Annotated in this window: 54 protein-coding genes (2 of these 54 running past the window's edge); 37 read left to right on the top strand and 17 right to left on the bottom strand. The window is 67.3% G+C overall.

The features are described from left to right. A protein-coding gene (locus ACJH6I_RS05620) for an acyl-CoA dehydrogenase (protein WP_064861130.1) crosses the window boundary here: on the top strand, window positions 1-987 show its 3' portion. Its footprint begins 174 nt before the window's first position; the window shows 987 of its 1161 coding nt (coding positions 175-1161); its start codon lies off the left edge, out of view; its stop codon occupies window positions 985-987. 9 nt (window positions 988-996) lie between these two features. On the opposite strand, the gene ACJH6I_RS05615 is transcribed toward ACJH6I_RS05620, so the two are convergent. Together ACJH6I_RS05615 and ACJH6I_RS05610 are read right to left on the bottom strand one after the other, a co-directional pair. Further along, window positions 997-1725, bottom strand: coding sequence for a TIGR03089 family protein (locus tag ACJH6I_RS05615; RefSeq protein WP_293016908.1), 729 nt, complete (start codon window positions 1723-1725; stop codon window positions 997-999). 2 nt (window positions 1726-1727) lie between these two features. Then, complete coding sequence (locus ACJH6I_RS05610; protein WP_406783849.1) at window positions 1728-3164, bottom strand: LCP family protein; 1437 nt, start codon at window positions 3162-3164, stop codon at window positions 1728-1730. 135 nt (window positions 3165-3299) lie between these two features. On the opposite strand from ACJH6I_RS05610, the gene ACJH6I_RS05605 reads away from it, so the two are divergent. Together ACJH6I_RS05605 and ACJH6I_RS05600 are read left to right on the top strand one after the other, a co-directional pair. Then, the gene (locus ACJH6I_RS05605; protein ID WP_293016910.1) at window positions 3300-4217 is read left to right on the top strand and encodes a glycosyltransferase family 2 protein; all 918 of its coding nucleotides are present in this window, start codon (window positions 3300-3302) and stop codon (window positions 4215-4217) included. A 50-nt stretch (window positions 4218-4267) separates the two neighbouring features. Next, window positions 4268-5344, top strand: coding sequence for a sugar phosphate nucleotidyltransferase (locus ACJH6I_RS05600; protein WP_020102906.1), 1077 nt, complete (start codon window positions 4268-4270; stop codon window positions 5342-5344). Here the strand turns inward: ACJH6I_RS05600 and ACJH6I_RS05595 are convergent. Genes ACJH6I_RS05595 through cofD form a run of 3 tightly spaced genes read right to left on the bottom strand, consistent with a single transcriptional unit; the run spans window position 5326 to window position 8206 of the window. Next, window positions 5326-5871 carry an NUDIX hydrolase gene (locus tag ACJH6I_RS05595; protein ID WP_293016911.1) on the bottom strand — a complete coding sequence of 182 codons (546 nt, stop codon included), beginning with the start codon at window positions 5869-5871 and terminating at the stop codon, window positions 5326-5328. The two genes, ACJH6I_RS05600 and ACJH6I_RS05595, sit on opposite strands and share 19 nt — an antisense overlap. Then, a complete protein-coding gene (locus ACJH6I_RS05590; protein ID WP_293016912.1) occupies window positions 5868-7217 on the bottom strand; it encodes a coenzyme F420-0:L-glutamate ligase in 1350 nt (449 codons plus the stop codon). Before ACJH6I_RS05590 ends, ACJH6I_RS05595 begins: the two co-directional genes overlap by 4 nt. Continuing rightward, window positions 7214-8206 carry a 2-phospho-L-lactate transferase gene (cofD, locus tag ACJH6I_RS05585; protein ID WP_318986439.1) on the bottom strand — a complete coding sequence of 331 codons (993 nt, stop codon included), beginning with the start codon at window positions 8204-8206 and terminating at the stop codon, window positions 7214-7216. Before cofD ends, ACJH6I_RS05590 begins: the two co-directional genes overlap by 4 nt. Before the next feature lie 536 nt (window positions 8207-8742). Between cofD and ACJH6I_RS05580 the strand changes: the two genes are divergently transcribed. Continuing rightward, window positions 8743-9006, top strand: coding sequence for a WhiB family transcriptional regulator (locus ACJH6I_RS05580; protein ID WP_174557686.1), 264 nt, complete (start codon window positions 8743-8745; stop codon window positions 9004-9006). A gap of 23 nt (window positions 9007-9029) precedes the next feature. Here the strand turns inward: ACJH6I_RS05580 and ACJH6I_RS05575 are convergent, their stop codons facing one another. After that, window positions 9030-9452, bottom strand: a complete 423-nt coding sequence (locus tag ACJH6I_RS05575) for a metallopeptidase family protein (protein ID WP_073696558.1) — start codon at window positions 9450-9452, stop codon at window positions 9030-9032. Window positions 9453-9571: 119 nt separating this feature from the next. On the opposite strand from ACJH6I_RS05575, the gene ACJH6I_RS05570 reads away from it, so the two are divergent. The 12 genes from ACJH6I_RS05570 to ACJH6I_RS05515 all read left to right on the top strand — a co-directional run bounded on the left by ACJH6I_RS05570 (window position 9572) and on the right by ACJH6I_RS05515 (window position 21339). Continuing rightward, the gene (locus ACJH6I_RS05570; RefSeq protein ID WP_061000741.1) at window positions 9572-10003 is read left to right on the top strand and encodes a DUF3499 domain-containing protein; all 432 of its coding nucleotides are present in this window, start codon (window positions 9572-9574) and stop codon (window positions 10001-10003) included. A 118-nt stretch (window positions 10004-10121) separates the two neighbouring features. After that, window positions 10122-11501 carry a phosphomannomutase/phosphoglucomutase gene (locus ACJH6I_RS05565; RefSeq protein WP_318986440.1) on the top strand — a complete coding sequence of 460 codons (1380 nt, stop codon included), beginning with the start codon at window positions 10122-10124 and terminating at the stop codon, window positions 11499-11501. Next, window positions 11498-12589, top strand: a complete 1092-nt coding sequence (locus tag ACJH6I_RS05560; RefSeq protein ID WP_318986441.1) for a TobH protein — start codon at window positions 11498-11500, stop codon at window positions 12587-12589. The genes ACJH6I_RS05565 and ACJH6I_RS05560 overlap by 4 nt, the downstream gene beginning before the upstream one ends. Before the next feature lie 5 nt (window positions 12590-12594). After that, window positions 12595-13821 (top strand): mannose-6-phosphate isomerase, class I, encoded by a 1227-nt coding sequence (gene manA, locus ACJH6I_RS05555; protein WP_061000734.1) that lies wholly within the window; start codon window positions 12595-12597, stop codon window positions 13819-13821. A 23-nt stretch (window positions 13822-13844) separates the two neighbouring features. Next, the gene (locus ACJH6I_RS05550; RefSeq protein ID WP_318986442.1) at window positions 13845-14756 is read left to right on the top strand and encodes a cation diffusion facilitator family transporter; all 912 of its coding nucleotides are present in this window, start codon (window positions 13845-13847) and stop codon (window positions 14754-14756) included. A 146-nt stretch (window positions 14757-14902) separates the two neighbouring features. Next, window positions 14903-16129, top strand: coding sequence for an alkane 1-monooxygenase (locus ACJH6I_RS05545; protein WP_318986443.1), 1227 nt, complete (start codon window positions 14903-14905; stop codon window positions 16127-16129). Between the two features lie 2 nt (window positions 16130-16131). After that, window positions 16132-16305, top strand: a complete 174-nt coding sequence (locus tag ACJH6I_RS05540) for a rubredoxin (RefSeq protein WP_082761797.1) — start codon at window positions 16132-16134, stop codon at window positions 16303-16305. After that, on the top strand, window positions 16302-16487 hold the full coding sequence (locus ACJH6I_RS05535) for a rubredoxin (protein WP_020102918.1): 186 nt from the start codon (window positions 16302-16304) through the stop codon (window positions 16485-16487). Before ACJH6I_RS05540 ends, ACJH6I_RS05535 begins: the two co-directional genes overlap by 4 nt. Continuing rightward, window positions 16484-17140: a TetR family transcriptional regulator gene (locus ACJH6I_RS05530; RefSeq protein WP_061004462.1), complete on the top strand. Its 657-nt coding sequence runs from the start codon at window positions 16484-16486 to the stop codon at window positions 17138-17140. Before ACJH6I_RS05535 ends, ACJH6I_RS05530 begins: the two co-directional genes overlap by 4 nt. Window positions 17141-17238: 98 nt before the next feature. After that, window positions 17239-18699, top strand: coding sequence for an adenosylhomocysteinase (gene ahcY, locus ACJH6I_RS05525; RefSeq protein ID WP_406783835.1), 1461 nt, complete (start codon window positions 17239-17241; stop codon window positions 18697-18699). A gap of 256 nt (window positions 18700-18955) precedes the next feature. After that, window positions 18956-19477, top strand: coding sequence for a hypothetical protein (locus tag ACJH6I_RS05520; RefSeq protein WP_061004465.1), 522 nt, complete (start codon window positions 18956-18958; stop codon window positions 19475-19477). Window positions 19478-19644: 167 nt separating this feature from the next. Further along, the gene (locus tag ACJH6I_RS05515) at window positions 19645-21339 is read left to right on the top strand and encodes a CocE/NonD family hydrolase (protein WP_406783848.1); all 1695 of its coding nucleotides are present in this window, start codon (window positions 19645-19647) and stop codon (window positions 21337-21339) included. A 9-nt stretch (window positions 21340-21348) separates the two neighbouring features. On the opposite strand, the gene ACJH6I_RS05510 is transcribed toward ACJH6I_RS05515, so the two are convergent. Further along, complete coding sequence (locus ACJH6I_RS05510; protein WP_318986445.1) at window positions 21349-21648, bottom strand: hypothetical protein; 300 nt, start codon at window positions 21646-21648, stop codon at window positions 21349-21351. 372 nt (window positions 21649-22020) lie between these two features. Between ACJH6I_RS05510 and ACJH6I_RS05505 the strand changes: the two genes are divergently transcribed. Beyond that, window positions 22021-23913 (top strand): DUF222 domain-containing protein, encoded by a 1893-nt coding sequence (locus ACJH6I_RS05505; protein ID WP_406783834.1) that lies wholly within the window; start codon window positions 22021-22023, stop codon window positions 23911-23913. A gap of 361 nt (window positions 23914-24274) precedes the next feature. Here the strand turns inward: ACJH6I_RS05505 and dctA are convergent, their stop codons facing one another. After that, a complete protein-coding gene (gene dctA / locus ACJH6I_RS05500) occupies window positions 24275-25669 on the bottom strand; it encodes a C4-dicarboxylate transporter DctA (protein WP_406783833.1) in 1395 nt (464 codons plus the stop codon). Between the two features lie 98 nt (window positions 25670-25767). On the opposite strand from dctA, the gene ACJH6I_RS05495 reads away from it, so the two are divergent. The 7 genes from ACJH6I_RS05495 (at window position 25768) to ACJH6I_RS05465 (ending at window position 32406) form a co-directional block, all read left to right on the top strand. Then, window positions 25768-26397, top strand: coding sequence for a dTMP kinase (locus tag ACJH6I_RS05495; RefSeq protein WP_406783832.1), 630 nt, complete (start codon window positions 25768-25770; stop codon window positions 26395-26397). A gap of 87 nt (window positions 26398-26484) precedes the next feature. Then, entirely contained in the window at window positions 26485-27171 is a 687-nt protein-coding gene (mtrA, locus tag ACJH6I_RS05490) for a two-component system response regulator MtrA (RefSeq protein ID WP_020102929.1), read from the top strand. Window positions 27172-27214: 43 nt separating this feature from the next. Then, window positions 27215-28867 carry an MtrAB system histidine kinase MtrB gene (gene mtrB / locus ACJH6I_RS05485; protein ID WP_138250064.1) on the top strand — a complete coding sequence of 551 codons (1653 nt, stop codon included), beginning with the start codon at window positions 27215-27217 and terminating at the stop codon, window positions 28865-28867. Next, window positions 28864-30624, top strand: coding sequence for an MtrAB system accessory lipoprotein LpqB (gene lpqB, locus ACJH6I_RS05480; RefSeq protein WP_138250063.1), 1761 nt, complete (start codon window positions 28864-28866; stop codon window positions 30622-30624). Before mtrB ends, lpqB begins: the two co-directional genes overlap by 4 nt. A 159-nt stretch (window positions 30625-30783) precedes the next feature. After that, window positions 30784-31407 carry a hypothetical protein gene (locus tag ACJH6I_RS05475; RefSeq protein ID WP_267323714.1) on the top strand — a complete coding sequence of 208 codons (624 nt, stop codon included), beginning with the start codon at window positions 30784-30786 and terminating at the stop codon, window positions 31405-31407. Continuing rightward, the gene (locus ACJH6I_RS05470; RefSeq protein ID WP_406783831.1) at window positions 31397-31975 is read left to right on the top strand and encodes a DUF6529 family protein; all 579 of its coding nucleotides are present in this window, start codon (window positions 31397-31399) and stop codon (window positions 31973-31975) included. The genes ACJH6I_RS05475 and ACJH6I_RS05470 overlap by 11 nt, the downstream gene beginning before the upstream one ends. Then, on the top strand, window positions 31975-32406 hold the full coding sequence (locus tag ACJH6I_RS05465) for a ubiquinol-cytochrome c reductase iron-sulfur subunit (RefSeq protein WP_406783830.1): 432 nt from the start codon (window positions 31975-31977) through the stop codon (window positions 32404-32406). Before ACJH6I_RS05470 ends, ACJH6I_RS05465 begins: the two co-directional genes overlap by 1 nt. Before the next feature lie 22 nt (window positions 32407-32428). Here the strand turns inward: ACJH6I_RS05465 and ACJH6I_RS05460 are convergent, their stop codons facing one another. The 5 genes from ACJH6I_RS05460 to ACJH6I_RS05440 form a co-directional block, all read right to left on the bottom strand. Next, on the bottom strand, window positions 32429-33553 hold the full coding sequence (locus ACJH6I_RS05460; RefSeq protein WP_406783829.1) for a hypothetical protein: 1125 nt from the start codon (window positions 33551-33553) through the stop codon (window positions 32429-32431). Between the two features lie 132 nt (window positions 33554-33685). Next, complete coding sequence (locus ACJH6I_RS05455) at window positions 33686-34606, bottom strand: immunity 49 family protein (RefSeq protein WP_406783828.1); 921 nt, start codon at window positions 34604-34606, stop codon at window positions 33686-33688. A 22-nt stretch (window positions 34607-34628) separates the two neighbouring features. Then, window positions 34629-39644: a hypothetical protein gene (locus tag ACJH6I_RS05450; protein ID WP_406783827.1), complete on the bottom strand. Its 5016-nt coding sequence runs from the start codon at window positions 39642-39644 to the stop codon at window positions 34629-34631. Window positions 39645-39665: 21 nt separating this feature from the next. Continuing rightward, a complete protein-coding gene (locus ACJH6I_RS05445) occupies window positions 39666-39947 on the bottom strand; it encodes a WXG100 family type VII secretion target (RefSeq protein WP_406783826.1) in 282 nt (93 codons plus the stop codon). 2 nt (window positions 39948-39949) lie between these two features. After that, complete coding sequence (locus ACJH6I_RS05440) at window positions 39950-40786, bottom strand: WXG100 family type VII secretion target (RefSeq protein WP_406783825.1); 837 nt, start codon at window positions 40784-40786, stop codon at window positions 39950-39952. A 92-nt stretch (window positions 40787-40878) separates the two neighbouring features. Between ACJH6I_RS05440 and ACJH6I_RS05435 the strand changes: the two genes are divergently transcribed. From ACJH6I_RS05435 to secA, 3 genes are all read left to right on the top strand, one after another. Beyond that, on the top strand, window positions 40879-41508 hold the full coding sequence (locus ACJH6I_RS05435) for a ComF family protein (protein WP_406783824.1): 630 nt from the start codon (window positions 40879-40881) through the stop codon (window positions 41506-41508). Window positions 41509-41851: 343 nt separating this feature from the next. Beyond that, on the top strand, window positions 41852-42484 hold the full coding sequence (hpf, locus tag ACJH6I_RS05430) for a ribosome hibernation-promoting factor, HPF/YfiA family (RefSeq protein ID WP_406774253.1): 633 nt from the start codon (window positions 41852-41854) through the stop codon (window positions 42482-42484). 128 nt (window positions 42485-42612) lie between these two features. After that, window positions 42613-45381, top strand: a complete 2769-nt coding sequence (gene secA, locus ACJH6I_RS05425) for a preprotein translocase subunit SecA (RefSeq protein WP_064858408.1) — start codon at window positions 42613-42615, stop codon at window positions 45379-45381. A 5-nt stretch (window positions 45382-45386) separates the two neighbouring features. On the opposite strand, the gene ACJH6I_RS05420 is transcribed toward secA, so the two are convergent. Beyond that, window positions 45387-45887 carry an Rv3235 family protein gene (locus ACJH6I_RS05420; RefSeq protein WP_060999059.1) on the bottom strand — a complete coding sequence of 167 codons (501 nt, stop codon included), beginning with the start codon at window positions 45885-45887 and terminating at the stop codon, window positions 45387-45389. A 183-nt stretch (window positions 45888-46070) separates the two neighbouring features. Between ACJH6I_RS05420 and ACJH6I_RS05415 the strand changes: the two genes are divergently transcribed. The 6 genes from ACJH6I_RS05415 (at window position 46071) to ACJH6I_RS05390 (ending at window position 51876) form a co-directional block, all read left to right on the top strand. Then, the gene (locus ACJH6I_RS05415; RefSeq protein WP_064858407.1) at window positions 46071-47483 is read left to right on the top strand and encodes a wax ester/triacylglycerol synthase family O-acyltransferase; all 1413 of its coding nucleotides are present in this window, start codon (window positions 46071-46073) and stop codon (window positions 47481-47483) included. Then, window positions 47483-48313, top strand: coding sequence for a polyphosphate kinase 2 (ppk2, locus tag ACJH6I_RS05410; RefSeq protein WP_406783823.1), 831 nt, complete (start codon window positions 47483-47485; stop codon window positions 48311-48313). Before ACJH6I_RS05415 ends, ppk2 begins: the two co-directional genes overlap by 1 nt. Before the next feature lie 6 nt (window positions 48314-48319). After that, a complete protein-coding gene (locus ACJH6I_RS05405; protein ID WP_406783847.1) occupies window positions 48320-48829 on the top strand; it encodes a DUF6912 family protein in 510 nt (169 codons plus the stop codon). Between the two features lie 85 nt (window positions 48830-48914). Next, the gene (locus ACJH6I_RS05400; protein ID WP_406783822.1) at window positions 48915-50057 is read left to right on the top strand and encodes a ferredoxin reductase; all 1143 of its coding nucleotides are present in this window, start codon (window positions 48915-48917) and stop codon (window positions 50055-50057) included. A 93-nt stretch (window positions 50058-50150) separates the two neighbouring features. Then, window positions 50151-51410, top strand: a complete 1260-nt coding sequence (locus ACJH6I_RS05395) for a fatty acid desaturase family protein (RefSeq protein ID WP_406783821.1) — start codon at window positions 50151-50153, stop codon at window positions 51408-51410. A gap of 70 nt (window positions 51411-51480) precedes the next feature. After that, window positions 51481-51876, top strand: coding sequence for a hypothetical protein (locus ACJH6I_RS05390; protein WP_406783820.1), 396 nt, complete (start codon window positions 51481-51483; stop codon window positions 51874-51876). On the opposite strand, the gene rsgA is transcribed toward ACJH6I_RS05390, so the two are convergent. Next, the gene (rsgA, locus tag ACJH6I_RS05385; RefSeq protein WP_060999069.1) at window positions 51873-52850 is read right to left on the bottom strand and encodes a ribosome small subunit-dependent GTPase A; all 978 of its coding nucleotides are present in this window, start codon (window positions 52848-52850) and stop codon (window positions 51873-51875) included. The genes ACJH6I_RS05390 and rsgA overlap by 4 nt on opposite strands. Window position 52851: 1 nt before the next feature. Beyond that, a complete protein-coding gene (gene aroA / locus ACJH6I_RS05380; RefSeq protein ID WP_406783819.1) occupies window positions 52852-54126 on the bottom strand; it encodes a 3-phosphoshikimate 1-carboxyvinyltransferase in 1275 nt (424 codons plus the stop codon). An 18-nt stretch (window positions 54127-54144) separates the two neighbouring features. Between aroA and ACJH6I_RS05375 the strand changes: the two genes are divergently transcribed. Further along, the gene (locus tag ACJH6I_RS05375; protein ID WP_163693052.1) at window positions 54145-54945 is read left to right on the top strand and encodes an SOS response-associated peptidase; all 801 of its coding nucleotides are present in this window, start codon (window positions 54145-54147) and stop codon (window positions 54943-54945) included. Next, window positions 54942-56414 (top strand): methyltransferase, encoded by a 1473-nt coding sequence (locus ACJH6I_RS05370; protein ID WP_138250052.1) that lies wholly within the window; start codon window positions 54942-54944, stop codon window positions 56412-56414. The genes ACJH6I_RS05375 and ACJH6I_RS05370 overlap by 4 nt, the downstream gene beginning before the upstream one ends. Before the next feature lie 2 nt (window positions 56415-56416). Here the strand turns inward: ACJH6I_RS05370 and ACJH6I_RS05365 are convergent, their stop codons facing one another. Further along, window positions 56417-57175 (bottom strand): class I SAM-dependent methyltransferase, encoded by a 759-nt coding sequence (locus tag ACJH6I_RS05365; RefSeq protein WP_406783818.1) that lies wholly within the window; start codon window positions 57173-57175, stop codon window positions 56417-56419. A gap of 31 nt (window positions 57176-57206) precedes the next feature. Here ACJH6I_RS05365 and ACJH6I_RS05360 point away from each other — a divergent pair, with 31 nt between their 5' ends. Continuing rightward, complete coding sequence (locus ACJH6I_RS05360) at window positions 57207-57440, top strand: hypothetical protein (RefSeq protein ID WP_138250050.1); 234 nt, start codon at window positions 57207-57209, stop codon at window positions 57438-57440. Beyond that, a protein-coding gene (locus ACJH6I_RS05355) for an oxygenase MpaB family protein (RefSeq protein WP_138250049.1) crosses the window boundary here: on the top strand, window positions 57437-57671 show its 5' end (the start). The gene runs 650 nt beyond the window's last position; only the first 235 of its 885 coding nucleotides appear in the window; its start codon is at window positions 57437-57439; the stop codon falls past the right edge of the window. Before ACJH6I_RS05360 ends, ACJH6I_RS05355 begins: the two co-directional genes overlap by 4 nt.

Genomic DNA, 57671 nt, shown 5'->3' with positions numbered 1-57671 from the left:
AACGCCGTGCATGTGCCCGAGGAGTTCGGCGGTCAGGGCGCGGATTCGGTGGCCGCGTGCATCGTCATCGAAGAGGTGGCCCGGGTCGACGTGTCGGCGTCGCTGATCCCCGCGGTCAACAAGCTGGGCACCATGGGCCTGATCCTGAACGGCTCCGACGAGCTCAAGCGCAAGGTGCTGCCGGACCTGGTCGACGGCAAGCTGGCGTCGTACGCGCTGTCCGAGCGCGAGGCCGGCAGTGACGCCGCAGCGATGCGCACACGCGCCAAGGCCGACGGTGACGACTGGATCCTCAACGGCGCCAAGGCCTGGATCACCAACGGCGGCAAGTCGAGCTGGTACACCGTGATGGCAGTGACCGATCCCGACAAGGGCGCCAACGGCATCTCGGCGTTCATGGTGCACATCGACGACGAGGGCTTCTCCATCGGCCCGAAGGAGCGCAAGCTCGGCATCAAGGGTTCGCCGACCACCGAGCTGTACTTCGAGAACTGCCGCATCCCCGGTGACCGCATCATCGGCGAGCCGGGCACCGGCTTCAAGACCGCGCTGGCGACGCTCGACCACACCCGTCCGACCATCGGCGCGCAGGCCGTCGGTGTGGCGCAGGGTGCGCTGGACGCCGCGATCGCCTACACCAAGGACCGCAAGCAGTTCGGCAAGGCGATCAGCCAGTTCCAGGGTGTCGAGTTCATGATCGCGGACATGGCGATGAAGACCGAGGCGGCCCGTTTGATGGTCTACAACGCCGCGGCCCGCGCCGAGCGCGGTGAGGGCAACCTGGGCTTCATCTCGGCGGCGTCGAAGTGTTTCGCCTCGGATGTGGCGATGGAGGTGACCACCAACGCCGTGCAGCTGTTCGGCGGCGCCGGTTACACCGTCGACTTCCCGGTGGAGCGCATGATGCGCGATGCCAAGATCACCCAGATCTACGAGGGCACCAACCAGATTCAGCGGGTCGTGATGTCCCGCGCCCTGCTGCGCTGACGTCAGGCGCTACAGGTCGGCAGTGACCTTCTCCGTCGCGCGGCGCCGCTCCAGCGCGCCCGCGTCGGGGTTGGCCACCTGCACCAGGGAGGCGCCGCCGGCGAACACCGCCAGCAGATTGGCGACGAGTTCGTCGGGGCTGCCCCACGCGGCCGTCGACAGCAGCCGGGTGCCGGTGGTGAATCCCTTTGCCGCCGCACCGTTGCGGGCCGCGGCGAGGACATCGTCGACCGAGCGGCCGGCCAGGGCCGGCCCCGGGTTCCGTTCGGGCACGATCTGATCGCCGTGCACCCGCACGGATGTCGCGTAGTCGGTGACGCCGATCGGCAGGTCGGGGACCGGCTTGCCGAACGGATCGAGCGACAGCACGACGACTTCGCCGGCACCGGTCTCGTCGGCCGCGTCGATCCGGTCGGCCGTGCACAGCGCGATATCGCAGCCGGATGGGATCGATTCTCCGGCTGTGTCTTTCAACAAAACTTCCGCGCCGATGTACCAGATGCCGAACAGCACGCCGGCCGTCTGCCAGTGCGCGGGCAGCAGCACCGCGATCCGGCTGCCCGGACCCGCGCCGAGTTCGTCACGCAGCAGGTTGGCGGTCTTGGCGGCCCAGTTGCCCAGCGTCACCGCAGACAGCTCGATGCGCTCGCCGGTGGCGTCGTCGTAGTAGGTGATGCGCGGTCCGGCCGGGTCGTCACGCAGCAACGGGTCGAGGATCACACTGGACAGGTTGGTCATGGTCAGTCCACGCACTTGGGGTCGGCCGCGCCCGCGGTGATGATGGGCGACGGCGGGACCTGCGTGGTGGTGCCGGAATCGGTGGTGTCGGAAGCGGATTGCGTCACGGTGTGGCTGCCGCCCTCCAGCCCGGAACCGGGGCCCGCGTAGTCGTGCGAGAGCACCACCCGCACCGCGCCGCTCGGCACGGAGGCGTTCTCCACCACCGGCAGGTTGCCCAGCTGTTCGGCGATGGCGCGCGCCCCGAGGTCGTCCGACTTCGCGGCCTGGATCTGGCTCGACGGCACATGGTCGGCCTCGTTGTTGCCGATCTTGCCTGCGACGAAGCCCTTTTCGGTCAGCACCTCCGACACCGCCGCGGCCAGTCCGTTGATGTCACTGTCGTTGATGACGTCGACGGTCGTGTTGCCCGGGGTGTACGCGAGCTTCTCGGTCTTGCCCTCGGCCTGATCCTGCAGCAGACCGGCCACCCACTGCTGCACCTGCGCCGGGTCGACCCGCACGACGCTCTGGGTGCCGTCGTCGCTCCAGCCGTCCTCGGCGAGCACCGGGATGGTGGCGAACGCGACGTTGCCGCCCGCCAGCTTCTGCATCTGCTGGACGAAATCCATGATGTCCCAACCGTCCGACAGCACGACCGAGCGCTGCACGGCGCTGCGGAGCCGGCTCAGGGTGCTGGGGCTGGAGAGGGTCTGCCCGGAGATGATGTCGTGCGCCAGCGACGCCATGAACACCTGCTGGCGGGTCACGCGGTCCAGGTCGCCGCGGGGCAGATCGTGGCGCTGCCGCACGAAGCTCAGAGCCTGCGGGCCGTTGAGTTTCTGCCAGCCGGCCGGGAAGTTGGCGCCCGACAACGGTTCGTCGACGGCGTTCTTCAGACACACGTTGACGCCGCCGAGGGCATCGGTGATCAACGCGAAGCCCAGCAACCCGACTTCGGCGTAGTGATCGACGGTCACGCCTGTGAGCTTTGCCACGGTTTTGATGAGCGCTTCACGGCCGGCCTCGACGGCTTTCGGCTCGGCCGTCGCGGCGTCCTCGCCCTGCTCCTCGACGAGTTCCTTCATCTTCTCGAGCTTCACCTGACCGAAGACACCGTTGATCTTGGTCTTGCCCAGACCCGGCGCCTGCACATAGGAGTCGCGCGGGATCGAGATGGCGGTGGCCGAGCGCCCGTTGTTGGGGATGCGCACCAGGATGATGGTGTCGGTGTTGGTGGACACGTCGTCTCCGGCCCGAAGCGTCGCGAGTTCTTCCTCTGACAAGGGGTTTCCGTGCGCGTCGGTACGGCTGTCCATACCCACCAGGAGGATGTCGACGGCACCGTCGTCGCCCCCGCCACCGAGGGCCGCGGTGCTGATGCGGTTGATGCCCGATTCCAGCGAACGCAGGCTGCTCCAGGCCACGCCGGTGCCCACCATCACGAGCACCGTCGTCATGACGGCGAGGATGCGGAACAGTCGACCTGGCACCAGGACAGGCTACTGGTGAGCGCTTGCCGTGGCCGGTAGCCCGGGGTTCGGCGGGTCACACCCCGGTGCGGGTGCGGCCGTCGGCCCGCTAACCTCTAGGCCGTGATCGAGCAGCCATCCGGACCGGACTCGGACCGCCCGCTGCTCGTGGTGACGGTGACCTATTCGCCCGGCGCGCATCTGGACCGTTTCCTGAAGACGCTGGCCCACGCGACGGAACGCCGCCTGCTGGTGGTGATGGCCGACAACGGATCCACCGACGGCGCGCCCGAGGCGGCGCTGGAGCGATACGCCGACGTCGAGTTGTTCCGCACCGGTGGCAACCTCGGCTACGGCACCGCGGTGAACCGCGCTGTGTCGGCCTACCTCGACACGCCCGACAGCGTCGTCGACCAGGAGTTCTTCGTCGTGGTCAACCCGGATGTGCAGTGGGGGCCGCACAGCATCGACGAATTGTTCGCCGGGGCGGCGCGGTGGCCCGCGGCCGGTGCGGTGGGTCCGCTGATCCGCGACCCCGACGGCTCGGTCTATCCATCGGCGCGGCATCAGCCGAGCCTGATCCGCGGCGGCATGCACGCCGTGGTGGGTCCGTTCTGGAAATCCAACCCGTGGACGGCGGCCTACCGCCAGGACCGGCTGGAGCCCAGTGAACGCGCCGTCGGCTGGTTGTCGGGCTCGTGTCTGTTGTTGCGCACCAAGGCGTTCCGGCAGATCGGCGGATTCGACGAGAACTACTTCATGTACATGGAGGACGTCGACCTCGGGGACCGGCTGGCGCAGGGCGGCTGGCAGAACGTGTACGTGCCGTCCGCCGAAATCCTGCACGACAAGGGACATTCCACAGGACGGGACCCGGCCCGCAATCTGGCCGCGCACCACCGCAGTACCTATACATTCCTCGCCGACCGGCATCCGCACTGGTGGCAGGCCCCGCTGCGGTGGACCATCAAGTCGGCGCTGGGCGCGCGCGAACGCGCGGTGGTGGGCAATTCCAGGCGTAAGCGCCGTCGGGCGAACTAGGCTACCGGCGATGACCTCGAGGCTTGAAAGGACGCGAGTTGAGTGACGCGGTGAATCCGGTTGACGTCGACGCGGTCATCCTGGTGGGTGGGCAGGGCACCCGGCTGCGCCCGCTGACCCTCTCGGCGCCCAAGCCGATGCTGCCGACGGCGGGGGTGCCGTTCCTGTCCCATCTGCTCGCCCGGATCGCGGCCGCGGGTATCCGCCATGTGGTGCTGGGCACCTCGTACAAGGCCGAGGTCTTCGAGGCGGAATTCGGTGACGGCTCCAAGCTGGGCCTGGAGATCGAGTACGTGGTGGAGGAGGAGGCCCGGGGCACCGGTGGTGGTATCGCCAACGTGGCGCCCAAGCTGCGCCACCCGACCGCCATGGTGTTCAACGGTGACGTGCTCTCCGGGCTGGATCTCGGCGCGATGGTCGCCAGCCACCGCGAGCGGCAGGCCGATGTCACGCTGCATCTCGTGCGGGTGAGCGACCCGCGCGCTTTCGGTTGTGTGCCAACCGATTCCGAGGGCGTGGTGACGGCGTTCCTGGAGAAGACGCAGGATCCGCCGACCGATCAGATCAACGCCGGCTGCTACCTGTTCCAGCGTGCGGTGATCGACGAGATTCCCACCGGCCGTGAGGTATCGGTCGAACGCGAGGTGTTCCCGAAGCTGCTGTCCGACGGGTTCAAGGTGTGCGGCTACGTCGACGCCAGCTACTGGCGTGACATGGGCACGCCCGACGATTTCGTCCGCGGCTCAGCGGATCTGGTGCGCGGTATCGCACCGTCGCCGGTGCTCGACGGTCACCGCGGCGAGAGCCTGGTGCACGAGGGTGCCGCGGTGGCGCCGGGTGCGCTGCTGATCGGCGGGACCGTGGTGGGCCGCGGCGCGGAGATCGGCGCCGGCGCCCGGCTGGACGGCGCGGTGATCTTCGACGGCGTCAAGATCGAGGCCGGGTCGGTGATCGAGCGGTCCATCGTCGGGTTCGGTGCCCGGATCGGCCCGCGGGCGCTTATCCGTGACGGCGTGATCGGCGACGGCGCCAACATCGGCGCCCGCTGCGAGCTGCTGCGCGGTGCGCGGGTGTGGCCGGGTGTCACCATCCCCGACGGTGGTATTCGCTACTCCACGGACGTCTGAGCGGCCCGCGCGAGCCGCTCCAGACCCGGGTCCGGGTCCGGCAGCGCGTCCAGGGGCCACCACTGCAGATCCAGTGATTCGTCGCTGCACTGAATTTCGGCGTTTTCCGGCGCGACGGCCAGATATTGCACGTCGAGATGCCGCGTCGGGACGCCCAGCGAGCACGTCAGCGCGTGGACGTGCAGCGCTGCGGGCAACTCGGCGATCTGCAGTCCGGTGATGCCGGATTCCTCGGTCGCCTCGCGTAGTGCCGCGGCGCGGATGTCGGTGTCGACGTCCTCGCAGTGCCCACCCAGCTGGACCCAGCGGCCCAACCGCGGGTGCAGGGTGAGCAGCGCCTTGGTCCGGGTGTGGTCGAGCACGAGCGCCGACGCGGTGATGTGGCCGGGGACGCAGGCGCGCCGGCAGGCGTCGGGGCGGGCCGCGACGAACGCGGCGACGGCGTGCCGCAGGGTGTCCTGATCGGCGTCGGGGGCCGGCCAGTCGCGCAGTGCGGTCAGCACCGAGTCGTGCAGCGAGTCGCTCATCGACGGATCAGCAGTTCGTCGGTCGGCACCGGCGGCCGTGGCCGCCGGGGCTCGTCGCTCTCCGGGAAGTGGCCGATGGCGATGGCGCCCAACGGTTCCCAGTCGGCGGGCAGCTCGAGCTCGGCGCGCACGATGTCGCCGGCGAAGATCGTCGACCCGATCCAGCAGCTGCCGACGTCGCGCGCCGCCAGGGCCACCAGGAGTCCCTGCACGGCCGCGCCCACCGCGACGGTGAACATGGTGTGCTCGGCTTCGGTACGGGCCGCGTCCGGATAGCTGTGTGCGCCATCGGGGACCAGGAACGGGATGACGAGTTCCGGTGCGTCGTACAGAATCTGGCCGCGGCCCACGCGCCGGTCGACGGAGTCGGCGGGCCGCCCATCGGCGGTCAGGTCGGTGCGCCATTTGTCTTTCATGCGGTCCAGCAGGCGGATTCGGGTGTCGTGGTCCTGCACCCAGACGAACCGGACCGGGCGGGTGTGGTGCGGTGCGGGCGCGGTGAGCGCCTCGGCCACGGAGTCCTCGATGAGTTCCGGTGCCACGGGCTCTGCGCTGAACGTGCGCACCGAACGGCGCATCAACTGCGCCTGCCTGCGGCCCAGTGCCAGTGCTTCCTCGGTGCCCAGCCAGAACAGATCGTCCTGACCGGCGCGCACCAGGGTCCGGCCGTTCGAGCCGTCGTCGCGCGGTGACAGGCCCCGCACCACGGCGACCGGGATGCCGGTCAGTTTGCCCTTGACCAGGTCGGCGGCGGCCGCGATCTCGTCGGCGACGGCGACCTCGGTCACCAGCAGCTCGTTGCCGTGGGTGTCCTGGACGCCGGAATATCCGTGCAGCACGGCCAGTCCGGCGGCGCCGATGGCGGCATCGATCTGCCCGTTGCGCCAGGCCCGGCCCATGGTGTCGGTGATGACGACGGCGACGGTGACGCCGAGTCGCTCGCCCAGGCCGGCCCGCAGCCGGGCCGCGCTGCCGTCGGGATCGACGGGCAGTAGCGCCAATTCGGTTGTACTGATGTTGGATCCGTCGACGCCGGCGGCGGCCTGGACCAGCCCGATGGCGTTCTCGGTGATCAGGGTGCGGCCCTTGCGGGCGAGTACGCGTACGGCCTCGTCGTCGATCAGCCTGCGCCGCAGGGCGTCCCGCTCGTCAGGGTCGGTCGGTGCCGCGACGATCCGGCCCTCGGACTTGGACAGCACCTTGCTGGTGACCACCAGCACGTCGTCGTCGCGCAGCCAGGGGGCGGCGGCGGCGATGACGGCGGCCACGTCGTCACCGGGCCGGAACTCGGGAAGCCCCGGCACCGGAAGGATTTCGACGGCGGCCGCGGCCCCATGTTCAGTCACAGCTGGATTCCGGCGAGTTGCAGTCCGGCCCGGACCATCTCGGCCGTCGCCGCCGGATCGGTCATCAGCAGCGGTACGGCTTTGACGTTCACCCCGTCGATCTCGGCGTGGTCACCCTCGTCGATGAGCCAGCCGTCGAGGATGCCGGTCGCGCTGCGGGCGCCGTAGTGCGCGCCGACGGCCTCCGACGTGCTGTCGATGCCGATCACCTTGAGGCAGTCATCGGCCATCCCGCGCAACGGCTTTCCGGCGACGATGGGGGAGTAGCCGATCACCTGTGCCGGGGTGGACCGCAGCGCGCTGCGCAGGCCGGGCACGGCCAGGATCGCGCCGATGCTGACGACCGGGTTCGAGGGGGCCACCAGCACGACGTCGGCGCCGGCGATGGCATCGGCGACTCCCGGTGCGGCCTTTGCCTTCTCGGTGCCGATGAACGCGAAGCTGTGGGTGGGGATTTGGGCGCGGTAGCGCACCCACCATTCCTGGAAGTGGATGGCGCGCTGATTGCCCGATTCGGGATCGGTTACGACCACGTGGGTTTCGCTGCGTTCGTCACTGGCGGGCAGCAGCCGGGCACCGGGTTGCCAGCGGTCGCACAACGCCTCGGTCACCTGGGACAGCGGATAGCCGGCCCGCAGCATCTGGCTGCGCACCAGGTGCGTCGCCAGGTCGCGGTCGCCGAGCCCGAACCAGTCCGGCTGCACGCCGTACGCCGCCAACTCTTCCTTGGCATGCCAGGTCTCGTTGCGGTGTCCCCAGCCGCGTTCGGGGTCGATACCCCCGCCGAGGGTGTACATGCAGGTGTCGAGGTCGGGGCAGATGCGGACGCCGAACATCCAGGCGTCGTCACCGACGTTGACGATCGCGGTGAGCTCGTGCGGCGAGGGGTCCGCACCGGGTTCGGCGAATTGACCCAACCCCAGCAGTTTCTGGATGCCGAGCAGAAACCGAGCGCCGCCGACGCCACCGACCAGAACCGTCACCTTCACGTCGACTCACCCTAGGCGATGACGCGCGGGCGGAATGACGCGCCCGGACAGCAATTTGGCGCGCAGCAAACTTTAAACCTCAGTATTCACTTGAGTAACAGCCGCATCAGTTATCGCCATTTCCAACTACGTTGTGCGGCAGCGTGTTATTGGTCACTATCGCGACACGCCGCGGTAACGACGCGCCGTAATCAGGTCACAAGATGGTAGGAAATGCGCTTCATCCGCTTGACCGTGGCAGCTAACCCGTGTGTAATCACAACAGTGTCATTCCCGGTCTGTTAACCGGTTCCGGTGCAGCAGACCGAGATTCGACCGTTTGTTCGAATTTTGTTCGCCACTCACGGCACGCAGGGCAAGTAGTTGGACTCCGTTTTGGGAACTACGTAAAGCAGGGGAGGAGGCGGCAAATGTCTTACGAACACGCAGATTTCGATCACGTGGTGCAATTCGACGGGCGGATGCTCGGCTCTGTTGGGACCGCACCGCACACGAACACCGGACCCGTTCAGCACGTCGTCGCCGGACGGCCGCAGCTGAGTCTGGTGCCCGATCACATCGACAACGAACCCGAGCTCACGGAAGACCAGTGGCAGGAGCGTGCCCTGTGCGCGCAAACCGACCCCGAGGCCTTCTTCCCTGAGAAGGGTGGCTCTACCCGCGAAGCCAAGCGCATCTGCCAGGGCTGCGAGGTGCGCGACGCGTGCCTCGAGTACGCCTTGGCGCACGACGAGCGCTTCGGCATCTGGGGCGGTCTGTCGGAGCGCGAGCGCCGGCGGATCAAGCGCGGCGTCATCTGACACACCGCGGGTAGATCGACCGACTAGTCGTCAATGATGGTCGGGTCGATCACCGACGGTTCAACGCCGAGATAAGTGGCTACCTGCGCCACGAGAATTTCGTGCAGAAGGTCGGCGAGGTCAACGGAGTCCTTCGCCCGCCGTTCAATGGGCTTGCGGAACAAGACGATTCGCGCCCGTGTCGAATTACCCCGAACGTCCACGCCGGCCGGGATGAGCCGCGCCAGCGCCACCGGCCCGTCGGCGATCACCTCGGGCGGCCACTGGATGGCATCGGGATCCTTGGGGGAGATCCGCGGAATCTCGTCGACGGCGACGTCGAGTCCGGACACCCGATTGCGCCACCGGCGCTCGATGGGTTCGTAGGCCTCGAGGACCGCCATGTCGAATCGCTCGGCGCGACTGCGCCATCCGGGAACGGTCGGGGGGAGTAGCGGGCCGCGCATGCCGCGACGGCGGCGCACACGCGAGTGGGCCATCGGCCGATAGTAACGGTTGGAGATCGACGTGCCCGCGACGCGCGTGTCCGGCAGTGGGCGCGTCGGCGGCGCGATAATCTCGCCGAGTGAATGTTCCCCGTCGCTGCTGCCGGCCAGGTTGCCCGCACTACGCCGTGGCGACGCTGACGTTTGTCTACTCGGATTCCACGGCAGTCGTAGGTCCGTTGGCCACCGCGTCGGAGCCGCATTCGTGGGACCTGTGTGTGTCGCACGCCAGTCGCATCACCGCGCCCCGCGGGTGGGAGTTGGTGCGCCACGCCGGTCCGCTGCCCACGCCCTCTGAGGACGACGACCTCGTCGCGCTCGCCGATGCGGTGCGCGAGGGGCGCGACGCGCCGTCCCGCGGTGGCATCCCAACAGGTTTCACCGATCCGCTGCCCGGCAGCCACGCCGGCACACCCGGCGGCACGGTCATGGCCCCGCCCGCACCGCGCACGCAGCACAACGGGCGGCGGCGCGGCCATCTCCGGGTGTTGCCGGATCCGCCTGAGAGTTAGCGACACAAGTCCTACCGAACCCCACCGACCGTCCGCGGGCAGATGGGTCAGCCGATAGGCTGACTGTCACAGACCCTCGGTAATGCAGTGGTCTGCGAACGATGAGATCGGGAGGGCTATGTCTCGGCCTGCTGCCTCTGTACAGCGCGTCATCAAGGCATATGACGTGCGTGGGCTGGTCGGCGAGGAGATCGACGAGTCGTTCGTCGCCGATGTCGGCGGCGCATTTGCCCGGTTGATGCGCGCCGAGGGCGCCACCCGGGTGGCTGTCGGCTACGACATGCGGCCCAGCTCACCGTCATTGGCCACCGCGTTCGCCGCTGGGGTCACCGCGCAGGGTCTGGACGTGGTCCGGATCGGGCTGGCGTCGACCGATCAGCTCTACTTCGCCTCGGGTCTCCTCGACTGCCCGGGCGCCATGTTCACGGCCAGCCACAACCCGGCCGCCTACAACGGCATCAAGTTGTGCCGGGCGGGCGCGAAGCCCGTCGGCAAGGAGACCGGTCTGACCGACATCAGCAATGAGGTCATCGACGGTGTGCCGGGTCACGACGGAGCGGCCGGCACGGTCGAGGAGCGTGACGTGCTCGCCGAGTACGGCACATTCCTGCGTTCGCTGGTCGATGTGTCGGCGCTGCGTCCGCTGCGGGTCTCGGTCGACGCCGGCAACGGCATGGGCGGGCACACCACGCCGGCCGTGCTGGGCACCGTCGGGTCGATCACCTTGCTGCCGTTGTACTTCGAACTCGACGGCACGTTCCCCAACCACGAGGCCAACCCGCTGGATCCGGCCAACCTGGTGGACCTGCAGAAGCACGTCGTCGAGAACGGCGCCGATATCGGCCTGGCGTTCGACGGCGACGCCGACCGCTGCTTCGTCGTCGACGAGAAGGGCGACCCCGTGTCGCCGTCGGCCGTGACGGCGCTCGTCGCCGATCGCGAGCTGGCCCGCGAGTCCGGCGCGACCGTCATCCACAACCTGATCACCTCACGCGCGGTGCCCGAGCTGATCGAGGAGCGCGGCGGCACGGCCGTGCGCTCCCGCGTCGGCCACTCGTACATCAAGGCGCTGATGGCCGAGACCAACGCGATCTTCGGTGGCGAGCATTCCGCGCATTACTACTTCCGCGATTTCTGGGGCGCCGACTCCGGCATGCTCGCCGCGCTGCACGTGCTGGCCGCGCTCGGGGAACAGGACCGTCCGCTGTCCGAACTGATGGCCAAGTACCAGCGGTACGAGGCGTCCGGCGAGATCAACTTCACCGTCGCCGATGCGCCGGCGTGCGTGCGGGCGGTCCTCGCGTCGTACGGCAGCGACATCGCCTCGACCGACGAACTCGACGGTGTGACCGTCGACCTCGGCGACGGGCGCTGGTTCAACCTGCGCAGCTCCAACACCGAGCCGCTGTTGCGGCTCAACGTCGAATCCCGCACCCGCGTGGAGGTCGACCAGATCGTCGAACACATCGCTGCGCAGATCAGGGCGTCTGCGCCATGAGTGCCGCCCCGGCGACCCTGGACCTCGACGATGTCGAGGGTCTGATCGCGGCCGACCGCGACGGCCTGCTGCGGGCCGCGTCGATGGCCGGCGCACAGACCCGCGCGGTAGCCGCGGCGCTCACTGAAGGCCAACTCGACGAACTGCGCTCGGATCAACGTCCGCGAACCGTCACCTGGGTGTGCGGGCGCGGGATGTCGGGAGCTCCCGGTGCGGCGGGGACCGTGCTGGCCGCGGCACTGGGCGCGACGTCGGCGATCCCGCTCGTGGTCACCCCGGATGTGCCGCCGTGGATCGGCGCGCTGGACGTCGTGGTGGTGGCCGGGGACGACGCGGCCGACCCGGCGCTGGTGACCGCGGTGGCGACCGGGGTGCGGCGCGGCGCGCGCGTGATCGTGGTGGCGCCCAACGACGGCCCGCTGCGCGATGCGGCCGCCGGGCGCGCGGTGGTGCTGCCGCCGCGGTTGGGGGTGCCCGACGACTTCGGCCTCACCCGCTACCTGGCCGCGGGACTCGCGACGATGATGGTCGTCGACCCGGCATTGCGCATCGACCTGGAGGCCCTGGCCGACGAGTTGGACGCCGAGGCCCTGCGCAACAGTGCGGCCCGCGAGATTTTCACCAACCCGGCCAAGAACCTGGCCGAGCGGATGTCCGGCCGGCAGGTGGTGCTTGCCGGTGAGGGCGCGGCGATGCTGGCGCTGGTCCGCCATGCCGCGACGGTGCTGCTGCGGGTGGCCCATCAGCTCGTGACCGCGACCGGCGGCTCCGACGCTCTGGTGGCGCTGCACGGTGGGCTCGGCCGCGAGACGGTCGAAATGTCTTACGAGGACTCGCTTTTCCACGACCCCGAGATCGACGGACCGGTGCCGGCGCGGGTCCGCACCGTGGTGCTGTGTGCCGACGAGGAACGTCCCGGCGTGATCGCCCGGATGGACGCGCTCGGTGGCGACGTCGACGTGCTCAGCGCCGACGACGTGCCCGACGCGGGGCTGCAGGTGCCGGGAAGTCGCTTGGAACAACAGATCGCGATGCTGGCGGTCCGGCTGGAGATGACGGCCGTTTACCTGAAACTGGTTCGAGGTTAGACATAGTGCATCTGCTACGAGGCGCGGTCAGGAACTACGCCTGGGGGTCGCGTACCGCCTTGGCCGATTTCGCCGGAAGGCCAAGTCCCTCAGCGCATCCCGAGGCTGAGCTGTGGTTGGGTGCGAACCCCGGGGACCCGGCGCGACTGGAGACGGCCGACGGCGAGGTGTCGCTGCTGGACGTCATCCGGGCCGATCCCGCGGGCGAACTGGGGCCCGAGGTCGTGGCCCGGTTCGGTGAGTCGTTGCCGTTCCTGGCGAAGGTGCTGGCCGCCGACGAACCGCTGTCGCTGCAGGCCCATCCCAGTGCCGAGCAGGCTGCCGAAGGCTTCAATCGTGAAGAGCGCCAAGGCATTGCCCTCAACGCGCGCAACCGCAATTACCGGGACCGCAGCCACAAGCCCGAGTTGATCGTGGCCCTCGGCCCGTTCGAGGCGCTCGCCGGGTTCCGGCCGGTGGCCCGCACCGTCGAGTTGATGCGGGCGCTGGCGGTGTCCGACCTCGATCCGTACATCAACCTGCTGGCCGGCCAGTCGGACGCGGCCGGGCTGCGAGCCGTCTTCACCACCTGGATCACCCTGCCGCAGCCCGATCTCGACGTCCTGGTGCCGGCCGTTCTCGACGGTGCGGTGAACTACATCCGTTCGGGGGCAACAGAATTCGCGCCCGAGGCCAAGACGGTGCTCGAGCTCGGCGAGCGGTACCCGGGTGATGCCGGCGTGCTGGCCGCCATGCTGCTCAACCGCATCAGCCTGGTCGAGGGGGAGGGCATCTACCTGCCCGCCGGCAATCTGCACGCCTACCTGCACGGCATGGGGTTCGAGGTCATGGCCAACTCCGACAACGTGTTACGCGGTGGTCTGACGCCCAAGCACGTGGATGTGCCGGAGCTTCTCCGGGTTCTCGACTTCACCCCGACCGATGGTCGGCCCATCCATCCGCGGCCGGCCGATGACGGCGTCGAAGAGGTTTTCGACACGCCCGCACCGGAATTCGCGGTGACGATCCTGCGGATCGACGACGACCGGGTGGGCAGCGTGGTCGAGGTGCCCCAAGGGCACGCCGGCCCGCAGATTCTGCTGGGCACGCATGGCCGGGTGCAGGTGCATTCCGCCGGTGGCGAGCTGACCCTGAACAAGGGCGCCGCCGCCTGGATCGCTGCCGGGGAGGGTCCCGTGCGGTTGGTGGCTGAAGAACCGTCGACGGTGTTCCGTGCGACGGTCGGGATCTAGAAAAACCTACGAAAGGGCGGGTCATGTCGGCCTCGGGGAGTGCGCGCGCGATCATCGCGGCGCTGTTGGCCAATGCCGGGATCGCGGCGGCGAAATTCGTCGGCTTCCTGATCACGGGCAGTTCGTCGATGCTCGCGGAGTCGGTGCACTCGCTGGCGGACACGTCCAACCAGGGGCTGCTGCTGTGGGGGCAACGGCAGGCGCGTAAGGACGCCGACCATCTGCACCCGTTCGGCTACGGCCGCAGTCGCTACTTCTACTCGTTCGTGGTGGCGCTGGTGCTGTTCAGCCTCGGTGCGATGTTCGCGCTGTACGAGGGCTACCACAAGATCACCCACCCCGAGCCGCTGTCGTCGCCCGTCGTCGCCGTCGCCATCCTGGTCGTGGCGATCGGGCTGGAGGGCTACAGCTTCTACACCGCGGTGAAGGAATCACGTCCGCTCAAGGGCGCCGGCAGCTGGTGGCGATTCATCCGGACCTCGCGCAACCCGGAGCTGCCGGTAGTGCTGCTGGAGGACAGCGGCGCGCTGATCGGTCTGGTGCTGGCGCTGCTCGGTGTGGGCCTGTCGATGCTGACGGGCGACCCGGTGTGGGACGGCATCGGCACCGCGGCCATCGGTGTGCTGCTCGGCATCATCGCGGTGGTGCTGATGGTCGAGATGAAGAGCCTGCTGATCGGTGAGGGCGCGACGGTCGACGAGACCGGCGCCATCCGCAACGCACTTGAGCAGACGCCGCACATCGACCGTGTCATCCACCTCCGGACCCAGTACCTGGGGCCGGAGGAGATGCTCGTCGGGGTGAAGATCGCGCTGGCGCCCAACACCGATCTGGCGACCGTCGCCGCCACGATCGACGCCGCCGAGGTGACGATCCGGGCCGCGGTGCCGAACGCCCGCATCATCTACATCGAGCCCGACCTCTACCGCGGCTGAGACCGCCGGAACACCCGCAGTCACCTGCGGCGGTGACGGCTACCACAAGTCGTTTTACAAAATTGCCTCCGTTGTCTAGACCGGCGACAAAATGCGGTCTATAGTCAAGATCACAAGTTGTCGGCCCAACCAATGGAGGTGGACCCGTGTCAGTCGAGGTATCCGACGTCAACGTTGAGCAATGGCGCGATCGCAAGCGTCACCTGTGGCTCATGGGCCTGATCGCGCCCACCGCGCTGTTCGTGATGCTCCCGCTGATCTGGGCACTGAACCAGGCCGGATGGCATGCGCTCGCGCAGGTGCCGCTGTGGATTGGCCCCGGCCTGCTCTACGTGCTGCTGCCGATCCTCGACCTGAAGTTCGGGCCGGACGGGGAGAATCCGCCCGACGAGATGATGGAGCAGCTGGCGAACGACAAGTACTACCGCTACTGCACCTACGTCTACATCCCGTTCCAGTACGCCAGCGTCATCCTCGGCGCGTACCTGTTCACCGCCAAGGACCTGAGCTGGCTCGGCTTCGACGGCGGGCTGGCCTGGTGGGCCAAGCTCGGTGTCGCGTTGTCGGTCGGTGTCCTGGGCGGCGTCGGCATCAACACGGCCCACGAGATGGGGCACAAGAAGGAGAACCTGGAGCGCTGGCTGGCCAAGATCACCCTGGCGCAGACGTTCTACGGCCACTTCTACATCGAGCACAACCGCGGTCACCACGTCCGCGTCGCGACCCCGGAGGACCCGGCTTCGGCGCGCTTCGGTGAGAACTTCTGGGAGTTCCTGCCGCGTACCGTGTGGGGCGCACTGAAGTCCTCGGTCGAGCTGGAGGCCCAGCGCATCCGTCGTCTCGGCCGCAGCCCGTGGGACCCGCGCACCTACCTCAAGAACGACGTTCTCAACGCGTGGCTCATGTCGGTGGTGTTCTTCGGCATCCTGATCGCGGTGTTCGGCCCGGCGCTCATCCCGTTCGTCCTGATCCAGGGCATCTACGGATTCAGCCTGCTGGAGTCGGTCAACTACCTGGAGCACTACGGCCTGCTGCGGCAGAAGACCGAGAGCGGCCGCTACGAGCGCTGCGCCCCCGTGCACAGCTGGAACTCCGACCACATCGTCACCAACCTGTTCCTGTACCACCTGCAGCGGCACAGTGACCACCACGCCAATCCGACGCGGCGCTACCAGACGCTGCGCAGCATCGACGGCGCACCGAACCTGCCCAGTGGCTACGCGACGCTGATCGGGCTGACCTATATCCCGCCGCTGTGGCGCCGGATGATGGACCACCGCGTCATCGAGCACTACGACGGCGACATCACCAAGGTCAACGTCCACCCGCGGGTGCGCGACAAGGTGATGGCCAAGTACGGGGCGGTGGCCTGAGCATGAGTGCCTACGCTTGCCCCGGCTGTGGTTATGTCTATGACGAGGCCAAAGGCGCTCCGCGTGAAGGATTCCCGGCGGGCACGGCGTGGGACGATGTCCCCGACGACTGGTGCTGCCCGGACTGCGCGGTCCGCGAGAAGGTCGATTTCGAATCGGTAGGAGTGAGTTCATGAGCGAGCCGTTCAAGAAGTTCGTCTGCCTGCAGTGCGGCTTCGAGTACGACGAGGAGAAGGGCTGGCCGGAGGACGGCATCGCCCCGGGCACCCGCTGGGCCGACATCCCCGAGGACTGGAGCTGCCCGGACTGCGGCGCCGCCAAGTCCGACTTCGACATGGTGGAGGTCGTGGCGTCGTGACCGCCGCGGCCGCAGTACCGGACGGACCCGAGGTGTCGCGCCCTGCGGCACCTCGGGTGCCGTACGCCGAGGCCTCCCGGGTCCTGCTGCGGCACTCGATCCTGGACGGCATGCGAGAGCTGTTGCTGGCCAAGGACTGGTCGTCGATCACGCTGTCCGACGTCGCGCGTGCGGCCGGCATCAGCCGCCAGACCATCTACAACGAGTTCGGCTCGCGCCAGGGCCTGGCCGAGGGGTACGCGATGCGCCTCGCCGACCGCCTGGTCGACGCCGTCGAGCACGCCATCTACGCCAATGTCGGTGACATCGAGTCCGCGTTCCTGCAGGGCTTCCGGATGTTCTTCACCGAATCGGCGTCCGATCCGCTCGTCATCTCGTTGCTCACCGGCGTCGCCAAACCTGATCTGTTGCAGATCATCACCACCGACAGCGCGCCGATCATCTCGCACTGCTCGCAGCGTCTCACCGAGGCGTTCCGCGGCAGCTGGGTACAGATTTCGGACGACGACGCCGGCGTGCTGGCGCGCGCGATCGTCCGGCTGGCGATCAGTTACGTGTCAATGCCGCCGGAAGCGGACCATGATGTGGCCGCTGACCTGGCCCGGCTCATGACGCCGTTCGCCGACCGTTACGGTAGTGGGGAAGCCCCGTAGCCGTCAGCGCGCCATTCGAGTAGTTCCCTGGCGCCTGTCCCGCGAGCCCGCAGGCCATGGGGTCACTCCAGTGGAACGAATGAATGGGGCTCTAATCCATGACGGAATTGAAGGCAGACGTCCGTAACGGCATCGACTACAAGGTCGCCGATTTGTCCGAGGCCGAGTTCGGGCGCAAGGAGATTCGCCTCGCCGAGCACGAGATGCCCGGCCTGATGGCGCTTCGCCGCGAGTACCACGACGTGCAGCCGCTCAAGGGCGCGCGCATCTCCGGCTCGCTGCACATGACCGTGCAGACCGCCGTGCTGATCGAGACGCTGACCGCCCTCGGTGCCGAGGTGCGCTGGGCGTCCTGCAACATCTTCTCCACCCAGGACCACGCGGCCGCGGCCGTCGTCGTCGGCCCGCACGGCACGGTCGAGGAGCCCAAGGGCACCCCGGTCTTCGCCTGGAAGGGCGAGACGCTGGAGGAGTACTGGTGGTGCGCCGAGCAGATGCTCACCTGGGACGGCGAGCCGGCCAACATGATCCTGGACGACGGTGGCGACGCCACCATGCTGGTCCTGCGCGGCGCGCAGTGGGAGAAGGCGGGCGTCGTGCCGCCGGCCGAGGAAGACGACTCCGCCGAGTGGAAGGTCTTCCTGGAGCTGGTCCGCAACGGCTTCGAGAACGACAAGACCAAGTGGACCAAGATCGCCGAGTCGGTCAAGGGTGTCACCGAGGAGACCACCACCGGTGTGCTGCGGCTGTACCAGTTCGCCGCCGCGGGTGAGCTGGCGTTCCCGGCCATCAACGTCAACGACTCGGTCACCAAGAGCAAGTTCGACAACAAGTACGGCACCCGCCACTCGCTGATCGACGGCATCAACCGCGGCACCGACGTGCTGATCGGTGGCAAGAAGGTGCTGATCTGCGGCTACGGCGACGTCGGCAAGGGCTGTGCCGAGTCGATGGCCGGCCAGGGCGCGCGCGTCGCGGTCACCGAGATCGACCCGATCAACGCGCTGCAGGCGCTGATGGACGGCTTCGACGTCGTCACCGTCGAGCAGGGCATTCCCGAGGCCGACATCGTCATCACCGCGACCGGCAACTACGACATCATCCTGCTCGAGCACATGAAGGCCATGAAGAACCAGGCCATCCTGGGCAACATCGGCCACTTCGACAACGAGATCGACATGGCGGCCCTCGAGAAGTCGGGCGCCACCAAGCTGAATATCAAGCCGCAGGTCGACCTGTGGACCTTCGGTGACACCGGCAAGTCGATCATCGTGCTGTCCGAGGGCCGTCTGCTCAACCTGGGCAACGCCACCGGCCACCCGTCGTTCGTGATGTCGAACTCGTTCTCCAACCAGGTCATCGCCCAGATCGAGCTGTGGACCAAGAACGACGAGTACGACAACGAGGTCTACCGCCTGGCCAAGCACCTCGACGAGAAGGTCGCGCGCATCCACGTCGAGGCTCTCGGCGGCACGCTGACCAAGCTCACCAAGGATCAGGCCGAGTACATCGGCGTCGACGTCGACGGCCCGTACAAGCCGGAGCACTACCGCTACTGAGTCTGTTTGCGTAGTTCGCGCCAGCACACGCGAAAGCCCCCAATTCCCACGGGAATTGGGGGTTTTTGCGGTTACCGGGCCCGGCACATCCCGGTGAATTAGCTGGCGGGGTTCAACCGCCGGTATTTATTTTGTAATGGGCGACAATTACGATTTGTGCGACGCGGTTTCCGTGTTTGCTGAAGATCTGCTGGCGAGCGGACATCGGCGTTAGAATTTGCGCACACCAGGGCACCCTCGTGAAGGGACGTCGGCCATGCAGGAGAACCGCTGGGCAAGACGCATCGCGTTGCTGGCCGTCGTCGGGGCGACGTTGACCGGTTGCGACAGCGTGAATCTGGGCAGCCTCGGAATCTTCGGCAGCACGTCGCCCGCGGTGAAAGGGCCGCCGGTGCCGCCGGAGATGGTCCGACACGACGTTCAGCAATTGGTCTGGCAGTTCCCGCAGTTGCGCAAACCCGACGAAGCGGTGTGGGTCACCTGGAACAACAGCGGTGATCCCAGCCTCGCCGGCAAGGTCAACTGGATCGACGCGGTGGTCAAGCTGTCTCCTGCCGAGACCACTCGACTGCTGGCGGAGTACCACCCGTCCGCCACCGATCGGCAGCCGATGGTGCAGAAGATTCTGCAGTCGGAGCTGCCCGGCGGTCCGTACCTGTCGGGCCCCGAACTCAACAACCACTTCTCGGGTCCGGGCATGACCACGCAGGCGTTCCTCGACCGCGACGACAACGTCCTGGTGCTGACGACGACGTCAGGCGGACCCGCACCGTCGTGACCGGCTAGCGTGGTGGTGTGCGCGCTCTGATCCGCGTGACGGCGTTCGTGGTCGTGCTGGCTGTGCTGGCCGCCTGTGGCGCGGACCGTCCGCCCGTCTCTCCATTTCCTGCTGCGACGGGGCGGGGCTCGTGCGCCGTCGATACCGAACGCGACGTCGGCGCCACCATGCGCGACGGCGTCGTGCTGCGCGCCGATGTCTACCGTCCCAGGTCCTCTGAACCTGTGCCGGTGCTGCTCATGCGCACGCAGTACGGTAAGTCCGGGGCACAGACCTCGCCGGAGCGCTACGAGCCGCCGGACTGGTTTGCCTCGCACTGCTATCTCGTTGTGGTGCAAGATGTCCGGGGCCAGGGGAGTTCCGGCGGGGTGTTCAGCGAGTTCACCAACGACATGGCCGACGGCTACGACACCGTCGAATGGGCCGCCGGCCTGCCCGGTGCGAACGGCAAGGTCGCCATGTACGGATCGTCGTATGTCGGTGCGACGCAATGGCTTGCGGCGGTGACGGCGCCGCCGCATCTGGTGACCATCGCGCCGGCCAACACCGCATCGGACTACTACGACGGCTGGACCTACGAGGGCGGTGAGTTCCGGCTGGCGTTCGTCCAGCCGTGGGCCATCGAGTCGATCGCGCTCGGGGCCGCGCAGAACCGCCGGGACGCCGAGGCGGAACGGCTGCTGCGGGACGCCGGTGCCGACCCGACCCGATGGCTGAATTTCCGCCCGCAACAGGACCTTCCACCGATGCAGCCGCGCAATCCGGCGGTGGCGCCGTGGTACTTCGACTGGGTCCGGCACAACACCCGCGACGACTTCTGGCAGCAGGTCAGCATTCGTGACCGGTACCCGGCGGTGCGAATTCCGGTGTTGCACTTCGAGGGCTGGTACGACGCCTTCCTGGCCGGCGGTGTGGAGAACTTCGCCGGGATGGTGGCCCACGGTGGCAACGACTTTGCGCGTTCGAACCAGCGTCTGGTGGTCGGGCCGTGGGACCACGTCGCATGGGGACGCGCTGACTCCGAGCCCGCCCCGATGCTCAAAGACATCGGGGCGGTGGGCAACAGCCCGATCAACGAGCTGATGCTGGCCTGGTTCGACCATTTCCTGAAGGGCGTCGACAACGGTGTGGCGGGCAAGCCACGCGTCGACTACTTCACCATGGGCACCAACACCTGGAAGACGGCCACCAATTGGCCACTGCCACAGACACAATGGATCAACTACTACCTCTCCGGTGCCGGGGGCATCGCGGACCGCGACGGCAAGCTGTTGCCGGTGCTGCCAGGCCCGCAGCCGCCCGACACCTACACCTACGATCCGCTGAATCCGGCGCCGAGCCTGGGCGGGCACTCCTGTTGTGGTGCCAAGTCCGGTCCGCAAGGGCCGTACGACCAGACGCCTGTCGAACAGCGATCCGACGTGCTGGTGTACACCGGCGACCCGGTGACCCATGACACCGAGATCACCGGGGCGGCCACCGTCACGCTGTGGGCCCAATCCTCAGCTGTGGACACCGATTTCACGGCCAAGCTGGTGGTGGTCAAGCCCGATGGGACAGCCATCAACCTGAACAACGGGATTCTCCGGGCGTCATTCCGGGACTCGCTGTCGGCGCCGACGCCGATCGTCCCCGGGCAGCCGTACCAGTACCGCATCCAAATCTGGCCCACCAGTTACCAACTCAGCCCGGGTGACCGGGTGCGGGTCGAGATTTCCAGCAGCGACTACCCGCAGTTCGCGCCGAATCCCAACACCGGTGCGCCATTCGGGCGCGATGCGGCGACCGTCGTTGCGACGCAGACCATCCTGCATGACCCTTCGCATCCATCGTCGATCACGTTGCCGGTGATCGCGAACTGAGTCCCGGCGCTAGCGGCTGCAATCCAGCGACACGGTGATGGTCCGTCGCACCACGACACGGATGACCTGATCGCGGTTGCCGGGGCCGTCGACCCGAATGAGCCTGGTCTGCTCCTGCGGGTTGCGGACGCTGGTCACCACGCACTGATACAGTGGTGCGCTGCCGACCCGGTCGACGTTCACGTGGAACCCCTCGGCCTCCAGCTGGCCGATCGTGACGATCGCTGACTCGGCGGCTGCCGGCGCGGCAGGTGCCAGGATGGCACCAGTTGCGGTGAGAGCTATGAGAGTTATTAGTGCAGTACGCATCTCAGGGTCCTTCCGGTCCTATACCCAATGACACGTAGGAGCGATGGAAAACGTTCGATTGTGTCCTGAAGGGGTTATCGCTGGTTCCGCCGTTTTCGTGACAATCGTGGATGTGACGTGTCAGGACATCGGTGACGATTCATCGGTCCTGGCGCGGGCCGCGGGGTTTTCCGTTGCCGACGTAGGTCACTCCGGGGGCGCGTCATCGGGCCACTGCGCGATCGCCAGACGGACACGAGGATCGATCGGTTCATGAACAGCCACCGCCCGAGCCTGCGGGCCAAGTGTGACCACCAAGACCACCGGAACTGTCACCGATGTCCTGAGACATAACACGTGACAATCATCGAATCTGGCGGTAGACTCGAACACATGTTCGAACATTCTGGTATCGGGGCCGGCGGTGTGCCGGTCCACGATGCCGGCGTGGTCGACTTGATGATCCACTTCGCGCGGGTGGAAAACCAGTGCGCTGCGGGCCGGCTGACAGCCGTCGCCGACCTGGCGATGCTGCGGGTCGATGATCAGGATGGCCGGCAGTGGTGGGCCTGCGATGGTTGGGACGCCGCGGTCGCCGAAGTCGGGGCGGCGCTGGGGATCGGGAAGCGCGAGGCGTCGGGGCAGTTGTCGATCGCGGTGGCGTTGCGGTTCCGGCTACCTCGGGTGGCGGCGGTGTTCGCCGACGGTGGAGTCTCGGCGCGGACGGTCGGGGCGATCTGCTGGCGTACTCGTCTGGTCGAGGACCCCAACACGCTGGCGGTGATCGACGCCGCGCTCGCGGGAGCACTGTCGGAGTGGGCGGGGTTGTCGCGCAAGAAGATCGAGAAGAAGATCGACGGTTGGGTGCAGAAGTTCGACCCCGCCGCAGTCCTGAAAGTCCGCTCAGCAGCGCGCCGCCGTGGGGTCGGGGTGGGCAAGCCTGATGACGAGACCGGCGTGGCCTCGATCTGGGGTGCACTACTGGCCACCGATGCCGAACTGCTGGATCGGGTGCTGACCGAGATGGCCCGGCAGGTGTGCGAGAACGATCCGCGTACGTTCGGGCAGCGCCGCGCTGACGCCCTGGGAGTCCTGGCAGCACGCGGGGACCTACTGGCCTGCCAGTGCGGCAATCCCGACTGCCCGGCGGCTGGGCCTGATGCGCGGGCGACGGCGGTGATGATTCATGTGCTGACCAATGGGCTGCCGGCGCCGGTGCCTGACCCGCTGCTCAGCGGGGACCCGGCCGCGCCGCTGGTGCCCACGCCGGCCCCGTCTGCGCCGGAGCCGGTGTTCACGCCTGAGCCGGTCTTCGCACCTGCACCTGCGCCAGCAGCCGAGCCGGCGAACGACATGGCGTCGACGCCCATGCCTATGTCCGAGCCGGCGCCGGTGGCCGATTCGCGGGCCGCTGAAACCCTGGCGCCTGTTGCGTTCGAACCAGCCAGCGACAGCACGTCCACACCGGTGGTCGACGCGGCGCCCACGCCGGCGACCGCGCCGGTGCCTGCGCCGTCGCCCGCACCGGCGCCTGCGCGGGTTCCGGCTCCGGTGCGCACACCGGTCGGTTACGTCCTCGGCGGCGGTGTGGTGCCGCCGACAGTGTTGGCGGATCTGGTGGCCCGGGGTGCGAAGGTTCGCACGGTCGCCTCCGCCACTGATTTGGATGAGGTGCCGCGGTATCGGCCGTCGGCCGCGATGGATGAGTTCGTGCGGATGCGGGCGATGACGTGCATGTTCCCGGGCTGCGATCATCCGGCCACCGCCTCTGATATTGATCACACGGTGCCGTGGCCGGCCGGGCCCACCCATCCGGGCAACCTGAACCCGAAGTGCCGCAAACACCACTTACTGAAAACGTTCTACGGCGGCCCGGACGGGTGGCAGGACCGTCAACAACCCGACGGGAGCATTGTGTGGACCGCACCGACGGGCCATACCTACATCAGCGTGCCCGAAAGCCGAATCCTGTTCCCGCGCATGGTCACCGACACGCCGCTGCCGAATCCACCACCAGAGACCGTCGATCTGGACACCACCACGGCTCCCGGCCGGAGCATCATGATGCCCATCCGGCGCCGCACCCGCGCGCAAGACCAGGCCCAGCAGATCGCGTACGAACGCGCACTCAACGAAGCCGAGCTGCAAAAAATCGCGGCCGGCGAAGAAGCCGCCGCTCGCCGCCATGCGGCCCGCGAAGCCGCCCGCCAGGCCGAAGAACAACAACAATCGCAGCAGACGACTGAGCACTCGTCTGCAGGCAGCGACATCTCACCGCCACTCTGAGTAACGCGTGAATACCCCTGGAAAAGAATGACTTTCAGGGGTATGCGCGCTTGGCACTCGCTGATGAGACTACTGCTTGGCCTCGATGACGCCAGCCAACAGCTGACTGTAGGTCAAGCGCCCGAGGAGCTGAAAGCAGGCATCCGATTCTGTATGTAGTTGGACCAAAGCGTTTTTGGTGCCGCGCTCGTTGCCCACCGAGCGCAACGGTCGCAGGCGAGATACCGATTGATTCCAGAGCCCTTGCCAATTCGGTGAGCGTCAACTTTGTTCTCCTTCGCCTCGGCTGCTTCCGCTACAACGCCAGTTCGGAAAGCTGCCGAGGGGGCCAGTCGGTCGACACGTCCTAGCCGTAGGGCGATCAGTTGGACGTGGATGCAGTACGCCCGCCACCCTCGGCCGTATCCACCATCGGGTCAGGGTCGTCGAGCGGGGGAACGTCTTGGCCGTCGAGCACTTTGCGCATGCGGTCCTTGTCGAGTTGCCCTTCCCAAGCGGCCACCACGAACGTCGCGACACAGTTGCCCAGCAGGTTCACCGAGACACGCATCGAATCCATGATGCGGTCGGCGCCCAGGAGCAGGGCTACCGCGGCAACCGGGATGGCCCCGTGGCCGATGGCGGCGACGGTCGCCGACAGCGCGAGGAATGACGATCCGGGCACTCCGGCCATGCCCTTCGATGTCAGCATGAGCACCAGCACCGCGGTGATCTGTTCGCCGAGGCTCAGGTTCACGCCCAAGGCCTGGGCCAGGAACAGCACACAGATCGAGAGGTAGAGGGTCGCTCCGTCGAGATTGAACGAGTAGCCGGTCGGCACCACCAGACCCGTTGTGGTGCGTGAACAACCGGCATTGGTCAGCTTGGCCATGATGCGCGGCAGCACGACCTCGGTGGACGCGGTGCCGAGCGCGAGGAACAGCTCGTCCTTGATGTACACGACGAACTTCCACAAGTTCACCCCCGCAAAGACCCTGGCGACGAGCCCGAGCACCACGATGAAGAGCGCAGCCGCGAGATAGCAACAGCCGATCAGCTTCGCGAAACTGCTCAGGGAACCGATGCCGTACTGGCCGATGATGTAGGCCATCGCCCCGAACGCGCCGATCGGCGCAAGTCGCATCACCCAGCCGATGACGGTGAAGAACAGGTGGCTCAGGTGGTCGACGATCTCGAGGATGACGGGCGGCCCCTTCTCGCCGAACTTGGCCAACGCCAGTCCGAACAGGACGGCGAAGAACAGCACCTGCAGCAGGTTGTTGTCGGTGAATGCCTTGAACAACGACTCCGGGATGATGTTCAGCAGAAAGTCGACGGTGTGCGGCAGTTCCTTGTTCTGGGTCTTCTTCGCGATCGCGTCGGCCCCGGCCGCCAGCGTGGCGGCGTTGACGTGGAAACCTGCCCCGGGTTTGACGATGTTGCCGACCACCAGCCCGAAGAGCAGCGCGAAGGTGGTCACTGCTTCGAAGTAGATCAACGCTTTGACGCCGATCCGGCCGACCGACTTGAGGTCACCGACGTGTGCGATGCCCAGCACGACGGTGCAGAAGATGATCGGCGCGATCAGCATCTTGATGAGCTTGATGAAGCCGTCGGCGAGTGGCTTGAGGTCCGCGCCGACTTTGGGCTGCAGCCAGCCCACCAGGATCCCGGCGACGATCGCGACGAGCAACTGCACGAAGAGCGACGTGTACCAGGGTGGCTTGTTCGCGAGCCGGATCATCTCGCTTTTGGGAGGTTCGATCTTGGTCGCCATCGCGCGAAAGTACTGATCAGGCGTCACCGTCCGATTTCTGCGATGTTTCTGTGACGTCGCGCAGCAGATATATCCAATCCAGCAATTAGTCTCGCCACGTGCTGATCGCAATCGAAGGCGTCGATGGTGCCGGGAAGAACACCCTGACCCAGGGGCTGCGGGCGCAGTTCGAGGCCCGCGGCAGGTCGGTGACCACCGTGGCGTTCCCGCGGTACGGCCGCTCGGTCGAGGCGGACATCGCGGCCGAGGCGCTGCACGGCCGGCACGGCGACCTGGCGGAGTCGGTGTACGCGATGGCGATGCTGTTCGCGCTCGACCGCGCGGGCGCCAAGGCGGAGATCGCGGAACTGAGCGACGCGCATGATGTGGTGATCCTCGACCGGTACGTCGCCTCCAACGCCGCCTACAGCGCGGCCCGGCTACACCAGGACGCCGACGGGGAAGTCGTCGCCTGGGTGCGGCAACTCGAGTTCGAGCGGTTGGCGCTGCCGGTGCCGGATTGGCAGCTCTATCTCAACGTGCCGACCGATCTCGCCGCGCAGCGGGCGGCGCGCCGGGAAGCGCAGGACGTGACGCGGACCCGCGACGCCTACGAGCGTGACGGCGGCCTGCAGGGCCGCACCGCGGCGGTGTACACCGCGCTGGCGGCCGAAAACTGGGTCGGCCGTTGGGCTTTGGTCGCACCCGACGTCGACCCGGGGGAGCTGGCCGCCACGCTGCTGGGGTGATCGGGCCACGTCGCTTACCAGCAAGTTGTCAGGTAGAAGGCAAAACACCCATCGGAGATCACAGCTTTATCGCGATCTGGTGACACCATGGACGCCATGAGGCAACGCATTCTGGTCGTCGACGACGACCCATCTCTGGCCGAGATGCTCACCATCGTGCTGCGGGGCGAAGGCTTCGACACCGCCGTCATCGGTGACGGCAGCCAGGCGCTGACCGCGGTCCGCGAGCTGCGTCCTGATCTGGTGCTGTTGGACCTCATGCTGCCCGGAATGAACGGCATCGACGTCTGCCGTGTGCTGCGCGCCGACTCGGGTGTGCCGATCGTCATGCTGACCGCCAAGACCGACACGGTCGACGTGGTGCTGGGCCTGGAGTCCGGCGCCGACGACTACGTCATGAAGCCCTTCAAGCCGAAGGAACTCGTGGCGCGGGTGCGGGCGCGGCTGCGCCGCAACGACGACGAACCGGCAGAGATGCTGTCCATCGCCGACGTCGACATCGACGTGCCGGCCCACAAGGTGACGCGTCAGGGCGAGCAGATTTCGCTGACGCCGCTGGAGTTCGACCTGCTGGTCGCTCTCGCCCGGAAGCCGCGCCAGGTATTTACTCGTGACGTGCTGCTCGAACAGGTGTGGGGCTACCGCCACCCGGCGGACACCCGCCTGGTGAACGTCCACGTGCAGCGCCTGCGGGCCAAGGTCGAGAAGGACCCCGAGAACCCGCAGGTGGTGCTGACCGTTCGAGGAGTGGGATACAAGGCCGGACCGCCGTGATCGGACGGCTCGTCACGCCCGAGCCTGAGACCGTAGGGCGCCGGTGATCTGGGGATCCCGACGGCGTATCCGTGGCGGTTTCGGCTCGGGCGCTTTCGTGCGCGGGCTGGGTGCTGTCGGCCGGGTGGTCGGCTACGCCTGGCGCCGCTCGCTGCAACTTCGCGTGGTGTCCCTGACGCTGGGGTTGTCCCTTGCGGTCATTCTCGTGCTCGGTTTCGTGCTGACCAGTCAGATCACCGACCGGATCCTCGAAGCCAAGGTCCGCGCCGGCACTGAGGAGGTCGAGCACGCCCGCACGACGGTGAGCGGCATCGTCGGCGGCGAGGAGACGCGCTCGCTCAACAGCAGCCTGCAGTTGGCGCGCAACACTCTCATCGACCGCAAGGTCGATTCGGGCTCGCGGCTGGCCGGTGCGTTCGACGCGGTGCTGGTCGTGCCTGGTGACGGTCCGCGGGCGGCCACGTCGGCCGGGCCGGTGGGCGAGATTCCGAACTCCTTGCGGGACTTCGTCAAAGCCGGTCAGGTCAGCTATCAGTACGCGACGGTCCACACCGACGGGTTCTCCGGTCCGGCGCTGATCGTCGGTAGCCCGACGTCGTCGCAGGTCACCAATCTCGAGCTGTACCTGATCTTTCCGCTGAGCAACGAAGAGAGCACCATCGCTCTCGTACGCGGCACCATGGCCACCGGCGGCATCGTGCTGCTCGGTCTGCTCGCGGCCATCGCCCTGTTGGTGGCGCGGCAGATCGTGCTGCCGGTGCGCTCGGCGTCGCGCATCGCCGAGCGGTTCGCCGAAGGCCACCTCACCGAGCGCATGCCCGTGCGCGGCGAGGACGACATGGCGCGCCTGGCGGTGTCGTTCAACGACATGGCCGAGAGCCTGCACAAGCAGATCACTCAACTCGAAGAGTTCGGAAATCTGCAGCGCCGCTTCACTTCTGACGTCAGTCACGAGCTGCGGACGCCGCTGACGACGGTGCGCATGGCCGCGGACCTGATCTACGACCACAGCGAGGAACTCGACCCGGCGCTGCGGCGCTCGACCGAGTTGATGGTCAACGAGCTCGACCGCTTCGAGACGCTGCTGGCCGATCTACTGGAAATCTCCCGGCACGACGCCGGCGTGGCCGAGCTGTCGGTGGAGTCGGTCGACTTGCGTGACACCGTGCAGAGCGCGCTCGACAACGTCGGCCACCTGGCCGACGATGCGAACATCAAACTCGCCGTGCATCTTCCCGACGAGGCCGTCATCGCCGAAGTGGATCCGCGCCGCGTCGAGCGCATTCTGCGCAATCTCATCGCCAACGCGATCGACCATGCTGAGAAGAAGCCCGTTCAGATCAAGATGGCCGCCGATGTGGATACCGTGGCAGTGACGGTCCGCGATTTCGGCGTGGGTCTGCGACCGGGCGAGGAGAAGATGGTGTTCAGCCGGTTCTGGCGCTCTGACCCCTCGCGGGTACGGCGCTCCGGCGGCACCGGCCTCGGCCTGGCCATCAGCATCGAGGACGCCCGCCTGCACCAGGGCCGGCTGGAGGCCTGGGGCGAGCCCGGGCACGGCGCCTGCTTCCGGCTCACGCTGCCGCTGGTGCGCGGTCACAAGGTGACCACCAGCCCGCTGCCGCTCAAACCCACTGGCCCCAAATCGGTTACGGCCCTCTCGTCCGGCGAACTGCCCGCGGGGGAGCCGTCATGAAAGGGGCACTGGCGCTCTGCGCGGTGCTGATGCTGGTCCTGACGGGATGCGCCGGCGTACCCAGTTCGTCGGCACCGCAAGCCGTGGGCACGGTCGACCGGCCGGCCCCGCGGAATCTGCCGACGCCGTCGCCGGGCATGGACCCGGACCTGCTGCTGCGCGAATTCCTCAAAGCGACCGCCGATCCCGCGAACCGGCATCTCGCGGCTCGCCAGTTCCTCACCGAATCGGCCTCCCGCTCCTGGGATGACGCCGGTAGTGCCCTGCTGATCGACCGCGTCGTGTTCGTGGAAACCCGTGGCACGGACAAGGTTTCGGTGACCATGCACGCCGACATCCTGGGTTCGCTGTCGGATGTCGGGGTGTTCGAGACGGGCGAGGGCGCGCTGCCCGATCCCGGTCCCATCGATCTGGTGAAGACGCCGCGGGGCTGGCGAATCGACAAGCTGCCCAACGGGGTTTTCCTGGACTGGCAGCAGTTCCAGTCCACCTATAAGCGGGACACGCTGTACTTCGTCGACCCGACCGGCAAGACCGTCGTGCCCGACCCGCGCTACGTCGCGGTGTCCGACCCCGACCAACTCGCCACCGAACTCGTCACCAAGCTGCTGTCCGGGCCGCGCCCCGAGATGGCCAGCAGCGTGCGGAATCTCATGGCCGCACCGCTGCGGCTGCGTGGCCCGGTGACGCGGGCCGACGGCGGCAAGACCGGTGTCGGGCGGGGCTACGGCGGCGCCCGCATCGACCTCGAGAGCTTGTCGACCACCGACCCGCACAGCCGGCAACTGCTTGCGGCACAGATCATCTGGACGTTGTTCCGCGCCGGGGTGAATGGCCCGTACGTGATCAACGCCGATGGCGCCGCTCTCGACGACCGGTTCGCCGAAGGCTGGAACACCTCCGACGTCGCGGCCACCGATCCGGGTGCCGATCCCGGTGCGGCGGCCGGCTTGCATGCGCTGGCCGGGGGATCGCTGGTGTCTCTGGAAGGCGACAATGCGCCGCGGGTCGCCGGCGCGTTCGGGCAACTGCCGGGCCAGACCTCGGCCGCCCTGTCGCGCAGCGGGCAGGAAGTCGCCTCGGTGGTGACCTTGCGGCCCGGAGCCCCGGACATGGCGCAGTCGCTGTGGGTGGGTCCGGTCAACGGCGACGCCGCTCAGGCGCTCGACGCGCACACGCTGACGCGTCCCAGCTGGTCGCTCGATGATGCGATCTGGATCGTCGTCGACGGCATCAACGTCGTGCGCGCGATCCAGGAGGCAGCGTCGGGCCAGCCCGCCCGCATTCCCGTCGACTCGTCGGCCGTGGCCACCAAGTTCCCCGGTCCGATCAGCGCGCTGCAGCTGTCCCGGGACGCCACTCGTGCCGCCATGGTGATCAACGGCCAGGTGATCCTGGCGAGCGTCGAGTTGCGTGAGGGCGGCCAGCTCGCGCTGACCTATCCACGCCGGCTCGGTTTCGGTCTGGGCAACACGGCGCTGTCGCTGTCCTGGCGCACCGGCGACGACATCGTGGTGACCCGCACCGACGGCGCGCATCCCGTGTCATACGTCAACCTCGACGGCGTGAACTCCGACGGACCCACCCGGAACCTGGTCGTTCCGGTGTCCACCGTGGCGGCCAATACCTCGACGGTGTACCTCGCCGATCAGCGCGGGATTCTGCAGCTGTCGGGTTCGGCAGCGGACAACAACCTGATGTGGACCGATATCCGGCCGCTGATGGTCGCGGGCGCGCTGCCCGTGCTCCCTGGCTGAAAAGTCGCTTTGAACCTTCTGTGACTCGGCTCCGTTGTTCCGGTTGAGTCGGCCAATCGTTAGCTGAAATTGGCCCGGTATGTCACCGAATCCGATGAGCGCGTGTCCCCGCGGGTGGATCATTGTTGCCATCGGGTTCACAGCCGATGAGGAGTGAACATGAAGGTAGCGGGCCCGCTCGTCACCCTGGGCGCGGTCGCCGCCCTGGGCGTCGGGATCTACGCGGTGAACGTGTCCAAGGAATCTGGGCCGGCGGCACCGACGACCTCGACCAGTCAGGCCGCGCCGCCCACGAGTCAGGCCGCACCGAGCACCCCTGCCGCCCCAGCTGCCGTGCCGTTCCCCGCGGCCGCGGACTACCAGGGCAAGGTCGCGACCAAGACCGGCGTCATCACGCTGGACATCTCGGTCAAGGGGGCAACCGCCCGCGCCTACGCGTGCGATGGCAACGCCGTCGAAACCTGGCTGAGCGGGCCGGCCGACGCCGGCACCGTCACCCTGACGAGCAAGGACAAGACCAGCCGCCTCGAGGGCCGCCATGACGGCAAGAGCGTGGCAGGCACCTTGACGATCGGCGAAAAGAGTTGGCCTTTCACGGCTTCCGCGGTGCAGCCACCGGCCGGCCTCTACGTGAGCCAGAACAACGGTGTGCGAAACAGTTGGATCGTCGGCGAGGACAAGGCGGTGACGGGCGTGCAGCGTTCGGCCGACGGCGCGACGTCACCGGCCCCTGAACTGAGCCCGGACGCCAAGCGCGTGGAGGGCGACAGCGATGGCATTTGATCCCTCGGCGGACGCGCCCACGCAGCGCGCGCAAATCCCTGCACGCGGAGTCGGATTCGTCGTCGTCCTGTTGGTCGGGGCCCTCGTGGCGGTCGGGCTTGGCGTGTTCGGGTCGGTCCATGAACCGAAGTTCTTCTCGGTCAACTTCGCAGGCTTCTCGAGCGGGCTGTACGCGAAGGCGTGGCTGGCCACGCTGGCCGCGGTTCTTGGCCTCTTCCAGGTGTTCTCGGCCCTGGTGATGTACGGCAAGCTGCCGGTTAAGGCGCCGACGTGGATCGGTGCCGCACATGTGTGGTCGGGTCGGCTGGCTGTGTTGGCCACCGTGCCGGTCGCGGTGCACTGCCTCTATGCCGTGGGTTTCCAAACCACCGATGTCCGCGTGCTCACCCATTCACTGCTGGGATGCTTCTTCTACGGCGCGTTCGTCGCGAAGATGCTGTTGTTGACGCGCAAAGGTGTGCCGGGCTGGGCGATCCCAGTCCTGGGCGGTGCGGTGTTCACCAGCCTGGTGTATCTCTGGCTGACCTCGGCACTGTGGCTGTTCGTCGGAGAGGGGCTGAAGTTCTGATGGCTGAGAAGCTGGGCCGCCGCGAGGTGCTGGCCGGTACGGGAATCGCCTTGGGCGCCACGGTGATAGCGGGCTGCCAGACTTACGGCAAGCCGCCCGCCGCCAGCCAGGCGCCGGCCCCGACGCCCGACGGCGGGACGACCCCGACGGCCGACAGCGCGCTGGTCAAGACCTCCGCGGTGCCGGTGGGCTCGGGCGTGATCATCGGCGAGGTGGTGGTGACGCAGCCGACGGCCGGTGTGTTCAAAGGTATGTCGGCCATTTGTACCCACCAGGGCTGCACTGTCAGCGAGGTCGTCGACGGAACCATCAAGTGCCCGTGCCATGGCAGCAAGTTCAATCTCGACGGGACGGTGGCGCAGGGGCCGGCCAAGAAGCCGCTGGAGGCCAAGACTGTCAAGGTGCAGGGGGACTCGATCGTCCTGGGCTGATTTCGTCCTGGGCTGATTTGGCTCAGTCGAAGATGTCGGTTCCGGTGTCATGGGCAGGCGGTGGGTCCACGATGGGGTGACGGCTGCGGAATTCGGCGGACATTTGGCTGGCGATGTGGGCGGTTGGTGCGGTTGCCGGTGCGGTGATGATGTGTTTGTCGTCGGTGATGTAGTAGATCGTTGGTGTCTCGGTGGTGGGGTTGAGGCGCCATCCGTCGCGTAGTCGTTGGGGTGTGAGTCCGGTGGTGGGGTAGCCGGGGTCGTGGGCGGCGAGGTGCGCGGTGATGGTGGTGATGGCGTCGTTGGCGGGCAGGAATGGGCTGTCGCGCGGCGAGGGGAAGTAGAAGATTTCGTCGGCTTTCGGTACAGCGACCCCTGCACCCGTCACGTCTCGAACTGGCTTCAGGTGACCACCGACTTGGTGGTACGGGACGATCGCCATGGTCAGACGGGCGGCCTCCTGAATCTCGATGGTGGCCCAGACGTCACCCTGGCCCAGGACCTCGGTGTTCGGGAACTGCGAGATTTCCTTGAGTGTTGGGTGTGGCGGCTCGGGAATGGTGCGTTTTATCCGACGCCCGCCGTCGAGGCTGAGTCGCAGGCGTGGCCCGTCAATCCGCCTGATTGAGTATGGGTCGCCCTTGTACCAGCAAGTCGTGATTGCACGGTAGAAAGCCTCGATGTCATCAGCGGGCACGCGTTTGTAGGCAATCGCCTGAACAAACTGATCACGGTCATCTCTGCGCTCAAACCCCTCAGGAATGGGTTCTCCCGGGGGAACGAATAATTTGACTTGCGAAGGGCTGACGTCACAGCGAAAAGCCCGGCCCTGATAAATGCAGTAGTAGTCGCGGGCCAGTAGCTGTGTGCCGTCCAGAGCGAGCCGGGGTTGTGGCGTTTGGGTCGGGTTGCCGAAGAGTTCGTCGATGACGGCGCTGACCTGTTCGGGGCTGACGGTGGGTGGGGTGAAGTTGCGTTGGTGTAGGTAGTTGAGGAATTCGGCGCCTGGGGAGAGTCCGTAATTGCGGACGTAGTAACTCACTTCATCGTCCCAGCGCCAGGTGCCGTCGGTGCGTTTGGTCAGTGGAACTCGGGCCGCGGGCGGGTCGAGCCAGGGGTCGATGGCCCGTGCGGTGGTGCGTGCCACGACCGCACCGGCGTCGAGGTAGTCGGCGACCCGTGCGGCGTCCTCGCGTGAGAGTCGGGGGAGCGAAGCGTCGGGCGAAACTCCGTCTGGGGCACCGGGATCTGGCCGGGACACCGATAAGGCTTTTGTCACCTACATGTCTCCTTCGGCCTGGCCATTCGTCGATGATTCTCGGCCTTGACGGCTTTCTCTGATGAATTGTGATTCGGTTGCGCGGCTGCCGAGTACGAGGTGCTTGGGTAGGTACGGTGTTTCGACCGTAATTCCCATACCCATGTCGTGGGCGATGCACGCCATCGCCAGCGGGCCCCATGCGATGAATCCTTCGACGTCCCGGCGACGGTCGGCGGTTTTCGACCAGTATTTCTTGTGGTCTTCGACTGCTCGAGCCAACCGGGTATTGAATTCTTCGGCGTTGCCCTGGGTGACGAAATACAGCAATTCGATCGGCGGATACAGCAATAGCAAAAGCAGTTCTGGTTTGGCAATCTCCACGCGTTCCGGGTCTGCGCCCTCCATTGCGGTGATGATCGCTCGGACAACGTCGTCGTCTCGGTGGAAGAACTTCTGGAAAGCGGTCACCCAGTCGTAGATGTACTCGTCGTACACCGCACCGGAGGCCCGCAGCGTCTCGACGGGGGTGGCGCAGAGGGACGTTATGCGGTCATTTCGGCGGCAGACGATCGCGAAGTACATTGCAGTGAGCCATTTTCCGGCCGTAGCGCTGGAGTTCGGACCGGTGCCGGCGGTGGTGACCTTGTCATCGAAGCCGAGCGTGAACTCGATTTCGCGGTCCTTGTTGTTTGCGTTGAGGAACATCGCCGAGCCGGCTTGCATCGCCATCCACGTCGCATCCCAGATGCGTAGCAGTGCCCCGTCAGGATCGTCAACCGAGGAATAGTTCGCGATCCACGTTGCGTCGGTAAATAGTTCTTTGGTCAATCGAGGTTTCGATTCGATCAGTTTTCTGGTGAAATCGATGTCTTCGAACAATTCCTGGATCCGTTGTTCAATGTCATCCAGGTCGATCGGGTGTCGCTCAATGACAACCACCGCGGAATCACTCTCCTGTGTTCTAGTCCAACGCGAATCGGTCCATGCGGTACCCGCCGTACTCGGCACCGCCTGAGGTGATTTCCACCTTTGCTCTTACCAAATAATAATCGAGCTGATCGGTCAGCAGCGCTTCGCGAAGGCGCCACGCCAATTGTCGTCCTTCCGGACCGCTTTTGAGCATTGCGTTGATGACACTTGCCGCATACTCGCGATGTCCTTGTTGGTAGTCAACCCCGTCGACGCCTTGGCGTGTGCCGAGGTGTCCGCTGGGTCCTTTGGCCTCCACGACGACTACACGCGTTTCGCCGCTCTCGCGGTCCCGAACTTCGTAGACGTGGTCGAAAGTGCCTGGGCCCTTTAGTCCTTCCTGCAGTGGTGTCACGTCGAACTGGCTGCCGGGGAATGTGTTCTCCATGGCGTGGGTCGCCGCATGCTCGCCCAGCGCCTCACCGGCGGCGGTCTGCTCAGTGAACGCGGCTTGGCGCTCACTGATCGTCTCCGGGGACGCCTCACCACCGCCGGCTCGCTCCGCCTGGTAAGCGGCATCCGCGGTGACAACGTGATCGCGGGCAGCTTCGCGTCGGTCGATCAGCTCTTGCGCGGCGTGGCGTTCTTGTGGATTGGCCCCATGAACAAGCGTCTCGCCGTCTGCGATGGTGGCGCGCTCGTAGCCGTCGGGCACCGCGACCGGGGCGCCGACTTCGTCGCGGCGGATCAGGGGTACCTGGTCACCGTCGAAGTCGAGTTGGTTCTCGTTTCTGCGCCGGTATTCCGGCTCGGTGGATGTGCTGCCCTCACGCAACGAATCCCGAGTGCGCACCTCGTCGTAATACTTTTCCCGGTAACGGGCGTCGTCGACCTTTTCCTGCAGGCCGGCTGGTGGGTGCCGCCCCTCCAGGCCATCGATCGGATCGTCGGGGATCTCCCGCCCGGCACGGCTCTGTGGGTCCGCGCTGTCGGGGCTCTCGTTGCCGTGATGAGCGTCAGGCTGGGCGTGGTCCGGTCCTGGCGAGTCGGGTGCCTGCCGTGCGGTGCCGTCGGGCTCGAATTGATGCCAACTACCGTCCGGTGGGATCCGCGGTACGCGTTCGCCGTCCGGGTCGCGATCGAAACCGGTGACCACCGGCGGGCGCCCATCGGGATAGCTCCATACCGGCCGGTCCGGTGCCGTGACCCGTACCCCGAGCTCGCGGGCAAGGTCGGCGGCGAACGAATGGTTTCCGCTGCCGGTGTCACAGGACATCAGCCGAATGGGAGTCTGTCCGTCCCATCCGCTGTTGCGAATCGCATCGGCGAAATCGTGTGGCGAGAGCTGATGCTGATTTCCGGCGCTGTCGTACACCGAGACGCTGTGGTGATCGCCGTGTACGTCAACGGTGAACTCACCGGGGAATCTCGGAACATCGCCGGCCGCAGCCCGCATGTGTGCATCCGCTGGGTCGAAGAAGGCGGCACCCGCGGGAGTTTCGAAAGTGGAGTGCCGGAACGCATCTGCGGCCCCGGCGCTGGAATGTCGATCAGGAGGTGGCCCAGTGTCGCGGAATTCGGGGCCTCGATGCGTGGCATCGGGCGGTTCGGGGTGTGGCCCGTGCTGTGTGGAATCGGGGAAGACCCAGTCGCCGCCCTTGTGCTGTGGCCAGCCGTCGACGACGTGATCGTCTGGAGCCTTGGCTGGTACCCAGGTGTCCTCGTCTGCCAGACGTGCCACCGTGTGTCGCGATCCGTCGGGGTCGATGCGGACCAACTCCGCGCCGGGGGCCCACTGGCCGTCGATCAGTTGGTATTCCGGGTTGAGTCCATCGCCTGCGCCCGTGTAGCCGGTGCCAGTGTGCGGAGGGTCGCCGAAGCGGAGGTCCCTGGTGTAGGGATCGGCAATCCCGAGACGATCGGTAATCCGGCCGTTGGGCACCCGGAGTTCCCCGGTGGTCACCCGTCCTTCGACAACGTAGGCGTGATCAGTGGTAGTGAATACCTCGTAAGGAGACCCGTCCCCATAGTCCAGACGCAATGCGTGCAACAGGTCTGAAGGCGTGCGGAGTTTCGCCGCGTCGGAGGCGACGGAAACGCACCCACCCGCGCCGTTGGCCCTGTACTCGCCGCCACCGCCGAATCTGGAGCCGGGGTTGGCGATCTGTTCAAGAATGGACTTGACGGCTCCTTCGCCGACGACCTTCTGAATGGTGTCGTTGGGGCCGGGGTGCGGATGGGCCATCCGCGCCTCGTACATCACCTGCAGCTGCTGATGACTGAAGTGTTCGGCCAGGTGTTCGCGACCGACGACCGCGGCCGTTCGTTGCCAATCGATGAACTCGTTGAGGGTCACGCCGTGCCGGTCGAGCACCGGCATCACCGCATCAACCGGGTCCGGCCGCGGCGCGTCCGATCGGTCGCCGGCGTGGCTTGGCGTTCCGCTTGGAGGGTGGTCCTCGGTGTGTGGACCGCTCGGCGCGGGTTGCGGGTGCTCGGCGGCGGGCCGCAGATTCTCCGCTCCCTGACCGGCGCGTGGGCCCGAATCGTGGTCAGGCTCTCTCGGGCTCGAGGGGCGCTGAGGTTGCTCGGTGCTGGGCTGTTTGTGCTCGGGGGCGTGTGATTCTCCCTGCGCGGCAGCGGGTTTCACCGGCGGACTGGGATTGGTGTCGCGGGCCGGTCCGGCGGCGGCGCGGTCTGTTGGACGCTGCGGCGGCGGGTTCTTCGCGGTCGTGTCGCGTGGTGTCGGGGTCCCCGCGGGTCTCTCCGTGTTGGGGGTGGGAGTGCGACTGCTGGTCGGGTTCGCGCTGTGGCCGCCACCGGGTGTGCTGCTGTGGCCACCGGGTGCGTGGTGGCCGACGGGGCCCATGGGGCCGCCCATGTTCATCGCGTTGGCGAGCGAGTTGGTGGAGGCGTTGGTGTCGGTGTCACGGTGAGCAGGAGCATCGGTCACGTGCGACGGCGCGGTGTGGTCGGTGCGGTGCGCACCGTCGGTGGTGGGCGAGTCGTGAGTGCGGGAATGATCTGTGGGGGAAGGACTTTCGCGGCTACCAGGGTGTTCGCCGTTACCAGAGTGGCGCTCCGTGCCGGAGGTGTGATCACCGGGGCGACTGTCGGCATCGCCGCGGTGCCCGGTGTCGCTTGGCGTGTGGCCGCCGCTGTCGCGGGAGCCGGTCGTGTCGTGGCTGCCCCGCTGGTCGTGGGCGGGCGAACTATTGCCCTGGTCGTGTGTGCTTGTGTCCGTGGAGTTTTGCGGGGAATGCTGCGATTGCGATGGCCCGTGCGACGAATCAGATGGGGTGTGGGCGGCGGCGGGTGGTTCACTCGATCGCGGACCGTCAGAGGTGGGGCCGTGAGAGCCCCGGCCGTTGCTGCCCGGACCACTGCTCGATTGCGGTCCGTCGCCGGAATGCGTTGGCCCACCAGAGGACTGGGGACCATCGTGGCGGGACGGCCCCGCATCGGCGGGTCCTGATGAGCGCTCCGGCGGGCCCGAATGCTGCCCGGGACCATCCCCGCCGGGCCGCACCGGGGTGTGATCAGGACCGGGCGGGTCCGGCGGCCCACCCAGCCCACGCGGTGTGCCCCCAGACGGGTCACCGATCGTGGGTGGCCTTGGGGCGTCACCGATCTCGGGCATCGCCCCGCCGTCAAAGCGTGGGGCCTGGGTGTGATTGCCGAGATCGCTGAGGCCCTCTAGGCCGTCGTGGTCTCCGGCATCGACCGAACCGCGGCCGCGGGGCCCCAACCTGGCGAGGTCGGACAGCTTGCGTTCCCCGCTGGCCAGATCCTTGGCGAGCTTTGCGCCCTTGGCCACCGACCCGGTCTTGCTGAGCGCGCCGCCGGGCACGAACAACGACCCGATGTTGAAGCCTGCTTCACCCAACGCGCGCCCAGGATGATCGCCCGACCATTTGTCCCACGCGACAAACTGCTTCCCCATGGCGATGAGCACGTCGTCGGTCTTGGACGGATCTTTGGCGATCATCGTGGCGACGTCGTACATCCCTTTCCAGGTGTCGAAATCAGCCAGCGACACAAGCCCCGAGACGGTCCCGACCAGTCCTGATATCAAGCCGACCTGTACATCGGTGTAGAACTTGATCCCGTCGGCCAACGCGCCGCCGATGTCGTCGCCGAACACAGCGATCAGCACCGGACGGATCATTTTCTGGAATGCGTCGGCCGCTTCGCCGAGCAGTGTGAGGGCTTCACCCAGCAGTCCCGTGACCGCCTTGACGTTGGTTTGGAAGTTGTGCCACAACGCCTTGATGTTGTCGGCGACCTCCCGCACCAGTTTCATGCCGTCACCGGTGAGGATGTCTTTCGCGGCGTCGAACAGACCGTCCAGGGACAGCCGGTTCAGAATTCTGCGGATCGCGTTCTGGGTTTCCTGCACCTGGTTGGCGTAATCCTCGACCGCCTTGGCGACGCTGTCGGAAATCTCCGTCAAGGACTTGATGTTCTCGCCGAGGGTGTTGAGCGCCTCCTTCATTTTCCCGGACTCGTCGATGTGTTGGGCGCCGACCACTGCTTTCGGTGCTGTGAGCATGGAATCGAAGACTTTGAACCCGTTGGCGAAGTTGCGCCACTGCGCAGCAGTGACTTTCATCAAACCGGCATGGCCGTTGGGCCACGTGTTCACCGGCAGGAACATCGTGATCAGGTTCCATTTCGGCGGCGGCGGAACCAGCAAGTTCTGCGGCATTCGCGCGGCCTGCCCCGGATGGGATTCCTGCGGCGCAGGGCCGAGCCCTCCAGAAGGCCCCGACCCGCCGATCGTCGATGCCGCATCGGCATCGCGGTAGTTGTGGCCCGATGCCATCAGCCGGTAGCCGACACTCTTGAATGCGTTCGCCGCGCCCGCCAACGTGTTGGTGAATTCCTGGCTTTGCCGCCCGTACTGCACGCCCATGTTGAATCCGGCGAGGTCGAAACCCGAGGCCAAACCCTCGGCGACCATGGGCTTGACCGCCTCCGACAGCGCACCCAACTGCTCGCCGGCAGCCAGCACAATCTGACCCGCGGCGATCAGCGCATCGGGTTCAACTTCAATGCGGCCGGGCACCGCATCCCCTGTCGACCGCGGCTAATCCCACATCTCTCCGTTTCGGGAGGCAGCGTCGGTGTAGTTCTTCTTCGCCCCGGCCAGAACGTCCTTCAACTTCGTCAGCTGCTCGTTCATCAGGCGAGCGCCGTCCTCCCACTGCTGCTGAAACTGGGCCTGGGCGTCCGAGGCCTCGCCATGCCAGGTGGCGTGCAACACCGCCATCGTCTGGTCGACGTCCTCCAACACTTCCTGGACGGATTTCCCGAACTGCTCCAGATGGGTGATCGCGCCCTCCATTGCCGCGAAATCGACGACAAGCACGCTCACACCTCCCGGCCATCAGCGGGTCGCGTCTGCGGCCGGGCCGGCTGTGGGCCGGCGGGCGCTGTGGATTCGGACAGCCCATCGACGATGGGGGCTTTCAGCCCCGGTTGCTCAGCCGATGGCCCTGCCGCGCCATCGGTTTCGCTGCCGCGATCCGTCTCGGCTTCGGCTTTCTCCTTCTCGGCCTTGTCCCTGTCGTCTTCGTTTTCGCCGGTCGTGCCGTCGTCGGCACCGTCCTTGTCGGCAGACTCCGCGCCACCTTGTTGGCCCTGCGCCGCAGCTTGCGTCGAGGCCTGCACGATCCCGGTCGCCAACTGTGCGGCCTGTCCTACGGCCTGGGACAACCCTTGGCCCAACTGGCCGACCTGCCCCAGCGCGCCCACCAGCTGCTGGGCCAGACTCGCCAACTGCTCAGCTCCACCAGCGCCGCCAGGCGAACTACCGGACTGGGCCGCACCGGCACCCGAACCGGACCCGGCACCGGAGCCCGGGCTACCGCCGGAACCACCTCCGCCGGCAGCAGCACCGCCGCCGCCGCCCATCGCCGACTGCAGCGCTGCCGCGCTGTCCGAGTCGGTCTTGGCGTATTCCTTGCCGGCCAGCGACAACATGTCACCCATCGACTGCAAACCGCGCACAACCTGGCCCGCGCCGTTGTGCCAGCCGTCCCATGCCGTCCCGAAAGCCGTTGCCGCGCCGCCCTTCCAGCCCGATCCCAACAACTGCGTGGTTTCCAAATCCACGCTGGAAAGCCCGTCCTGCAGTTGCTGCGCCGCGTCTTTGAACCGTGCCGAGGCGGCCATCAACGCCGACACCTCAACTTCGAGCCGCCCCATCTGCCCCCCATTCAGTTGATTCCCAGGATATGGCCAGAATCGGGCACGCACCGACACCAACTGGTGTCGTACCCCCGAGCCATGCTGACCCCATGCTCGACCTGGTCCTGCCCGTGGAATGTGGTGGCTGCGGCGCTCCGGCGACCCGCTGGTGTCCCGCCTGTGCGGCGGAACTGACGGTCCGCCCCGACGAGCCGCACGTCGTCACGCCGCGTGAGGACCCGGGCGTGCCGGTCTTCGCGCTCGGGCGCCACGCCGGGGCCAGAAGACGGGCCGTCGTCGGACTCAAGGAGCACGGCCGCACCGATCTCGTGGCGCCGCTGGCCGACGCGGTCGCCGCGGCCCTGCGGACCTTGATCACCTGGGGCCTGATCGTGCCGCCGCTGACGGTGGTGCCCGCGCCCACCCGCAGCCTGGCCGCGCGGCGCCGCGGCGGCGACCCCGTCGCGAAGATCGCCCGCGCCGCGGCCGCGGCTCTTCCGGGAGTGACGGTCCAGCCGGCGTTGGTCATGCGGGCCTTCACCAGAGACTCCGTCGGCCTCTCCAGTGCGCAACGACAGCGCAACATCCGCGGCCGCGTTCGACAGCGTGCACCGGTGGTGGGGGAGGCCATCGTGTTCGACGATGTGGTGACGACGGGGACGACGGCGGCCGAGGCCGTTCGGGTCCTGCAAACATCCGGGGCACAGGTGGCGGCGGTGCTCGCAATAGCACACGCGTGAGCCTCGAGACGGCACGACACGGCCGGAGCAGTACCTACATCAACTCGATATGAAGTTCTCAAAACCGGTATGCGAAATCGGTGGCACGACTAGGTGAACTCGGACTACCGTCGGCTGCAACCACCCGTGAAGCCTCACGGCGGTACCGACATATTCACTCGGTACCAAATCGCTGACAGCGGTAGGAGGTGAGTAGTCAACACCTTGCGCCGGGCTGCGGCGACTTGCAGACCCGCTCGGCGCGTAGTTCAGACCGTGTGCAAGAAGAGCCACACGTGCACTGCGAGAGAGAAGCGAGTTGCTAAGCATGACAACCCAATCCGTGGATTCTGCCCGCTCGACCATGTTTGCCGACGACACCGAGCCTGCGCCCGAACCGCACGCCGACGTCGTCGTCAAGGGCCGCAACGTCGAGGTCCCCGAACACTTCCGCATCTACGTTTCCGAGAAGCTCGCTCGATTGGAGCGCTTCGATCGCACCATCTACCTGTTCGATGTCGAACTCGACCACGAGAAGAACCGGCGCCAGCGCAAGAACTGCCAGCATGTCGAGATCACGGCACGCGGCCGCGGGCCGGTCGTTCGTGGCGAAGGCTGTGCGGACAGCTTCTATGCGGCCCTCGAATCGGCCGTCGGCAAACTCGAGAACCGGCTCAGGCGCAGCAAGGACCGCCGCAAGATCCACTACGGCGACAAGACGCCGGTGGGCCTGGCCGAGGCGACGTCCATCGTGCCGCCCGAGGATCTGCCGGAGGTGCCGAACCAGACCGCAGCCGCCGAGGTCGACGACCATGTGCCCGGTCAGGTGGTCCGCGTCAAGGAGCACCCGGCCAACCCGATGACGGTCGATGATGCGCTCTACGAGATGGAGCTGGTCGGACACGACTTCTTCCTGTTCCACGACAAGGAGAGCGACCGGCCGACGGTGGTCTACCGCAGACATGCCTACGACTACGGATTGATCCGTCTGTCCTGAGGTCCCGCTGATGCGCCCCCGGCCGAACCGCCGGGGGCGCACTCTTATCTGCCGATTCCGCCGGTCACCTACGATGGTCACGTCTAACCCGCTGACGTATATCCGTTCCAGACCCACAGGGGAAAAGCGTGCTGTCGAAGTTGCTCCGCATCGGTGAAGGCCGCATGGTCAAGCGCCTGCAAAAGGTCGCCGACTATGTCAACACCTTGTCCGATGACGTCGAGAAGCTGTCGGACGACGAGCTGCGCGCCAAGACCGAAGAGTTCAAGAAGCGCATCGCCGGTGGTGAGTCGCTCGACGACCTGCTGCCCGAGGCCTTCGCCGTCGCCCGCGAGGCGGCCTGGCGCGTGCTGGACCAGCGCCACTTCGACGTCCAGGTGATGGGCGGCGCCGCGCTGCACTACGGCAACGTCGCCGAGATGAAGACCGGTGAGGGCAAGACCCTGACCTGTGTGCTCCCGGCCTACCTCAACGCGCTCTCCGGCAAGGGTGTGCACGTCGTCACCGTCAACGACTACCTGGCCAAGCGCGACAGCGAGTGGATGGGCCGTGTGCACCGCTTCCTCGGCCTGGAGGTCGGGGTGATCCTGTCGCAGCTGACGCCGGAGGAGCGTCGCGCCGCGTACAACGCCGACATCACCTACGGCACGAACAACGAGTTCGGCTTCGACTACCTGCGCGACAACATGGCGCACTCGGTCGACGACATGGTCCAGCGCGGCCACAACTTCGCCATCGTCGACGAGGTCGACTCGATCCTCATCGACGAGGCCCGTACCCCGCTGATCATCTCCGGCCCCGCCGATGGCGCGTCGAACTGGTACACCGAGTTCGCGCGCATCGCGCCGCTCATGGAGAAGGACGTCCACTACGAGGTCGACATCCGCAAGCGCACCATCGGTGTGCACGAGGCCGGTGTGGAGTTCGTCGAGAACCAGCTGGGCATCGACAACCTCTACGAGGCCGCCAACTCGCCGCTGGTCAGCTACCTGAACAACGCCATCAAGGCCAAGGAACTGTTCCAGCGCGACAAGGACTACATCGTCCGCGACGGCGAGGTCGTCATCGTCGACGAGTTCACCGGCCGTGTGCTGGTCGGCCGCCGCTACAACGAGGGCATGCACCAGGCCATCGAGGCCAAGGAGCACGTCGAGATCAAGGCCGAGAACCAGACCCTGGCCACCATCACGCTGCAGAACTACTTCCGGCTCTACGACAAGTTGTCCGGCATGACCGGTACCGCGGAGACCGAGGCCGCCGAGCTGCACGAGATCTACAAGCTCGGCGTGGTGCAGATCCCCACCAACCGGACCATGATCCGCCAGGACCAGTCCGACCTCATCTACAAGACCGAAGAGGCCAAGTACATCGCTGTCGTCGACGACGTGCAGGAGCGCTACGAGAAGGGCCAGCCGGTCCTGATCGGTACCACCAGCGTCGAGCGGTCGGAGTACCTGTCCAAGCAGTTCACCAAGCGCCGCATCCCGCACAACGTGCTCAACGCCAAGTACCACGAGCAGGAGGCGAGCATCATCGCCGAGGCGGGCCGGCTGAAGGCCGTCACGGTCGCCACCAACATGGCCGGTCGTGGTACCGACATCGTGCTGGGCGGCAACGTCGACTTCATCACCGACGCGCGCCTGCGCAAGCGCGGTCTGGACCCGGTCGAGACCCCGGAGGAGTACGAGGCGGCCTGGCACGAGGAGCTGCCGAAGGTCAAGCAGCTGGTCGAGGAAGAGGCCAAGAAGGTCCGCGAGGTCGGTGGCCTCTACGTGCTGGGCACCGAACGCCACGAGTCCCGTCGTATCGACAACCAGCTCCGCGGTCGCTCGGGCCGTCAGGGTGACCCGGGCGAGTCCCGGTTCTTCCTGTCGCTGTCCGACGAGCTGATGCGCCGCTTCAACGGCGCCACCCTCGAGGCGTTGCTGACCCGGCTGAACCTGCCGGACGACGTGCCGATCGAGGCCAAGATGGTGACCCGCGCGATCAAGAGCGCGCAGACCCAGGTCGAAGGGCAGAACTTCGAGGTCCGCAAGAACGTCCTCAAGTACGACGAGGTGATGAACCAGCAGCGCAAGGTCATCTACCGCGAGCGCAAGGCGATCCTCGAGGGGGAGGACGTCCAGGACACGGCGCACAAGATGCTGGTCGACGTCATCACCGCCTACGTCGACGGCGCCACCGCCGAGGGCTACGCCGAGGACTGGGATCTGGCCAAGCTGTGGGACGCGCTCAAGACGCTGTACCCGGTGGGCCTGGACTACCACAACCTGATCGACTCCGACGAGGTCGGCGAGCCGGGCGAGCTGACGCAGGACGAGCTGCGTGAGGCGCTGATCGCCGATGCCGAAAAGGCTTATGCCAAGCGCGAAGCCGACCTGGAGGCCATCGCCGGTCCCGGTGCCATGCGGCAGCTGGAGCGCAGCGTCCTGCTGAACGTCATCGACCGCAAGTGGCGCGAGCACCTCTACGAGATGGACTACCTCAAGGAGGGCATCGGCCTGCGGGCCATGGCGCAGCGCGACCCGCTGGTCGAGTACCAGCGCGAGGGCTTCGACATGTTCACGGGCATGCTCGAAGGCTTGAAGGAGGAGTCGGTCGGCTTCCTGTTCAACGTGCAGGTCGAGGCTCAGCAGGCGCCGCAGGTGGCCCCGGTCGCCGCGCCGCAGGGGCTCGCGCAGTTCGCCGCGGAGGCCGAGCAGAACGCCGCCCAAGAGCAGGCCGCACCGGCCGCGTTGCGCGCCAAGGGAATTGAGGACAAGGCCCCGGCCATGACCTACAGCGGTCCAGCAGAGGACGGGTCCGCGGAGGTGCGTCGCGAGGGTGGCCGGCACGCGGCGGGCCCGGGCTCGCGTCGGGAACGCCGTGAGGCCGCGCGCAAGCAGAAGCGGCGGTAACCCGCTCAACCCAGCTGCAGGGCCACGAATTGCCAACGCCCGCCGAGCATTTCGATGCGTCCGGCGGCGGCGTGCAGTCGTGGCCCGCGGCTGAAGGTGGCGAACACCTCGGCGGCCGTGGGCAACCCGTCCTGTTCACGGGCGGTGCGTAGCCGCACCTTGCGCAGCGCTGCCGTGCCATCGCTCCGGTTGTGGTGGGGCCATGACGACATGGCGTCGAACAGTGTCGAGGTGACCAGCGGACGCAGCTGCGCCATCGGCCGGCGTCGGTCGCTGACCTCCAGGACCCGGCGCAGGGCAGCGTCGGCGAACATCAGCGCGGCCGTGGGCGGCGCGACCTCGTGCCGAGATACGACGGCGGATACGGTCGCGCAGTCCGGTTCGGGATCGGCCACCACCTGCAGTCGGTTGGGGGCACGCACCGCCGCGCCGGTCTCGATCGGCGCAGGCTCGTAGTCGACGATCGGCGCCGTGAGGTCGATGTCGATGCGGGTCGATGCGGTCATGAAATCTCTCCAGCGGTCGGTCAGGTGCGTGACGCATCTGCTGGAGAGTTGCAGACCGCTAAATCATCGCACCGGTTTCACCAGGTGCTCGACGCCAATTCGCCGATCCGGTGCTGCGGGGGACCGGTCCCGGGGATACCGTGACGGGGTCGTTCCGGCAGGGGTGAAGGAGGCACGGGCTGCATGGTGACCCGGTTGTCGGCGTCGGACGCGTCGTTCTACGGGCTGGAAGACTCATCGACACCCATGTACGTCGGGACGCTGTCCATCCTGCGTAAGCCGCGGGCCGGCCTGAGCTACGAGACGCTGCTGGCGACCGTCGAGGCCAGGCTGCCGCAGATCCCGCGCTACCGGCAGAAGGTCCGCGAGGTGACGCTCGGGCTGGCCCGGCCGGTCTGGGTCGACGACCGCGACTTCGACATCACCTATCACATCCGGCGCTCGGCGCTGCCGTCCCCGGGCAGTGATGCCCAGCTCCATGATCTGGTGGCCCGGCTGGGCTCGCGGCCGCTGGACAAGACCCGGCCGCTGTGGGAGATGTGCCTGGTCGAAGGGCTCTCCGACAATCGGCTGGCGATCTACACCAAGACCCACCAGGCCCTCGTCAACGGCATGACAGCGCTGGAGATCGGGCACGTCATCGCCGACCGCACGCAGAAGCCGCCCGAGTTCGGCGAGGACATCTGGATCCCGGGCCGCGAACCCAGCGACGCCTCGCTGCTGCTGGGCGCCATCGGGGAGTGGATCACGCGCCCGACGGCGCAGCTGGCCGCGGTCCAGTCGGCGGCGGCGGACATGATCTCCAGCACCGAACAGTTCGTCGAGGCCGGCCGGCGCGTCATCGACATGGCCCGCACGCTGGTCCGGGGCACCGCCCCGAGCAGTCCGCTGAACGCCACCGTGTCCCGCAACCGGCGGTTCACCGTCGCCAAACACGAGCTGGAGGAGTACCGCCAGCTACGGACGCGCTTCGACTGCGACGTCAACGACGTGGTGCTGTCGGTGGTGACCGGCGCGCTGCGGAACTGGCTGATGTCCCGCGGTCAATCGGTGTCGACGGGCCTGACAGTGCGGGCCATGGCGCCGATGTCGGTCTATCCCGAAACCGACCATCTGGAGACCGCCGGCCCCGGCCAGGCGATCAGCGAGGTGACGCCGTTCCTGGTCGACCTGCCGGTGGGCGAGAACAACGCGCTCGTCCGGCTGTCCCAGATCGCGCACGCCACCGAGACCCAGGCCACGACGACCACCCCGGTCGACGCGCGCACCATCGTCACGCTGTCGGGTTTCGCGCCGCCGACGCTGCACGCCATGGGCACCCGGGTCGCGACCAGCTTCCCGGCGCGCCAGTTCAACCTGTTGATCACCAACGTCCCCGGCGCGCAGAAGCAGATGTACGTCGCGGGCACCAAGCTGCTGGACACGTACGCGGTGCCGCCGCTGCTGAACAACCAGGTGCTGGCGCTCGGCATCACGTCGTACAACGGCAGCCTCTACTACGGCATCAACGCCGACCGCGAGGCCATGAGCGACGTCGACGTCTTCCCCAGCCTGTTGCGCGAGGCGCTCGACGAGCTGCGCGAGGTGGCGCGCTGATGGCGTCCAGGAAGGCCCGCAAGATTCCCAACGACGTCTACGAGGCCGAAATCTTCCGGCTGCAGACCGAGTTGGTGAAGCTGCAGGAGTGGGTGCGTGCCACCGGTGCCCGCATCGTCATCGTCTTCGAGGGGCGCGACGCCGCGGGCAAGGGCGGCACCATCAAGCGCATCACCGAATACCTGAGTCCGCGTATCGCGCGCGTCGCGGCGCTGCCGGCGCCGAGCGACCGGGAGCGAGGCGAGTGGTACTACCAGCGCTACATCGCGCACCTGCCGGCCAAAGGCGAGATCGTGCTGTTCGACCGGTCCTGGTACAACCGGGCCGGCGTCGAAAAGGTGATGGGGTTCTGCACCCCGCAGGAGCACGCGCTGTTCCTGCGGCAGACCCCGATCTTCGAGCAGATGCTGATCGACGACGGCATCATCCTGCGCAAGTACTGGTTCTCGGTGTCCGACGGCGAACAGCTGAAGCGGTTCCGGTCCCGCCTGAACGACCCCGTCCGGCAGTGGAAGCTCTCGCCCATGGACCTCGAGTCGGTGTACCGCTGGGAGGACTACTCGCGCGCCAAGGACGAGATGATGGTCCACTGCGACACCCCGCAGAGCCCCTGGTTCGTCGTCGAATCCGATATCAAGAAGCACGCGCGGCTGAACATGATCGCGCATCTGCTGTCGACGATCCCGTACGAGCCGGTCGACCATCCGAAGGTGGAGCTGCCGGAGCGTCCGGTCATCACCGGGACGTACATCCGGCCCTCACGCGAACTCACCACCTATGTGCCAGATCACGTGGCCGAGCTGATGAGCGATCCCGAGAGATCCCTTTAGAGTGCCCTGGTGCGTGTCTATATTCCGGCGACCCTGGCGATGCTGTCGCAACTCGTGGCAGACGGGGTGATGCCGGCCCGCAGCGGTACTGCGTTCGCGGTGACGCCGACGCTGCGTGAGGCCTACGCGCACGGCGACGAGGACGAGCTCGGCGAGATCGCGCTGCAGGAAGCCGCGCTGGCGTCACTGCGGCTGCTGGCCGGCGAAGGGGTCGGCGAGGACGCCGGGTTGCCGCCGCGGCGGGCGGTGCTGGTGGCCGAGGCCGAAGAGGTGACGGTCCGCCCGGATTTGGACGACGCGGTGGTGCGCCTGGCCGGGCCGGTCAAGCTGGCCGACGTGATCGCGGCGTACGTCGACAACTCGGCGGCCGAGCCGGCGGTGCTTGCTGCGGTGGCCGTCGTCGACGCCGCCGACCTCGGTGACGAGGACGCCGAGCTCACCGTCGGAGATGCTCAGGATCATGATCTGGCGTGGTACGCCGCTCAGGAGTTACCGTTTTTGTTGGAGCTTCTATAGCCCTTGTCCCTGGCTTGCAGGGGTAGCTACTTGTGCGTAGGTTACGGTACCGTAGGTTAGGACGACCAACCGAGCGGGAGTGAACGTGGCCAAGAACACCATCAAGGTCTCGGCCAATGTGGTCGACACGGTGCGGCCCAAGGTTGCCGGCGCCAAGGAACGGCCGGGGTGGCACGCGCTGCGCACACTCGTCGGGCGCATCACCACACCGCTGCTGCCGGATGACTACCTCAAGCTGGTCAATCCGCTGTGGTCGGCACGGGAGCTGCGCGGCAAGGTCGTCGAGGTGCGCCGCGAGACCGAGGATTCGGCAACCCTGGTGATCAAGCCGGGCTGGGGCTTCTCGTTCGACTACCACCCGGGGCAGTACATCGGCATCGGCTTGCTGGTGGACGGCCGCTGGCGGTGGCGTTCGTACTCGCTGACCTCGAGCCCGGTGGAATCGCGCGGCGACCACACCATCACCATCACGGTGAAGGCCATGCCCGAGGGCTTCCTGTCGACCCACCTGGTCGGTGGCGTGGCGCCCGGCACCATCGTGCGGCTGGCTGCGCCGCAGGGCGAGTTCGTCATGCCGGATCCCGCGCCGGGCAAGGTGCTGTTCCTGACCGCCGGGTCGGGCATCACCCCGGTGATGTCGATGCTGCGCACCCTCGCGCGCCGGGACCAGATCACCGACATCGTCCACCTGCACTCGGCCCCGACCGCGGCCGACGTCATCTTCGCCGACGAGTTGGCCAAGCTGGCCGAGGCTCATCCGAGCTACCAGTTGCGGGTGCGGGCCACCCGTACCGAGGGCCGCCTGGATCTGTCGAAGCTGGACGAGGAAGTCGCCGACTGGCGGACGCGCGAAGCGTGGGCGTGTGGCCCGGAGGCCATGCTCCACGACGCCGAGCGCGAATACGGGGCGGCGGGGCTCGGGGTGCGCCTGCATCTGGAGCGTTTCGCGGCGTCCCGGGCGGCGGTCGAGGGCACCGGTGGTTCGGTGACCTTCGAGCGCAGCGGAAAGACCGTCGTCGCCGATGCGGCGACATCGCTGATGGAGGCCGGCGAACAGGCCGGCGTGCAGATGCCGTTCGGTTGCCGGATGGGTATCTGCCAGTCCTGCGTGGTGAGTTTGCTGGAGGGTCACGCACGGGATCTGCGGACCGGAGCGGAACGGGAACCGGGAAGTCGGGTGCAGACGTGCGTTTCGGCTGCGGCCGGCGACTGTGTGTTGGATATTTAACAAAACCGCAGATCTGGGAAATGTAGAATTTGCTGTCTAGCAACCTACGGTTGAGTAGGTTACGCTAGCGTAGGTAACTGGAAGGAGGTCGATATGGCAGTCACTGACGTACCTGAATTCACGCACTTGACCGAAGCCGATATCGAGGCTCTGGGCGTCGAGCTGGACGCGATCCGGCAAGACATCGAGGAAAGCCGCGGCGTTCGCGACGCGCGCTACATCCGCCGCACCATCGCGGCACAACGTGCTCTCGAAGTGGCCGGCCGCCTGCTGCTGTTGCGCAGCTCGAAGCGGTCGTACTGGTGGGCCGGGGCAAGCACCCTGGGCGTGGCCAAGATCATCGAGAACATGGAGATCGGCCACAACGTCATGCACGGCCAGTGGGACTGGATGAACGATCCCGAGATTCACTCCTCGACGTGGGAGTGGGACATGAACGGGGTCTCCAAGCACTGGCGGTTCACCCACAACTTCATGCACCACAAGTACACGAACATCCTCGGGATGGACGACGACGTGGGCTACGGCCTGATTCGCGTCACCCGGGACATCCGCTGGAAGCCCCATCACCTGTTCAACCTCGGGTTCAACACCGTCCTGGCGTTGTTGTTCGAGTGGGGCGTGGGTCTGCAGCACCTGGAGCTCGGCAAGATCTTCAAGGGCCGCGACGACCGCAAGGCCACGATGATCCGCGTGCGTGAGTTCGGCACCAAGGCCGCGCATCAGCTGGGCAAGGACTACGTCGCGTACCCCGCGCTCACGTCCCTGTCACCGGGCGCCACGTTCAAGTCGACGATTAAGGCCAACTTCCTGGCCAACGTCATCCGCAACGTGTGGGCCAACGCGGTGATCTTCTGCGGCCATTTCCCCGATGGCGCCGAGAAGTTCACCAAGACCGACATGGTCGGCGAATCCAAGGGCGAGTGGTACCTGCGCCAGATGCTGGGCAGCGCCAACTTCAACTCGGGTCCCGTGCTGCGCTTCATGAGCGGCAACCTGAGCCACCAGATCGAGCATCACCTGTACCCGGACCTGCCCAGCAACCGGCTGTACGAGATCTCGATCCGCGTTCGGGCGCTGTGCGAGAAGTACGACCTGCCCTACACCACCGGGAACTTCCTGGTGCAGTACGGCAAGACGTGGCGCACCATCGCCAAGCTGTCGGTGCCGAACAAGTACCTGACCGACACCGTCGACGACGCCCCGGAGACCCGGAGCGAGCGGATGTTCGTCGAGCTCGACGAGAGCTTCGGCGCCATCGACCCGGCGACCGGCAACAAGCGCGGTCTGAAGACGGCCATCGCCACCGTGCGCAGCCGCCGTCGGGCCAAGCGCGCCGCAGCCGCCGCGTAAAGCAGTCGTGAAAACCCCCAAAACCGGCCGGTTTTGGGGGTTTTTACGTTTTCCTGCGGTCCTTCTGGCAGTGGCGCTCGCCGTCGCCTGCTCGCCGGGGCAGGCGCGGCCCGACACCGCCGCCGTGCAACTGGGCCACGAGTTCGTCCTCGCCGGCGGGCAGGACGCGGTGGTCGACGGTGCCGGGTTGCGGCTGAAATTCGATCGGGTGCTCGATGATTCGCGCTGCCCGAAGCGGGTGTCGTGTGTCTGGACGGGTGCGGCCCGAATCGCGGTCACCGTCACGCCCGACGGCCGGCCGCCGGCCACGCTGGAGTTCAACACCAACCCCGCGCCGGGGCAGACTCACCTGACCGAGACGGTCGGCGGGTTCGCCGTCGAATTACGGTCGCTGGACCCGTATCCCGAGACGCCGGGCACCATCCCGCTGCCGGACTACCGCGCGACGATGCTGGTGACGCGTTAGTACGTCGGCTCGTTCAGGACCGCGAGGAGACGACGGGCCGCCGCGACGCGGTCGACGGCCGGTCCGGTGAGCGCGTCCAGCGCGCACTCTGGGTCCGCCGGTGGGCCCATGTGCCCGCAGCCGCGGGGGCAGTCCTCGATGGCCTCGGCGAGGTCGGAAAAAGCCATCAGCACGTCGTCGGGCTTGATGTGTGCCAGCCCGAACGAGCGGATACCCGGTGTGTCGACGACCCAGCCGTCGTCGAGCGGCAGTGCCACCGACTGCGTCGAGGTGTGCTTGCCCTTGCCGACGCCCGACACGTCACCGGTGGCCCGGTCTGCTTCTGGCACAAGGCGATTCACCAGCGTCGATTTGCCGACACCGGAGTGGCCGAGCAGTACGGTGATCTGACCTTCGAGCAGGGGCGCCACGGCGTCGAGCGGGTCGTCGCGGCCGGCGGTGATGATCGTCAGGTCCAGGCCGGTGAACTCGGCGGCGAACGGTTCGGCGGGAGCCAGGTCCTGCTTGGTCAGGCACAGGATGGGCCGCAGCCCACCGACGTACGCGGCGATGAGGGCACGCTGCACCAGCCCGGCACGCGGCGGCGGATCGGCCAGCGCGACCACCATCAACAACTGGTCGGCATTGGCGACCACCACCCGTTCGGTGGGGTCGGTGTCATCGGCGGTGCGACGCAGCACCGTTCGGCGCTCGTCGCGGCGGACGATGCGCGCCAGGGTGTCGGGCTTGCCGGACAGATCGCCGACGATGCCCACCGAGTCGCCGACCACGATCGGGGTGCGGCCCAGTTCGCGGGCCCGCATCGCGGTGACAATGTGGTCGGGATTGCCGTCCAGCGCACAGCCCCACCGGCCGCGGTCGACGGTGACGACCATGGCCTCGCGCGCGTCGGCGTGGGTCGGCCGGTTCTTGGTGCGCGGACGCGAACCTTTGCCCGAGCGCACCCGGACATCGGATTCGTCGTACTCCCGCAAGCTATTTCCCGGCCAGCAGGTTGGCCCACATACCGGGGAAGTCGGGCAGTGTCTTGGCCGTGGTGGCGATGTCCTCCACCTGGACGCCGGGCACCCGCAGCCCGATGATCGCGCCGGCGGTGGCCATGCGGTGGTCGGCGTAGGACCGCCAGAGGCCGCCGTGCAGCGGCACCGCCGTGATCACCAGACCGTCGTCGGTCTCGCGACACTGGCCGCCCAGCCCGTTGATCTCGGCGGTCAGCGCGGCCAGGCGGTCGGTCTCGTGCCCACGCAGGTGCGCGATGCCCGACAGCGTCGACACCGAACCCTCGCTGGCCAGCGCGGCGAGCGCGGCCATCGACGGCGCTAGCTCGCCGACGGCCTTCAGGTCGGCCTCGAAGCCGCCGTAGGTTTGCGCGCCCCGGACCTCCAGGAACGAATCGACCACCTGGACAACGGTATTCAGCTTGCCCAGCAGCTCCAGGACGTCAGCGGTCGGCTGCACGCTCTGCTGCGGCCAATGGGCCAGCCGCACCGTGCCGCCCGTCACCGCGGCGGCGGCCAGGAACGGCACCGAATTCGACAGGTCGGGTTCGATGGCCCAGTGCCGCGCCGCGATCGGGCCCGACGCCACGTGCCAACGGTTCGGCTCGCTGTAGTCGACCTCGACGCCCGCCTCGCGCAGCATCGTGATGGTCATCTCGATGTGTGGCTGCGACGGCACCGTCGCACCGGTGTGGATCACCGTCAGGCCGTCGCGGAAAGTGGCTCCCGCCAACAACAGTCCGGACACGAACTGCGACGACGACGACGCGTCGATCCGCACCTCGCCGCCGGCCACCGACCCGGTGCCCGACACGGTGAACGGCATGCCGTCGCCGTCGATGTCGACGCCGAGACCGCGCATCGCGTCCAGCAGGGGCGTGATGGGACGGGTCTTGGCCTGCTCGTCGCCGTCAAAGATGACGCGTCCGGTGCCTTGCGCGGCGACCGGCGGGACGAACCTCAGCACGGTGCCGGCGAGCCCGCAGTCGATGCGCACGTCGCCGGTGGGGGAGATGGCGCCACCGACGGTCAGTTCGGTGCCGTCACCGGTGATCGTCACGCCCAGCGCCTGCAGTGCGCCGATCATCAGGTTGGTGTCGCGGCTGCGCAGCGCGCCGCTGATGGTCGAGGTGCCCTGCGGTGTGGCCAGGGCTGCCAAGATCAGCGCTCGGTTGGTCTGCGACTTCGATCCCGGCACGGTGACAGTGGCCTGCACCGGACCGGTCACCGACGGTGCGGGCCAGAGTTCCATGCCCCTATCCTGCCTGGTATGTGCGGGCGATTTGCAGTCACCACCGACCCGGCGCTGCTGGCCGAGAAGATCCAGGCTCTCGACGAGACGAATGCCAAGGCGTCGGACGCCGCCAAAGACGGCGGTGAACAGGGCGGCACCCTGCCGTCGGCCAACTACAACGTGGCGCCCACCACGACGATCAGCACCGTGGTGCGGCGGCATTCCGAGCCTGACGACGAGCCCACCCGCCGGGTGCGGTCGATGCGCTGGGGCCTGATCCCTCCGTGGGTCAAGACCACGGCCGACGGCGCGCCGGACACCAAGGGGCCGCTGCTGATCAACGCGCGTGCCGAGACGCTGACCACGTCGCCGGCGTTCCGCGGATCGGCGAAGTCGAAGCGCTGCCTCGTCCCGATGGACGGCTGGTACGAGTGGCGGCCCAACCCGGCCGCCGACGGCAAGAAGGCCACGAAGACGCCGTTCTACATGCACGCCGCGGACGACGACCTGCTCTTCATGGCGGGTCTGTGGTCGACGTGGCGGCCGGCCGGCGCGCCCAAGGACAGCCTGCCGCTCGTCAGCTGCACCATCATCACGACGGAGTCGGTCGGGCCGCTGGCCGGTATCCACGACCGCATGCCACTGACCATCAGCGCCCGTGACTGGGACCGTTGGCTCGATCCCGACGCACCCATCGACGAGGGGCTGTTGCGCGGGCACGGCGACCTGGACCGCATCGTCACCCGTGAGGTGTCCAAGTTGGTCAACAGCATTCGCAACAACGGCCCCGAACTCATCGAGCCCGCCGACAACGAATCCGAAGGGACGCTGTTTTGACCGCCCTGGACCCGCTGTTGGTGGAAGCCCTCGGCGCTGACCTGCGCTCGGCCGGCTACACCACCGACGGCGTGGCCGAACTGCTCGGCGACGACGCGAACGCCGCGATGGGCCGGGGCGTGTGGTGGCCGGCGCTGCGCGCGACTGCCGGCGGCGGCCGCCTGGCCACGCTGGTGCGATTGTTCCTGCTGGGCACCGACGAACCGGCCGATCAGGTGCGGGCGGCGTTCCCGTCGGCCGGTCTGGCCGAATTGGCGGCGGCCGGCGTGCTGGAGGAGGTGGGCGACACCGTCAGGGCGGCCCTCGACATCCGGCCGCACAGTGATGGTGAACGCGATTTCTACGTCGTCTCCGACCAGGATGCCGCTCTGCGCGGCGGGCCGGTCGAGCATGAGCACGTGCTCGGCATCGGTGGTGCGTCGATGTCGTTGGCGCGGGCCGTGATTCGCACCCCGGTGCAGCGCGCGCTCGATCTGGGTACCGGCTGCGGCATCCAGGCGCTGCACCTGAACGGGCACTGCGCCGACATCGTGGGCACCGACACCAACCCGCGGGCACTGACACTGGCGCGGGCGACCGCGGGCATCAACGGCATGTCCTGGGACATGCGGCCCGGCAGCCTGTTCGAGCCGGTGGCGGGGGAACGGTTCGACCTGGTCGTGTCCAACCCGCCGTTCGTGGTGGGCGCGGGCGCCCAGGACTACATCTACCGCGATTCGGGGGTCGCCGGAGATGGGCTGTGCCGCACCATCATCGAGAACGTCGGCAACTACCTGACCCCCGGCGGCACCGCGCAGATCATGGCCAATTGGATTGTCCGGGAAGATGATTGGCGGTCCCGGGTGCAGGAGTGGCTGGCGGGTACCGGGTTGCACGCCTGGGTGGTGCAGCGCGAACTGGCCGACCCGGTCAGCTATGTGTCGCTGTGGCTGGCCGACGCGGGGGAGTCCGCGGAACAGATCGCGCAGCGCGGCGCCGACTGGCTGGACTGGTTCGACGCCGAGGGCATCACCGGGATCGGCATGGGACTGATCTCGCTGCGTGTGCCGCGTCCCGGTGAGGCACCCGAGCAGATCCTCGAGGAGATCACCGACGAACCCATCACGGGCATCGAGGTGGAGGCGTTCTTCGCCCGTCGCGCCTACCTGCGTGACACCTCGGACGACGCGCTGCTGGCTGCCCGCCTGTCGACCGCTCCGGTACTGCTGGAACAGCATTCACTGCCGGGGCCGGACGGCTGGCAGGAGATCGGATGCGCGGTCCGTCGTCCCGGCGGGCCGGGTGCGGTGCTCGGGGTGGACGAGGTGTTCACGGCGCTGCTGGCCGGGTGCCGCGGTGAGGTGCCGCTGGGCACGCTCATCGGACTGCTGGCCGCGCATCACGGGGTGGACGCCGACGCGCTGGCCGAGGCCGCGCTGCCGGAGATCCGCGAGGCCATCGCCCGGGGAATTCTCTACCAGGCCAACTGATTTCAGCGGCGGCGTGCCGTGATCACCGCGTGCGGCGCGTCGAAGGCGACGGTGCCGTCGGCGGCTTCGTGTGCGGTGAACGCCGCGGTGAAGGCCCCGATGAGCCGGCTCCTGGTCTCGTCGTCCAGGTAGGTCAACGTGGTGACGTGCATGGGTGATTCGTCGGTGACGAAGCGGACGGCGTCGTCCACCGAGCCGAATCTCCAGGTGAGGGTGCCGCTTTCGATGGCGACATCGGCGAAATCGGGATCGAGCCGCTCGTGGACGAGCTCGGGCACGCCCCACTGATCGGGTGAGTACGGGCCCGGCTCCGGTTGGCCCAACACCTCGACGACCGGGGTGAAGAACGGGTTGTCGCCGGCCTTGACCCATGTCGAAAACCCGAGAGTGCCAGCGGGTTTGAGCAGCCTCGCCAGCTCGGCGACCATCGCGGTCGGTTCGACGAAGATGATGCCCATGTTGGACACCGCGGTGTCGAAGGAGGCGTCGGGCAGGCCGGTGGCCGACGCGTCGGCGGCCACCCACTCGACGGCGTCGCCGCCGGGCTTGGCCTCGGCGATGGCCAGCAGCTCCGGCGTGATGTCGACACCTGTGACCCGGGCACCGAGGCCGGCGGCGTGCAGCGACGCATTACCGGTTCCACAGGCCAGATCGACCAATGCGGTGCCGGCGCCGTGCGGTACCGCGGCCACCACCTCGACGGCGATGGGGGAGATGAATTCGGCGACGGCTTCGTACCGTCCGACTGACCACGTCGACATGCCGCCACTGTATGCCTAGGTTGAAAGCACCATGACCGACGACGAAGAACCCGCACCGGGCATATTCAGTTTCGAGATGACGATCGCGGAGTGGCTCGGCACCGCAGCGATGCTCGCCGCGCCGTACCTGGTGCTCGGTGTGCTGTGGGCCGTGACCCACACCGGCGCCTTCGAGGCGGCGCACGGCCTCGAGCGCGTACTGGTCTTCGCCCGGACCGTGGTGTTCTGGCCGATGCTGCTGCTGACGAACATGTGCCTGCCATGACCGGCGATTCACCTGCCCTGGCCCTCGCGGACTGCCGTATCCAGATTCGGCGCCGCACCGCGCGCTGGGACGAGTACCCGGTGACCATCGCCGACGCCGCCGATTTCTGGGGCGCGGCGGCCAGTGCGGCCAACGTCATCATGCAGCTGTCCTGGCCGGGTGTCGGGCACGGTGTCGTCGAGAGCAAGGTCGATTCGGGGAACCTGCTCAAACATCCGTGGAAGCGCGCCC

Origin of the sequence: Mycobacterium sp. SMC-13, assembly GCF_045311035.1 — a bacterium.
Lineage (GTDB): Bacteria > Actinomycetota > Actinomycetes > Mycobacteriales > Mycobacteriaceae > Mycobacterium.
The sequence above is the reverse complement of the archived record's forward strand: the minus strand, read 5'-3'. Positions and strand labels throughout refer to the sequence as shown.

Excerpts from the sequence above, each read along its gene's own strand:
- ACJH6I_RS05615 (WP_293016908.1), bottom strand. The coding sequence starts at position 1,725 with ATGACCAACCTGTCCAGTGTGATCCTCGACCCGTTGCTGCGTGACGAC.
- ACJH6I_RS05610 (WP_406783849.1), bottom strand. The coding sequence starts at position 3,164 with ATGACGACGGTGCTCGTGATGGTGGGCACCGGCGTGGCCTGGAGCAGC.
- ACJH6I_RS05595 (WP_293016911.1), bottom strand. The coding sequence starts at position 5,871 with ATGAGCGACTCGCTGCACGACTCGGTGCTGACCGCACTGCGCGACTGG.
- ACJH6I_RS05575 (WP_073696558.1), bottom strand. The coding sequence starts at position 9,452 with ATGCGCGGCCCGCTACTCCCCCCGACCGTTCCCGGATGGCGCAGTCGC.
- ACJH6I_RS05565 (WP_318986440.1), top strand. The coding sequence starts at position 10,122 with ATGTCTCGGCCTGCTGCCTCTGTACAGCGCGTCATCAAGGCATATGAC.
- ACJH6I_RS05560 (WP_318986441.1), top strand. The coding sequence starts at position 11,498 with ATGAGTGCCGCCCCGGCGACCCTGGACCTCGACGATGTCGAGGGTCTG.
- ACJH6I_RS05550 (WP_318986442.1), top strand. The coding sequence starts at position 13,845 with ATGTCGGCCTCGGGGAGTGCGCGCGCGATCATCGCGGCGCTGTTGGCC.
- ACJH6I_RS05540 (WP_082761797.1), top strand. The coding sequence starts at position 16,132 with ATGAGTGCCTACGCTTGCCCCGGCTGTGGTTATGTCTATGACGAGGCC.
- ACJH6I_RS05535 (WP_020102918.1), top strand. The coding sequence starts at position 16,302 with ATGAGCGAGCCGTTCAAGAAGTTCGTCTGCCTGCAGTGCGGCTTCGAG.
- ahcY (WP_406783835.1), top strand. The coding sequence starts at position 17,239 with ATGACGGAATTGAAGGCAGACGTCCGTAACGGCATCGACTACAAGGTC.
- ACJH6I_RS05520 (WP_061004465.1), top strand. The coding sequence starts at position 18,956 with ATGCAGGAGAACCGCTGGGCAAGACGCATCGCGTTGCTGGCCGTCGTC.
- ACJH6I_RS05515 (WP_406783848.1), top strand. The coding sequence starts at position 19,645 with ATGCGCGACGGCGTCGTGCTGCGCGCCGATGTCTACCGTCCCAGGTCC.
- ACJH6I_RS05510 (WP_318986445.1), bottom strand. The coding sequence starts at position 21,648 with ATGCGTACTGCACTAATAACTCTCATAGCTCTCACCGCAACTGGTGCC.
- ACJH6I_RS05505 (WP_406783834.1), top strand. The coding sequence starts at position 22,021 with ATGTTCGAACATTCTGGTATCGGGGCCGGCGGTGTGCCGGTCCACGAT.
- dctA (WP_406783833.1), bottom strand. The coding sequence starts at position 25,669 with ATGGCGACCAAGATCGAACCTCCCAAAAGCGAGATGATCCGGCTCGCG.
- mtrA (WP_020102929.1), top strand. The coding sequence starts at position 26,485 with ATGGACGCCATGAGGCAACGCATTCTGGTCGTCGACGACGACCCATCT.
- lpqB (WP_138250063.1), top strand. The coding sequence starts at position 28,864 with ATGAAAGGGGCACTGGCGCTCTGCGCGGTGCTGATGCTGGTCCTGACG.
- ACJH6I_RS05475 (WP_267323714.1), top strand. The coding sequence starts at position 30,784 with ATGAAGGTAGCGGGCCCGCTCGTCACCCTGGGCGCGGTCGCCGCCCTG.
- ACJH6I_RS05470 (WP_406783831.1), top strand. The coding sequence starts at position 31,397 with ATGGCATTTGATCCCTCGGCGGACGCGCCCACGCAGCGCGCGCAAATC.
- ACJH6I_RS05465 (WP_406783830.1), top strand. The coding sequence starts at position 31,975 with ATGGCTGAGAAGCTGGGCCGCCGCGAGGTGCTGGCCGGTACGGGAATC.
- ACJH6I_RS05440 (WP_406783825.1), bottom strand. The coding sequence starts at position 40,786 with ATGGGGCGGCTCGAAGTTGAGGTGTCGGCGTTGATGGCCGCCTCGGCA.
- ACJH6I_RS05435 (WP_406783824.1), top strand. The coding sequence starts at position 40,879 with ATGCTCGACCTGGTCCTGCCCGTGGAATGTGGTGGCTGCGGCGCTCCG.
- hpf (WP_406774253.1), top strand. The coding sequence starts at position 41,852 with ATGTTTGCCGACGACACCGAGCCTGCGCCCGAACCGCACGCCGACGTC.
- ACJH6I_RS05420 (WP_060999059.1), bottom strand. The coding sequence starts at position 45,887 with ATGACCGCATCGACCCGCATCGACATCGACCTCACGGCGCCGATCGTC.
- ACJH6I_RS05415 (WP_064858407.1), top strand. The coding sequence starts at position 46,071 with ATGGTGACCCGGTTGTCGGCGTCGGACGCGTCGTTCTACGGGCTGGAA.
- ppk2 (WP_406783823.1), top strand. The coding sequence starts at position 47,483 with ATGGCGTCCAGGAAGGCCCGCAAGATTCCCAACGACGTCTACGAGGCC.
- ACJH6I_RS05395 (WP_406783821.1), top strand. The coding sequence starts at position 50,151 with ATGGCAGTCACTGACGTACCTGAATTCACGCACTTGACCGAAGCCGAT.
- aroA (WP_406783819.1), bottom strand. The coding sequence starts at position 54,126 with ATGGAACTCTGGCCCGCACCGTCGGTGACCGGTCCGGTGCAGGCCACT.
- ACJH6I_RS05375 (WP_163693052.1), top strand. The coding sequence starts at position 54,145 with ATGTGCGGGCGATTTGCAGTCACCACCGACCCGGCGCTGCTGGCCGAG.
- ACJH6I_RS05365 (WP_406783818.1), bottom strand. The coding sequence starts at position 57,175 with ATGTCGACGTGGTCAGTCGGACGGTACGAAGCCGTCGCCGAATTCATC.
- ACJH6I_RS05360 (WP_138250050.1), top strand. The coding sequence starts at position 57,207 with ATGACCGACGACGAAGAACCCGCACCGGGCATATTCAGTTTCGAGATG.